We start from the raw sequence: 56892 nt of genomic DNA, 5'->3' as shown, positions 1-56892 counted from the left end.
GACAAATGGGGAAAGTTCGTGTATTCTATATACGTTCCGCTTCGGACGATTAGCTCAGCTGGCTAGAGCACCTGCTTGACGTGCAGGGGGTCACAGGTTCGAGTCCTGTATCGTCCACCATAAAAACCTTAGAGCCGCAACGGCTCTGAGGTTTTTCTTTTTTAAAATCTTGCAAGCTGTTGATAATTTGTTGACAACCGTCATTTTATTCTCTTCATTGTCTTTTTATTTTGAGCACTTTCTGAAAATCTGGCCTTTTTATTATCATATCATAAATCAGCATGGTAGTAAATAAAAAGGGCCGCTGCCGTGAGCGCCTGAAATGCCGCAGGCCGCCGACGCCGCGCCCCAAGGACCGCATTCCGGGCCGCGGCAAGAAAAAAGGATCGTCCCCGCTCTCCGCGGGGACGGTCCTTTCCTCCCTTAACAGGTGCCTTAGCTGCCGCACTCCATGGAGATGCGGTTGAACATGCTCAGAATATCCTCCGTGGACGTGGCGGCTTTTTCCGCACCGGCCCGGTCCAGCACCACCTGTCCCCGGTTCATCATCAAAATGCGGTCGCCGTACTCCACGGCGTAGCGCAGATTGTGGGTCACCATCATGGCGGTGAGGTGCTTCTCCCGCACCACCTGATCGGTCAGGCGCATGATGACCTCCGCAGTCTTGGGGTCCAGCGCCGCCGTGTGCTCATCCAGGATCAGGAATTGCAGCGGCGTCATGGTGGCCATCAGCAGCGCCACGGCCTGCCGCTGGCCGCCGGAAAGAGCGCCCATGCGCACATCCAGCTTATCCTCCAGCCCCAGTCCCAGGGACTGGAGCTGCTGGCGGTAAAAGTCCCGGCGTTTGCGATTGACGCCCCGCCCAAGGCCGAAGGGCTGGCCCTTGTGATCTGCCAGAGACAGGTTTTCCAGCATGGTCAGGTTGGGGCAGGTCCCCGCCCCGGGGTCCTGATAGACCCGACCCATGGTGGCATAGCGCTTGTAGTCCTTCATCCGGGTGATATTCTTGCCGCCTACCAGCACATCGCCTCCGTCAACGGGAATGGAGCCGCAGATGATGTTGAGCAGGGAGGTCTTTCCGCTGCCGTTGCTGCCAACGATGGCCACAAACTGCCCGTCGTCCACCGTCAGGGAGAAATTCTCAAACAGGCGCTGCTCCGTCACGCTGCCGGGGTTGTAGACCTTTGTGATATTTCGTACCTCAAGCATGGATGATCGCCTCTCCTTTCCTTCCCGACAGCACCAGCACCAGCAAAAACAAGATGGCGGTGACGAGTTTCATCATATTGGCGGGAAGGCCCACACTCAGCGCCACCTGAATGCAGAGCTTGTAGAGAATGCTGCCGAGGACGACGGCAGTGGTGCCGGTGGGGGAGGCGAAAAAGCGCGCGCCGCGGACGCCCCGCAGCGCCCGGGCCGGGGCAGAGCCGGCGTAGAAATTTGCTAGAGAGACGCCGATGATGACCGCCGCCAGACCGTAAACCAGCTGGCCGGTGCCCATGGTGGCGGAAAAGCTGCGCTGTTCATGGCAGACGACGCAGCCCGCCAGCGCCACCAGCGCGTTGGAGATCACAAGCCCCAGAATTTTCACCACGCCCCGGTTCTTGCCAAGCGTTGTGACGAGTCCCGCGTTATCGCCCACCGCCCGCAGCAGCAGGCCGGACTTGGTGCGAAAGTACCCGTCCATCAGCAGCTTGACCACGATCACCAGCACCAGCGAGACGATCAGCTTGCGCTCCATCAGTCCCAGCTTGCCGAAAAGCGCCATGGTGAGCGGGGCAGTGAAAATGGTATCCACGCTTCGCTCCACCGTCAGGTTCGACCCGGCGATCTGGAGATTGACGGAAAACAGCGCGGTCATGGTGATGATACCCGCCAGGAGATTGCGCACCTTCAGGCACACGTTGATGATTCCGGTGAACAATCCCGCCAGTGCGCCCACCGCCAGGGCGATCACCAGCGTCATCCACGGGTCCACGCCCCGAACCAGCAGCACGGCGGTGACCGCCGCGCCAAGGGGAAAGGTGCCGTCCACACCCAGATCAGGGAAATCCAAAATGGAATAGGTGATGTAGACGCCAAAGGAAATCAACGCATAAATCAGTCCCTGCGTCAGCGTGCTGAGCAGCAGGTCGATCATAAAACCACTCCTCTCAGAAAGTAAGCGCCGCCGCGAAGGCGGGCCTGCGCTCCCCACAACTGAGGCCGTGGGGAGCGCGCTTTTTCCTTGTTATAGTAGGGTATCGTTCTCAGGCCTGCGCGGCCTCCACAGCCTTGTCAGCCACCGCCTGTGGGAGCGTGATGCCCATGGCGTCCAGCGCCTCGGAGTTCACGTACGTGTTGTAATCGGTGATGGTCTCGTACTGCAAATCCTCGCAGGCGGCCTCGCCCCGCAGGACCTTGGCGGCCATGAGTCCTGTCTTGATGCCCAGCTGCACGTAGTCGATGCCGGCGGCAGCCACGCAGCCCAGCTTCACCTGCTCCACCTCGGAGCCATAGACGGGGATCCCCACTTCATTGGTCTTTTCCAGAATCGCAGCCAGCACACCCACCACGGTGTTGTCGGTGAGATTAGAAAAGCAGTCCACGCCGTGGGCGATCAGCGTGTCGACAGCCTGTGTCACCTCGGACTGGGCGGTAACACCCACCACATCCACGGTGAAGCCGTAGTCCGACGCCTTCTCCTGATACTCCGCGATGGCGGAAACGGAGTTTGCTTCGCTGGTGGTGTAGATGATGCCGATGGTCTTGGCGTTGGGCTGCATCTGGCGGATCATGTCCAGCTGGGCCTCCACCGGGAGCTTGTCGGAGGTGCCGGTCACGTTTCCGGTGTCCAGTTTTGCCTCCACGGGGTCGGTGATGGCGGTGAAGATCACGGGGATGTCTTTATCCTCGGCGGCGGCATAGCAAGCCACTGCGGAAGGCGTGGCGATTCCCACCATCAAATCCGCATTCTCCGCAGAAAAGCCCTGCCCGATCTGTGTTGCAACGGCGGGGTCAAAGCCGGCGTTTTGATAGTCCAACGTGAAATCCTCGCCCTCCACGAGACCCGCCTGCTCAAGTCCCTGCAAAAAGCCTTCCCGGCAGTTGTCCAGTGAGGCGTGCTCCCCGAACTGGGAGATGCCGATGAGATACTTGGCGCTATCTTCCTCGCCGGGCGCAGGGTTGGGGTCCACAGACGGTTCGGCTTTGCCGCCGCAGGCACTCAGGGAGAGGGCCAGCGTCAAAGCCAGCGCGGCAGATAAAAATTTATGAAAGTTTTTCATGGTTAATTTCTCCATTCAAATTCAGTATTTTAAAAGTGTGGATGACGGCTCAGGTTCTGCTGCTTGGCGCCGCGCCATCGTCTGGTATCCTGTTTCATGTTTCCGTCCTCCTCAGATAAAAATAAAAAAGCCCTGTCCCATAACTGGGACAAGACTTCCATCCTGCGGTACCACCCAAGTTGACGCATTGCGCCCGCTCGCTCCGCGTACTTCATACGCGCCGCCATGGTAACGGGTGCGGTTCCCGTCAGCCGCTACTGAGCCTGTGGCCGTTCGCTCTGCCCTCGCAAGTCCATTCACCGGAAAGTTCTCTGCCGCGATCCCACCACCCGCAGCTCTCTGAAAGGTGACCTCCGCCGGATACTCCTCTTGCTCATAGGTTTCGTATTTGATTGCTTTGCATTATACGCATTGGGCAGGAAAATGTCAACTACTATTTTGCACAAACTTTTTCACTTGGTTCAAAGCGCCGCGTTTTTACCCGCCCCACCGCCGGGAAGTTTTCCCTCAAATCGCGAACCACCCCGCTCCAAAAAGAAAAGACATCCCGAAGGATGTCTTTTCTTTTTGGAGCGGGCGACGAGGCTCGAACTCGCTACCTCCACCTTGGCAAGGTGGCGCTCTACCAGATGAGCTACGCCCGCGGAACAAGGAGTATTCTACCAAAGCTTATGCTCCTTGTCAAGATTTTTCTTCTTTTTTTCTCAATTTTCTCCGGCCGGTCTGGGAAGCAGCGCCAGTTCCACGTTCTGCGTGGGGATTTCCAGCGTTCCTTCCACCGGTGCGTCCTCCGGCGTTTCGGGTGTTTCCAGCAAAAATTCGATCAGCCCCACAGAGCCGGTGGAGGGATACTCGCTGACGAGCCACGGGGGCGTTTCCGTCAACCCCCGGTCCTCCCGCAGGCGGCTGACCGCATCCTCCACCTGACTTTGCCCGTCCTTGCCCCAATAGCCGATCCGCACGGCAAGCTCGCTCCGCCCGTCGTCCAGCGCCGTTTCCAGCAGACTGTACAGCGCCTCCGGACTGGTGGCGTTCACCACCGCCTGAATCTGCTCCGCCGTTCTGCGGTAGCTGATTTGCACGGCGATCTCGTAATACCCCCGCTGGGCCTGACTGGAGGAGGTGATGTACTCCACGGCGTAAGCGCCCATGGGCGTTTCCTGCTTAATTTCCGTGGTGGCCTTTTCCAGCGTCTCCGCTACCGTCATATCGTCCTTAAAATTATAAAGACGCAGGGTGGCGGCATCCGTATGCTGGCCGATCAAAAGCAGCAGGTCGTTGACAATATCCTGATGGTTTTCCGCCCGGAGCGTTCCGGCGGCCTCGCTCTCCCAGAACTTGCTGCTGTGCGGCTCGGCAGTGCTGTATGTCCGCTCCAGCAGAGGGGCGCAGCCTGTCAGCAGACACACTGCGGCACACAGGGCGATCCAGCGCAGCTTCATGGGCGCGCCTCCTTTCCGGAATCAGTAGCCAAGGGCCTCGTCCACCAAAACGACTTCCATCTCCACGCCCATCATGGGCCGCCACAAAACCGTGAGTCCCCGGCAGATGCGCTCCGGGCTCTTGCAGTCGTAGCAGCGGTCCCCCTTCACGGCGCAGGGCGTTTTGCACTGGAGCCGCTGGGCGTTTTTGGGGGCTGCAATATTTCTCGCCCGCCACAGCGCCTCGTCATAGGTGGGGGCCAGCTTGTTGCTGCCGATGACAAAGTAGACCTTGCGGTGGCCGTACAGCGTGGACGCTACCCGGTTGCCCGCGCCGTCGATATTGATGATCTCCCCGGTTTCCGCGAGGCCGTTGACGGACGTCAAATACACCTCGGCTCTCATTGCCTTCTCCCGCTCGGCGGCTCCATTGGCCCAGTGCCAGAAAACCGTATTGTGGGCAGAGAGCTTCTCGTAAAGCTTCAGCTCCTGCACGGTCACGCTGCCACCCACACCCACCGTTTTCCCGTCAATGGCCGCGTCCAGATAGGCCGCCGCCTCGGCTCCGGTGGAAAAGGTTTGGACCTGATAGCCCAGCGCCTCCAGATTTTTTCTTGCCGTTTCCAGTGCCATGTTAAATTTCCTCCTTCTGATAATCCCCAAATCCTTCGCCCAGTACCTCATGGGCGTCGCAAACAATCAGAAATGCCCCGGAATCAATATCCCGCACCGTGTGTTTGATCTGCACAATATCCTTTTGCCGGAACGCCACCATCAAAACCTGTTTTTCCCGGTTGGTATAAGCGCCCTCTCCCCGCAGAATCGTGACGCCCCGGCCCTGTTCCCTCAAGAGCACGTCCGCAATGGTCCGCCAGCTGTCGGAGATGATATAGGCCACCTTGGAGGTGTCCAGCCCGTAAAGGACGGTGTCCATCACCCGGGAGGTGACAAACAGCGCCACGCCCCCGTACAAAGCCGCCGCCACATTGCCAAAGGCCAGCGCCGCCAGCAGCAGCACCACCCCGTCCGGAAGGAGCATCAGCTTGCCCATGGGCAGCCACGGAAACTTCAGTTTCAGCAGCCGGGCCACGATATCCGTACCGCCGGTGGTAGCTCCCCGAGAGAAAACCAGGCCAAGGCCCACGCCCAGCATCGCGCCGCCGCAAAGACTTGCCAGCATCGGGTCCACCGGCGCAAAGGTATGGAGCGCCGCGATGGCATCGATGGCAAGAGAGCTGACCGCCATGGAAAAAAGGGAGGACGCCAGCAGATGGAACCCGATGAGCTTCCAGCCTGCCAGAAACAGCGGAATGTTCATCACAAGCGTCAGCGTGCCCACCGGCAGAAGCGGCCAAAGCGCGTTGACGACCTGCGCAAGGCCCGTGACCCCGCCCATGGCCACCTGATTGGGCGCAAACAGCCAGTCGAAGCCCAGCGCGAAGAGCAGCGACCCCAGCGTGATGACCCCATAGTTTTTCAAGCGTTCTTTCATAGCCATTCTTTCATAGCCGCTTTTTAATCCAGCAGCCCAAGCTGCTGCTCCTCAGAGTCCTCCTGCCGCAGCAGGGCCCCCGCCGCGGGGAGCACCCGGACGCGGTAACGGCTCTGGTTGGAGATGGAAGTCTCCTCCGGCGCCGCCGCAGTGTCCAGCCGGTATTTGGGTTTCAAAGTCATCACCGCCACGCCCTGGGTGGTGCGGGTGGTTTTGGGCGTCAGCAGCGCGGTGTGGAAGATCAGGCACCGGGGCTCCGTGGAGTAGACCGCCAGCTCGCTGTCCTCATCCACCCGGCGGATGCAGCAAAGGGGTGATTTGTCGGAGTACGCGCCGGTGAGCTTGCGGCGGTTGGAGGTGGTCTGATAGGCGGACAGCGCCACCCGGGCCACCTTGCCGTTTTCAAAGAAGAACAGCATGCCGCCGGTATAGGTCCCGGGCAAAACGGCATAAATCACCGCTTCCCCCGCGTCCATGCCCAGCTTGACGGGCAGATAGTCTCCCAAAAGGCTTGCCTTGGCGTCCTCAAACTCCCCAAGCCGGGTCTTGTACACCTGACACCGGTCCGTAAAGAACATGATCTCGGCGTTGCTGGTGGTTTCAAAGCACTGGCGCAGACTGTCGCCCTCCTTGAATTTCTGCTCGCCGCTCATCCGCAGACTCAGGGGCGTGATCTTTTTAAAGTACCCCTCCCGGGAGAGGAATACGCACACGGGGTACTCCTCCGCCGCCTCGTCCTCGTCAAAGGTCTCAATCTCGTGGCTGTACCGCAGGGTGGTGCGACGGGGTTCGCCGTACTTTTTCGCCACCTCGCTCAGCTCGTCCACGATGATTTTCCGGACCCGCTTGGCGTCGGAGAGGATGTCCTCCAGATTGTCGATCTCCGTTTGAAGGGCTTCGGTCTCGTTGACCCGCTTGAGGATATACTCCTTGTTGATGTTGCGCAGCTTGATCTCCGCCACATACTCCGCCTGGACCTGATCGATGCCAAAGCCGATCATCAGGTTGGGGATGACCTCGGACTCCTCCTCCGTCTCCCGAATGACCCGGATGGCCTTGTCGATGTCCAGCAGGATGCGCTGGAGGCCCTTTAAAAGGTGCAGCTTTTCCTTACGCCGGGAAAGGACAAAGTAGACCCGGCGGCGGACGGACTCCGTCCGCCACGCGGTCCACTCCTCCAAAATCTGCCGCACGCCCAAAACCTTGGGCATGCCCGCGATCAGCACGTTGAAGTTGCAGGAAAACGAATCCTCCAGCGTGGTCTGGCGGAACAGTCTCGCCATCAGCTTGTCCGGGTCCGTACCCCGCTTGAGGTCGATGGTCAGCTTCAAGCCGGAGAGGTCCGTCTCGTCCCGCATGTCCGCAATTTCCTTGGCCTTGCCCGCCTTGATGAGCTCCGCCACCTTGTCCAAAATGGCCTCCACCGTGGTGGAGTAAGGGACCTCGTAAATTTCGATCAGGTTCTCTTCCTTGACATAGCGGTACTTCGCCCGCACCCGGACGCTGCCCCGCCCGGTTTCATAGATCTCCCGCAGAGCGCCCTCGTCGCACAGCAGCTCTCCCCCGGTGGGAAAGTCCGGACCCAGCAGCGTTTCGCTTAAATCACAGCCGGGGTTTTTCAAATAGGCCGTGGTGGTGTCGCAGACCTCTTTGAGGTTGAAGCCGCAAAACTGGGACGCCATGCCCACGGCAATGCCGCTGTTGGCGGAGACCAGAATGTTGGGGAAGGTGGTGGGCAGCAGCACCGGTTCCTTGGTGGTGTTGTCGTAGTTGTCCGTAAAGTCCACCGTGTCGCTGTCGATGTCCCGGAACAGCTCGCCGCACATGGCGGTGAGCTTTGCCTCGGTGTACCGGGGCGCGGCCCATGCCATATCCCGGGAATACGCCTTGCCGAAGTTGCCCTTGGAATCCACAAAGGGCGTCAGCAGTGCGCCGTAGCCCCGGGAGAGCCGCACCATGGTGTCGTAAATAGCGGCGTCTCCGTGGGGGTTTAAGCGCATGGTCTGGCCCACGATGTTGGCGGATTTCGTCCGCGCGCCCGTCAAAAGCCCCATTTTATACATGGTGTAGAGGAGCTTGCGGTGGGAGGGCTTGAACCCGTCGATCTCCGGGATGGCCCGGGAGACGATGACGGACATCGCGTAGGGCATATAGTTTACTTCCAGCGTGTCGGTGATGGACTGCTCCACCACCGCCGCGTGAAGTCCCATCACGTTGGGATTGTTCACTTTCTCTTTGCCCGTTTCAGGCTGCTTTTTCTTCGGCATACGTTCGGTTCCTTTTGTTCGTTGATTTTGCGGGGAAGGCCCGCCGGCGCGTCAGGCAGCCGGGGCCGGGTCCCACTCCCCGTACAGGTCCTCATAGGGGTCGATGACGGTCTCGCCAGCCGCCGGCGCGGTGACGGGGGCCTGGGTGGTGACGGCGGTGTCCGCCGTGTAGCGCAGTGTGAGATTCAGCTCATTTTTCAGCTTGAAGAGCAGCTTCATGTCCACCTTGGTCGCCGAGACGCTGCCGGAGGCATCCACCAAAAACACCTCGTCGCCATAGTAGCTGTTCTTGGTCTGCATGAGCACCCGGTAGGTCGCCTCGCCGGAGCGGGCCACCTTCAATTCCACATCCAGCTGCTCAAAATCGCTGGCCCAGTCCGCAGCGCCCTCGCCATACTGGGCCTCCAGCGCGGCCTCATACTCCTCTTGTCCGTAGCGCAGCACGCTGTATCCGCCGTTTTGGGCAAAGCAGCTGTCCCCAAGATACGCCGCCGCCTGCTCTGCGCTCCCCAGCATCTCCCCATACAGGAAAACGGGGCTTGTGCCAAAATAACTGCCCATGTCCGCCCAGCGGAGCTCGCTCTCATACAGCAGCGCGCCCACAGAAGCGCCGCTGGTCATGCCGCCCAGCTCCTCTGCCGTGCCCACGTCCATGGAAAGCCAGCTGTTGCTGGGATACGCGCCGTATGTCAGCAGAGACAGCGCCGGCAGCTTGGCATAGAGCACCCCTTCGTCGCCATCGTAAATGACCTGCACCTTTGTGTTCCGCAGCGTCGTGCGCAGCGCCAGCAGCTCCGTCGGGGACAACTCATCTGCCAAATCTTCCACGTCCAGCAGGGCGGCAAGGTTCATGTTTGCGGTCAGGTTCAGCACATTCCCGCTTTGCAGGATTTCCACATCGGCGTTCATATGATAGGTCTTATCGCCGTTGATGGAATCCAGCATGGTGAGATCCGCGTCCATGCGCACCGCGGTCTTGTAATTTTTATCCGCGTCCCGGATCATGGAGGAAAGCATCTGATTGAGCACCGTAAAGTTTTCGTTCAACTGTTCCTCCACGGCAGAGCGCTGCAGCAGCACCGCCGTTTCATAGTCGCTGTCCCAGAAAACGTCGCAGCCCAGCGCCTCGGCGACGGCGCGGACGGGGATGTACGTGCGGCCGTTTTTGTAATAGCTGGGCGCGCCCAGATCGATGGTAGAGACCTTACTGCCATCCGCCGTGGCAAGCTGCGCCGTGCGCTCGCCCACCCGGAAACGCAGAATCTGGCCGGAGCACGTGCCGGTCACCTGACCGTCCCCTCCGCCAACCGTAAAGCCCAGCGCCTCCAGCAGCGGCCGGCAGGGCACCATGGTCCGGCCGTCTTTCATCTCCGGCACGGCGTCGGGGAATTGGATGTACTTGCCGTCCAGCATCACGCCGATCTGGCCTTCCACGCCGCCCAGCTTCGCCCGGGTGCGCTCCACCTCCGTGGCTTTTTCATAGGCCCACCACTGCTCGTCCAGCCAGTCCTCCAGCATACAGGCGCGGAAGTCCTCCTCGGTCTCCAGCAGCCACTCCTCCATGAACTCCTCCTTGGACGCATAGTACGTGGACATCCAGCACGCGCCGGAATCCCAATACGCGTCGGCGTCGAAGGCAGCGATCTCGTCGGCCATGGTGGTCTCCCACCGCTCCCGTTCCAGCCGGGAATCGATCACGGACTGATAGGCGCTCTCGTCCCCGCCAAACCAATCGGTGATGCATTCCTCCCGGGACGCGCAGCCAAACTCCTGCCACAGCGGCGGGTTCAGCTCCTCCGCCGCGACGGCGGGAAGTGCCAGGGAAATCGCCAAAACAAAAGTCAGTGCCAGAGCAAGGATTCGCTTCATCATAGTCTCCTTCTTTCTTCACACAATTCGGTCCCAGGACCGTATGGCACAAGTTCGCCGGGGGACGTCCCATTCTCTGCTTTTATGAAATATCCGCCATTTCAAGATATTTATAGCCGTTTTCGGCAATGTGGTCCTTGCGGCCCTGCAAATTGTCTCCCAGCAGCAGGTCAAAGGCGTCCGCCGTCCGGGCCACATCCTCCGGCATGACCCGGATGAGCCGCCGGGTGGCCGGATTCATGGTGGTGAGCCACATCATGTCCGGGTCGTTCTCGCCAAGGCCCTTGGACCGGTCGATCTTGACCTTCTTCCCCTCCAGCTCCTTGAGGATGTTGTTCTTTTCCTTGTCGGAGTAGGCAAACCACGTTTTCTCACCGCAGGTGATTTCAAAGAGCGGCGTCTCCGCGATATACACATAGCCGTCCCGGATGAGGGTGGGGGTGAGGCGGTAGAGCATGGTGAGGATCAGCGTCCGGATCTGGAAGCCGTCCACGTCGCCATCGGTGCAGATGACCACCTTGCTCCACCGGAAGTTGGCAAGGTCGAAGGCGGCCATGTTCTTCACGTGCTTGTTCTGGACCTCCACGCCGCAGCCCAGCACGCGGATGAGGTCCATGATGATGTCACTTTTGAAAATGCGGGCGTAGTCCGCCTTCAGGCAGTTCAAAATCTTGCCGCGGATGGGCATGATGCCCTGATACTCCGCGTCCCGGCTCAGCTTGACGCTGCCCAGAGCGGAGTCGCCCTCCACGATGTAGATCTCGCGCCTTCCCGGGTCCTTGGACCGGCAGTCCACAAATTTCTGGACCCGGTCCGCAATGCTGATGTTGGCGGATAGCTTGTTTTTGATGTTCAGCCGGGCCTTCTCCGCGCTCTCCCGGGAGCGCTTGTTGATGAGGACCTGCTCGGCAATCTTCTCCGCGTCAAAGTGGTTTTCAATGAAGTAAATCTCCAGATTCGAGCGCAAAAACTCGTTCATGGCCTCCTGCACGAATTTGTTGGTGATGGACTTTTTCGTCTGGTTTTCATAGGAGGTCTGGGTGGAGAAGTTGTTGGAGACCAGCACAATGCAGTCCTCCACGTCCGCCCACGTGATTTTGCTCTCGCTCTTTTGGTATTTGTTCTGCTGGCGCAGATAGCTGTCGATCCCGGAGACGAAGGCCGTTTTCGTGGCCTTTTCCGGGCTGCCGCCGTGCTCCAGCCAACTGGAGTTGTGGTAGTGCTCGATCACATTCACCTTGTTGGAAAAGCAGAAGGACACGCTGAGCTTGACCTTGTATTCCGGCTTGTCCGCCCGGTCCCGGCCCTTTTTCTCCGCCTGCCAGAAAACCGGCGTGGTGAGACTTTCCTCCCCCGCCAGCTCCGCAACATAGTCCGCGATGCCGTTTTCATAAAAGAATTCCGACTCCTCGAATTTGCCCGGCTCCGTCTCATTGCGCAGGCGGAAGGTGATGCCCGCGTTCACCACCGCCTGCCGCTTCATCACGTCGGCAAAATATTCCGCCGGGATGGCAATGTCGGTGAACACATCCAAATCCGGCAGCCAGTGGGTGCGGGTGCCGGTCTTTTTGGCCTGATTTTTGGGCAGCGGCGTCTTTCCCAGCTCGCCCACCAGCTCGCCGCGCTCAAAATGCAGCGTATATTCAAAGCCGTCCCGCCACACCGTCACGTCCATATACCGGGCGGCGTACTGGGTGGAGCAGGCGCCCAAACCGTTGAGACCGAGGGAGTACTCGTAGCTCTCCCCCGTGGCGTTGTCGTACTTGCCGCCGGCGTACAGCTCGCAGTACACCAGCTCCCAGTTGTAGCGCTGCTCCTTCTCGTTCCAGTCCACAGGGCACCCGCGGCCCCCGTCCTCCACCTCCACGGAATGGTCCGCGTAGCGCTTGACGGTGATGCTTTGTCCGTGCCCTTCCCGGGCCTCGTCGATGGAGTTGGACAAAATCTCGAACACCGCGTGCTCGCACCCGTCCAGTCCGTCAGACCCGAAAATTACGCCGGGCCGCTTGCGGACCCGGTCCGCTCCCTTCAGGGATGAGATGCTCTCATTGCCATAAGCTTGCTTCTTTGTTGCCATAGTTCCTCCGAAAAGGCAGAAACTGCCGTCATTTCAATATGAGGTATTGTATCACACCCCGCCCATCGGTTCAAGTGTTCCGCCGGAGGGCTCTTTCCCGCCTTTTCCCACTCCAAAGGCGCGTTTTTCGAGAAAATGTTCTTGCGTAAATTTTCTCATAACCCGGTTGTCACCTTCATAAACCGTTCATATTTCTGGGTTTTGCACATTTTCCACAGCTTTTTCCACACCGTTATGTAAACTTCTCAACTGCAAAAAAATGACTGCCCCGCACAAAACCGGCTGCCTGCGGCAATTTGGCGGGGCAAAAAACAGGAATGCCCCGTCAGGCCGCCGGAAAGCCCCCCTTGACCCCCGGATTTCGGCATGGTATTCTAGGAAACGGGAATGAAGTTCTCCCACGGGCGACCGAAACCGCTTTTTTAAGCTGATGACTTCTGTGATGCTGTGCGCGCAGAAGCCCTCGGCTTTTTTGCGTTTTAAGGAGGTTTTTTGATGCTGACGTCTCTGGCGCTTATTTTTCTGGTGGGGCTTACCATGGCGGCTTTGTGCCGCAGAGTGGGTCTGCCCCGCATCATCGGGATGCTGCTTACGGGCATTTTGCTGGGTCCGTTTGTTTTGGACCTGCTGGACCCCTCCATTCTCTCCATTTCTCCCGACCTGCGGAAGATGGCGCTGGTCATCATCCTCATCAAGGCAGGGCTTTCTCTGGACCTCCGGGATCTGAAGGCCGTGGGGCGGCCCGCCCTGCTTTTGAGCTTTCTGCCCGCCAGCTTTGAGATTCTGGCCTACGTCCTCCTTGCCCCCCTCCTTCTGGGACTCTCCCGGGTGGAGGCCGCCGTCATGGGTGCGGTGCTGGCGGCAGTCTCCCCGGCGGTGGTGGTACCCCGCATGGTGCAGCTGATGGAGGAGCACCGGGGCACCGAAAAGCGCATTCCCCAGATGCTGCTTGCGGGCGCCTCTTTGGACGACGTGTTCGTCATCGTCCTCTTCACCACCTTCACCGGCATGGCCCAGGGCGGAGAACCGGGGCTGGGCGCTTTGGCGGGCGTCCCGGTCTCTATTTTGCTGGGCATTGCCGCAGGGGCGCTGGCAGGCGCGGCGCTGGGCCGGTTTTTTGAGCTTTGCCACGCCCGCTCCCACACCATCCGAGGCAGCGTCAAGGTCATCATTGTGCTGAGCATTGCCCTGCTGCTTCCGGCGTTGGAGGAGGCGTTAGAGGGCCTTGTCCCCCTGTCGGGCCTGCTGGCCGTCATCGCCATGGCCTGCGCGCTGCAAAGCGTCACCGCCCCCGCCGTTTCCCGGCGTCTTTCGGAAAAGTTCGGCAAGCTGTGGCTTGCGGCGGAAGTGATCCTCTTCGTGCTGGTGGGCGCAGCGGTGGATATCCGCTACACGCTCTCGGCCGGCCCGGGGGTGCTGGCAATGATCGCACTGGCGCTCCTCGTGCGGTCCGCGGGCGTTGCGCTGTGCCTGCTGCGCACGCCTCTCGACGGAAAGGAGCGGCTTTTCTGCATGATCGCCTACCTTCCCAAGGCCACCGTGCAGGCCGCCATCGGGTCCGTGCCGCTTTCGCTGGGACTGCCCTGCGGGAAGCTTGTTTTGTCGGTGGCGGTGACGGCGATCCTCCTCACCGCCCCGCTGGGCGCGCTGGGAATGGACGCCACCTGCCGGCGGTTTCTGCAAAAGGAATAAAAAGAACGCCGGGAGACCCGGCGTTCTTTTTATTTCATCAGCATCAAAATAATGCCGTAGATCACCGAGGCCAGCGTGCCGAACACGATCACAGGCCCCGCCACGGTAAACATTTTGGCGGCCATGCCGGTGACAAAGCCCTCGCTTTTAAAGTCGATGGCGGGTGAGACCACAGCGTTTGCAAAGCCGGTGATGGGCACCAGCGTCCCGGCGCCGCCGAAGCGGGCGATCTTATTGTACAGGTTGAACCCCGTCAGCAGGGCGGAGAGCAGCACCAGCGAGCAGGAGGTGGCGGTCCCGGCGTCCTCCTGACTCAGCCCCGATGCGGCCCAGCCGTTTTGGATCAGCTGTCCCAGCACGCAGATCAGTCCGCCGATGACAAAGGCCAGCGCCACATCTTTGACCATGGGCGATTTTTTTGCCTTTTGCTGCACATATTGCTGATATTCTTTCGGCGTCATATCCATAGAAATCCCTCTTTCCAGAACGTTTCTCCTAGTGTTACCCGCGTTGGCAAAAAATATGTGCTGTTGCAAACCGGGGTGGAAAGAGGTAGACTGTAAAAGATATCACACTGGAGGAAGCCCTATGAAAACCACCCTGCGGCCCTTGGGGCTGTATATTCACATTCCCTTCTGCAAGCAAAAATGCGCCTACTGCGATTTTTACTCTCTCTCCGGGCAGGACCACCGCATGGACGACTATGTGGACGCGCTGTGCGCCCATCTTTTGGAGGTCGCCCCCTTTGCCAGCGGACATCTGGTGGACACCGTCTACTTCGGCGGCGGCACCCCCAGCTATTTTGGTGAAAAACGGCTGGTGAAAATTCTAAAGGTCGTGCTGAAGAGCTATCACATGTCCAAAGGCGCGGAGATCACGCTGGAGGCCAATCCGGACTCCGCCGGGGACTGGAAGGCACTGCGCGCGCTCCGCCGGGCGGGATTCAACCGGTTGTCCCTCGGCATGCAGTCCGCCTGCGACCGGGAGCTAAAGGAGATTGGCCGGGTGCACACCATGGCGCAGGTCACGGCGGCGGTGGAAGCCGCCCGGAAGGCCAAATTTGAAAACCTCTCGCTGGACCTGATCTACGGCCTGCCCCACCAAACGCCCGCGCAGTGGCAGCTGAATCTTGCCGCCGCCGTGGCGGCATCTCCGGAGCACCTCTCCTGTTACGGGCTGAAGGTGGAGGAGGGGACGCCGCTCTTTGCCCGGCAGGCGGAATCGGCGCTGCCGGGGGACGAGGCGCAAGCGGACATGTATCTCTACACCGTGGAATTTCTGCGGCAAAACGGCTATGCCCAGTACGAAATTTCCAATTTTGCAAGGCCCGGCCGTGAATCCCGCCACAACCTGAAATACTGGACGCTGGCGGAGTACGCGGGCTTCGGCCCCGGAGCCCACTCGGATTTCGGCGGCGTGCGCTACGCCTATGAGCGGGATCTGGAGGGCTATATCCGGGGTGTGCGGGAGCATGCGCCCATGCTGTCCGAAAGTGAGCAGATCCCCCCCGTGGACCGGGATACGGAGTGGGTCATGCTGGGGCTGCGGACCGCCCGGGGACTGGACCCCAAGGACTTTGAAGAGCGCTTTCGCCGCCGGTTCCAATGCTTTCTCCCCTTTCTCACGGAATGCCTTCATGCGGGCTATGCCGTGTGCGAGGAGGAGCGCTGGCATCTCACACCCAATGGCTTTCTGGTCTCCAACCAGATCATCGGCGGGATGCTGGACGCCTTAGCGGAGGAAAAGCGCCGCCGGGCCGAGGCCACGGCCCGGGGAGATTTCCGCGTACAGCTGGATTAGGGGGCGTTTTCATGCATGTTTATACCACGGGCCAATGGGTCCTGCTGTTTTTCTTTTACTGCCTTTGCGGCTGGGTATGGGAGTCCTGCTACGTCTCCCTTTGCCAGCGCCGGTGGGTCAACCGGGGATTTTTGAACGGCCCGCTGCTGCCCATCTACGGCTCCGGCGCCATCCTCATCCTCTTCGCCACACTCCCGGTGGAAAATAAGCTCCCTCTCGTGTGGCTGTTCGGGATGCTTGCCGCCACCGCCTTGGAATACGTCACCGGCGCGGCCATGGAAAAGCTCTTTCAGGTCCGCTACTGGGATTACTCCAAGCACCGGTTCAACCTGAACGGGCACATCTGTCTCTCCAGTTCCATCGCATGGGGATTTTTCTCCATCCTGCTGGTGCGCTGCATCCATCCGCCCATCGCCCGGCTGCTGCTGCGCTTTCCCTCCTTTCTGGTGGACCCGACGGCCCTGCTGGCCACCGCCGCCTTCACTGTGGACGCGGTGCGCTCCTTCCAGGCCGCCATGGACCTGCGGGAGGTGCTCACCAAGCTCACGGAGGAGAACGAGGACCTGCGGCGTCTTGCAAAGCGGGCCGAGGTGGTCTCCGCCTTTGCGGAGGAGGATTTGCGCCGCTTCCGCGCCAAAACAGAGCTGGACGCCGCGCTTTTGAAGCAGCGGGTGGAAAGCGGACTGCGGGAGGAGCAGGCGCTGCGCACCGCCCGCAAGAACCGGCGCATGGCAGTGGAGGAATTCCGCCTGCAAAACCGCGCCAACGCCAAGCTGGAGATTTTGGACGCCATTTCCGAAGCGCTGGAGCGGGCGAAGGACCGTCTGGAGAGCGCCGCGGATCTCACCGAAGACCGTCTTGCGGAGCGCCGCGCGGACCTTTGCGAGGCTTTGGAGCGTGTCCGGGATCGCCGCAGCGCGATTCGCAGCCGTTCCAACGGCGCCTACCGCCGCTCCCTGCGGCTGCTGCGCGCCAATCCCTCTGCCATGGCCAAGGGCTTTGAAGAGGCTCTGGACGCCCTGCGCAGTCTGAGCGACACCGCCGACCGGAAATAAAAAAGTAACCCCCACGCAGGCGTTCGCCTGCGTGGGGGTTTTCTCACGCGTGGATGCACGGCGTTTCTTCCGCCGCCGGAAAATCCAATATTTTTCGGATGCGCAGCGTGTACACCAAAATGCTCATCAGCGGGCCGAGAATATCGGAGATCGGCTCCGCATAAAAGACCGCCCGCACACCAAACGCCGCCGGCAGCCAGAACAGTGCGACAAAGTACACCGCCTTCCGAAATGCGGACAGCGGCAGGGAAAGCCGGGCAAGTCCCATGCCGGTAAAGCCGTCCACCAGCGTATATTGAATCCCCAGCGGCACAATGGAGAGCGTAAAGATTTTGATGGCGGAGACCGCCTCCGAGGCAAGGGCGGCGTCCGTGGTAAACAGGCGGACAAACAGCGGTCCCGCCACTCTTGCCAGCAGGAACAGCAGCGCCGTGTAGCCCACGCACAGCAGCAAAATAAGCTTTTGCGCCTGCAAGATCCGCTCCCGCCGGCGGGCGCCGTAATTAAAGGCCAGAATGCTCTGGGTCCCGCAGGAAATCCCCCCCAGCGGCATGGTGACCACCAGCATGAAGCTCTGGGCAATGGTGGCGCAGCTCACCAGCCGGTCGCCCAGCGCCGCGCCGCCGTAACGCTGCGCCACGGCATTCATGGCAATGATCATCACATTGTCCGCCGCGATGATGAGGAAGGGCGTCATGCCCATCGTCAAAATCCGGGCCATCAGCCGCCAGTGGTAGCCGCCAAAGGTCACGGGGATGGGGGCCTGCCTGCCAAACAGGAACCGCAGCACATACACGCAGCTGGCAAACTGGGAAAGGACGGTGGCCAGCGCCGCCCCCAGCACGCCCATGCCGCAGGCAAACATCAAGATGGGGTCCAGCACGATGTTCAAAACCGCCCCCAGCATCACCGCCATCATTCCCTTTTTCGCAAAGCCCTGGCAGATGATGAACTGATTCAGCCCCAGCGACAAAAGGTTAAACGCCGTGCCGCAGAGATACACGGTAAAATAGGTCGCGGTATAGGGGTAGGTGGCATCGCTTGCGCCAAAGGCCAGCAGCATGGGGCGGCGCAGCGGAAAGGCCGCCGCGGGCAATATCACAGCGCACACGCAAAGCAGAAAAAAGCTGTTGGCAAGAATGCGGCGGGCCTCCTCCAGCTTTCCAGCGCCCATGCGAATGCTCATCAGGGGCGCGCCACCAACGCCGATCAGCGAGGAGAACGCGCCGATCATGGTGACCACCGGTCCGCACACGCCCACGCCGGCCAGCGCGATATCCCCGATGACAGGAAGATTACTGATATAGATGCGATCCACAATGCTGTACAGCACACTCACAAACTGCGCCAGCATACTTGGCATGGCGATGCGCCACACCAGAGAGCGGACCGGGTCCGTTCCCAAATTGTTTTCCAGCTTCATGATACTTCCCTCTGCACACAAAAATAGGGCTGTCCCTCTGGACAGCCCTATCATTATAAGCAGACCGTTTCCGCTTTGCAAGGCCCTTTTCGCGCTTTTTCGTTTCTTTGAACCCGCGCCCCCGCTTCATACGCCCGTCAGGTCAAAGGAGGGCGTAAACTCCTCCCTTGCCGACGTCCGCTCCTGCATATATCCGTCCACAACGCCGCAGTTGCCCATGTATTGCAGCGCCGAGCGATACTCCGCCTTGGTCACGTGGCGCGCAAGCGTTCCGGCGGCGCCGCTTTGGGGAGTGTACTGACTCATCAGGGAAAACAGCACGTCCCCGGGGCGGAAGGTCTCCGCCACCCAGTCGATCACCCGGCGGGTATTTTCCATCTCCCCGGGCAGCAGCAAATGCCGAATGAGCACGCCCCGGCGCAGGCTTCCGTTCTCCATGCAATACGGCCCCGTCTGGCGAAACATCTCCAAAATGGCGGCTTTTGCAAAGTGAACGTAGTCCGCCGCCCCGGAGTACCGCTCCGCCGGGCCCGCCAGCGCGTACTTTAGATCCGGCAGGTACACCTGCACCTTCCCCGCAAGCAATCGCAGCGTCTCCACCTTTTCATACCCGCCACAGTTCCAGACTACCGGAACCGGCCAAGTCTCCTCGCCCAGCGCCTCAAGAATGGCGGGCGTAAACTGGGTGGGCGTTACGAGATCGATGCAGGCCGCGCCCTGGACGATCAGCTCCCGAAAAATTTCCCGCAGGCGCTCCACTGTCAGGGGTTTTCCAATGCCCCCCTGGGAGATGGGGCGGTTTTGGCAAAAGCAGCAGCGCAGGTTGCAGCCGGAAAAAAACACCGTGCCCGCGCCATGCTCCCCCACAAGGCACGGCTCCTCCCACAGGTGGAGCATGGCCTTCGCCGCCACAGGGCGAAGCGGCTGGGCGCAAAAGCCCCCGGCGCGGTCCTCCGTCCGTTCAGCCCCACAGTTTCTGGGGCACAGCGAACAGATCATCCCCTGTTGAAATCCGGGCCAAGGTCCCCGGTCATCCAATGTTTGCGGCACAGGCCGATGTACCGGTCGCCCGCTCCCAGCACCACCTGCGCGCCCTCCTTGAGGACCTTTCCGTCATCGTCAAACCGGGCGTTGAAGGTGGCCTTCTTTCCGCACCAGCAGACGGTCTTGACCTCTTCCAGCTTGTCCGCCATCACCAGCAGCGCTTCGCTGCCGGGGAACAGCTCGCCCTTGAAATCCGCCCGCAGGCCGTAACACATGACAGGAATATCCAGCTCGTCCACAAGGTAGACAAGGTACATGACCTCGTCCCGGGTCAAAAACTGGGCCTCATCCACGATGATGCAGGCATTTTGCTGCAGCTCCATCACGTTCAGCGCCCGCAGCTCGTCAAAGTAGATGCAGGAATGGGTCAGGCCGATGCGGGAGGAGACCATGTGGTCTCCGTCCCGGGTGTCTATGCGGGGTTTCACCAAAAGCGCCTGCTGGCCCCGCTCTTCATAGTTGAACCGCGCCATCAGCGCGTTGGCGGTCTTGCTGGAGCCCATGGCCCCGTATTTAAAGTAAAGCTGTCCCATCGATCTTGATTTCTCCCTTATTCTTCGGTTTTCTCTGTAAGCCCATCCTCTAAAAAGCTCCCCGGAGCGGGGGGCGAAACGGGGGCGTCCATCACCAGCTTTTGACACGCCGGGCAGTGCCATACCGTTTTATAGCTACTCACAAGCCCGCCCTCATCGTTGACAACCAGCGCATCAGCAGCGTGTCCCGTGAGACTGGCGGCCTTGGGCCGTTCCTTTTGCCAGTAGATCCATCCGCCCCCGTGCAGATATCCCTGCTCCATGGGCTGCTTGCACCACGGACAAGTCTCTGCCGCCGGCTCGGGGACCTGCGGCGGTTTCATGGCGGATTTCACGCGCTCCTTCAGCTCCCGGAGGATCGTCAGCGGGGCTTCCTCCTCCCCGGAGGGCGCCGCCTTGGGCCGCTCCGGCCTTGCGTCCCACGGGTCCTCGCTCTTTTTCCAAAACGGCATGGTCACTCCTCCGTTCTTTGTATGTGGGCGGCAAAGCCCTCCCCGGACCGCCCCGGCAGCCAGCCGATGGGTGGGGGGACCTCCCGCCCGTGATAATAGCGCCACAGCCATCGAACGCACCAGAGGAGCTTTCGTGCCAGCACCAGCAACAGCACCGCAAGCGTCAGATTGATCCATTTCATGTTCGATCCCGCTCCTCGTCCTCCGGACCCTTCTCCGTCTTAGGACGGGGCGCTTCCTTCACTTCCTCATACTCCACGGTATACACCGGCCCGTGAAACTCCGGCTCCTTCGGCGGCTCCGCCCCGGTGGCATCGGTCCCGCCGGGTCCCTTTTTCATCCGCCGCAGCACAAAGATCACCAGCAGCACCACTGCCACCGGCACTGCCAGACGCAGCGCCAACATCAAAAATCCTGCCAGCATCCGAAAAATACCCAGCGGCAGGCCAATCAGCCATCCCATGTCTGTTTCCTTTCCAATCCAATTCCCCCCTACACCGTGCAAAGCCAGCCGGTGGAGGGCGGATACTTCTTGTTTTCAAATCGCGGGTCCACGCCCCAGGCCGCGGCAATGTTCAAAACGTCCTCCTCCGTGGGAAGGCGCTGCCCTGCCGCCTGATCGTTCCACGGGAGATGGTCAAAGCCCAGCGCCCGCTCCTCCATCGTCAGCGGCTCCGCGCTCCACAAGGCCCGGCCGCCAGCAAAGCAGTATCGCCGGACCGCCGCGCCGCAAACATACTTTTCCCAGCGGTAGAAATCCGATACCCGGTGGCTGGCAAAGAGCTGGACCTCCGTGAAGTCCCCGCCGTCCAAGTTCTCGTAGGGCAGCGGGGCGCATTCCCACGCGCCCGTGGAAAGCCCTCCGCCCCAGCCGATCACCAGCACGAAGCCGCTTAGCACTGGGGAGACAAACACGCCCGCCCCACACTCCGCCGCCGCAAGCCCGGTTTCCCAGTTGGCGGGCCGGACGGATGCCGGGCTTAGCGCCTTGAGCACCCGCGCCGCGTCGCCGCAGCGGACCGCCGCCCACCCCGTCTTATACCCAAAGGGCCGGGGGAGGTCCGGCTGTTGGGAGATTGGGAGCGGTTCTGCCCGCCCCTTTGTTACCTCCGGCGGCAAGACGCCCGTCCGCCGCCTTTCCCGACCATGTTCCAAAAGGGATACAGATTTTATAAGCAGGACGCCCACCGCCACTACAAATCCGGCTGCCAGCAGCTCTCCCATGCAGAAAGCACCTCCTCGGCCTGCGCATAATACCGGGCAAAGGCCGAGGGAACCGCGTGCTCGGCAAGACCCTTGGCGTCCACCCACAAAAAGTCCCCGGGGCCGTCCCCCGCCACTTCCAGCGTATAGCCCGTCATGTGCCACTCCACATGGGTGAAAATATGTTTGGCGGTCAGTTGATTTCTCCACGCCTTGGGCTCCAGGCCCCAGGCCGTTACCGCGCTTGGAGATGCCGCCTCGTCCAGCGTGCCCTCCACATTGGGGAACTCCCACAGCCCCGCCAGAAGTCCGCTGTCGGACCGGCGGCGCAGCGCCGCCCTGCCGCCGCGCAGCAGCAAAAACACTGTCTTTTCCTCCACCCGCCGGGCCTTCTTAGCCGCCTTCACCGGCAAAGCTTCCGCCGTGCCCCGGGCTCGTCCAAGGCAGCTTTCGCAAACCGGGCAGCGCTCGCATTTCGGCGGTCCGTTGGGCACGCACACCGTGGCCCCCAGCTCCATGGTGGCCTGATTGAAAATGCGGATGTCCGCCGCCGTCTCCGGCATCACAGACAGGATCTGCCTGCGCACCTCTTTTTTTACCTTCGCGTCCAGAATATCCCGGTGGCAGTCGGTCAGCCGACTCACCACCCGCAGCACGTTCCCGTCCACGGCGGCCTGACGCTCCCCGAAGGCGGCGGAGGCGATGGCCCCGGCGGTATACTCCCCGATCCCCGGCAGCTCCAAAAGGCCCTCGTAGGTATCGGGAAAGGCGCCGCGCTGGACGATCAGCTTCGCGGCTTTTTGCAAATTCCGTGCGCGGCTGTAATAGCCAAGCCCCTCCCAGAGCTTCATCAGCTGCTGTTCCGGGGCAAACGCCAAAGCTTCCACCGAGGGCAGCGCCGTGAGAAACCGGGCATAATACCCAAGGACCGCCGCCACCCGGGTCTGCTGGAGCATGATCTCTGACACCCAAATGGGATAGGGGTCCTGGGTCCGCCGCCACGGGAGGTCTCTGGCGTTGGCCCGGAACCACGCCAACAGGGGCGCGGGCAGTGGTGCAAGGCAATTTTCTGTTGTCGTTTTTTGTGCATTCATGGTATGATTGTACCATACTCCCCGATCTGTTCCCAGTCCTCCCGCAGATTTTTTTAAAAAAGTCTTGACCTTCCTCCTTCTGGAAGGTGTACCATACGGTCAGAAAGAGGGAACCGCCCATGAAAATCAACGAAGTTGAATCTCTGGTGGGAATCACCAAGAAAAACATCCGCTTTTACGAAGCCGAGGGCCTGCTCACTCCCCGGCGAAACAGCGAAAACGGCTACCGGGATTACGGCGACGAGGACGTCGCCGCGCTGCGGCGGATCAAGCTGCTGCGCAAGCTGGGCTTTCTGCTGGAGGAGATCCGGCAGATGCAATCCGGCGCCCGCACCGTGGGGGACGGCATGCGCCGCCATCTGGTCACGCTGGAACGGGAGCGGGAAAATTTGGACGCGGCCTCCCGGCTTTGTGGGGACCTGACAGGGTGCGGTGAAAAGCTGGCGCAGCTGGATGCCGAGGCGCTGCTTGCGCGGATGGCGCGGATGGAACAGGAGGGGACAACCTTTATGGATCGGCAAAAGCAGGATACGAAGCGGCGGCGTTACATCGCTCCCGTGGTGATTTCCATTCTCATGGCAGTACTCATGGCGGGCTGCATCTGGCTGTTTCTCTGGGCCTTTGAACACGACCCGGTTGGCGCTCCGCCTCTGCCGCTGCTGATTTTGCTGCTGGCCATTCCGGCAGCGGTCATGTTGGGCGTGGCCATCGCTCTGGCGCTGCGGATTCGGGAGATCGGCCGCGGCGAAGAGGATGACGCCAAAAATTATTGAATATTTCTAAGGAGGAATTCATATGAAACTCGTCACACTGGAAACCATTCCCGGGCAGGATTTTGAAGCGCTGGACATTGCAAAAGGCACCGTGGTATACAGCAAAAACTTTGGCCGGGACTTCATGGCCGGCATGAAAACGCTGGTGGGCGGCGAAATCGTGGGCTACACGGAAATGCTCAACGAGGCCCGGCAAATCGCCACCAAACGCATGGTGGACGCTGCGGAGGCCATGGGCGCGGACGCCGTTTTGGGCGTGCGCTACGCCTCCTCTTCCGTGATGCAGGGAGCGGCCGAGGTGATTGCCTACGGCACCGCAGTGCGGTTTTTATGATCCGCGTCACATTTCTGGCCCATAGCGGTTTTCTTTTGGAGTACAGCGGATTTTCCGTGCTTTTTGACTGGTGGAAGGGGGAGCTTCCCCCCCTGCCGGAGGGGAAACCGCTGCTGGTATGCGCCAGCCATCATCATCCGGACCACTTCAATCCCGCCATCTTCGCGCTGGACGACGGCCGCCGGGAAGTTTCCTTCCTGCTGGGGCGGGACATCCGCCTGACAGCGCGGAATCAAACCGCGTGGGCCATTTCGCAGAAGACCGTGGAGCGCTGCCGCCGGGTGGGCGGCGGCGAGACGGTGGAGGCGCTGCCCGGCGTCTTTGTGGAGACCCTGCCCTCTACCGACGAGGGCGTCGCCTTTTTGGTGACGGCGGAGGGGCGAAGCGTTTTTCACGCCGGGGATTTGAACTGGTGGCACTGGGAGGGCGAGGAAATCGCCTGGAACCGCACGATGGAAACGGACTTCAAGCGGTATACCCAGCCCCTTCAGGCTCGGCATTTGGACCTCGCCATGCTGGCCTTGGACCCCCGTCTGGGGGAGGACGCCTTCCGTGGCCCCCGATACTTTTTGGAATCGGCAAAAATTGACCGCTTTCTCCCCATGCACCAGTGGGAGGAGTTCGGCTTTACGGAGAAATTTCTCGCCGCCTGCCCCGCCTTTGCTTCGCAAACCGTCCCCGTCAAGCAAAACGGGCAGCAATTTTCCTTCGACGACTGATAAAAAGGAAGGCCCGCGCTAAAAGCGCGGGCCTTCCTCAGCTTGTTGAAAAAGTCTCACAGAGTTTGCCGCCGGGGCGGCAAAAAATTGAAATCGGTTTTCGACCGCGGCGTGTACGTGGGCGAAAACACTTTGTGCAAAGCGAGCGTCGAATTGTCCGCCGAAAGCGGACATATGAGGCGCAGAGCGGCGCGAATCCTTTTGTCGAAAAAGCCTGCTGGCTTTTTCGACAGTCTCAGGAAGGCCCGCGCTAAAAGCGCGGGCCTTCCTTTTTTACTGTTTTACTGTGGGAGGATCAGGCAATTGCCCTTGACGGAATCATCGTATTCGCGCAGCTCCGCCACGAAATCCGCCGTTCCGGCATCTTCCACCCGGGCGGCCAGCGCATCCGCTTGGGCCACGTCGGTTTGGGCATAGATGCGGTCCACCTTGGCGGCAACTGCCGAAAGCGAAAGGTCGCCTTCCGCCCCGTCGGCGGCGAAGGCGGTTTCCGGCAGTTCCACGCTCAGCGCCACGCTGTACGGTTCCAGCGCCGTGCGCATCTCCGCAAGAAATGTCAGCAGGTTTTCACGCTTGGCGCCCTCTCCGTAGGCGATTTTATTGAGCTTGCCCTCGGTTGGATAGGAGACGTCGGTGAGCACCACTTCATCAAACCCCAGCGCCGCGGCTTCCTTCGCCAGATCGCACAGGTACTGCCGGGCGGCGGGCTTTGCGGGGTCCAGCCACTGGTTGTTGTTGCCGTCGTAGAAGATATAGCCGCCGGTATTTTCCAGTCCCATGCCCTTTACGTCGTGGTTGGCGGCTTTGGGGTCACGGAAGCAGCTGATGCGGGCCGCCGTATACGCGGTCCTCTCCGCCAGCTTTTTCAAGGCATCGTCCGTGTCCGGAGCAAGGCTCACGCAGCCGGATACCGCAGCGGCGGAGTCAAAGTAGACCGTGCCATCCGCCCCCTTGAGCGTAACCACCGCCGCGTTGTAAGATGGGACGTCGGCGGCCTTTGTATCCAGCGCCGCTTCCAGACCTGCCAGCGTCAAGGGACCCTCCGGCAGAGCGAGGGCGCAAAGCGTCTCCGGGCCTTGGGGCGCCTGAATGGTCAGCTCCACCGAATCGTCCTCCTGTGGCGGCGCTTCCTCGGTCTTTTCCACGGGCAGACGCAGATGGGGCGTTCCCGTCTCGTCATAGACAACGTGTTCCTGCAAGGCTATTACCCCGACGGCGGCTAAAATAACCAGCACCAGAAGCACAGCCAGCGCGATTTTCCATTTCGGCGTCCGCCCGTGGTAGCTGTGGTATCCTCTGGAACCCGCCATTTTCCGTCATCTCCTCTCAGCGCTTTCGGGAAATCAATCCTTTTCCAGCGCCATCATTTTATCCACCCGGCGGGCATGGCGTCCGCCTTCAAACTCCGTGGACAAAAAGACCTCCACCATGCGCTCCGCCATGTTTCCTCCGGTAAATCCCGCGCCGATGGCCAGCATGTTGGCGTCGTTGTGACGCCGGGTCATCTCCGCTTCCAGACAGTCGGCGCAGTGGGCGCAGCGAATCCCGTGGATCTTGTTGGCGGCAATGGAGATGCCGATGCCGGTGGTGCAGATCACAATGCCCCGCTCGCACCTTCCATCCGCCACTGCCCTTGCTGCGGCGGCGCCGAAATCCGGGTAGTCGCAGCTGTCGGTGGAGTCGCAGCCAAAGTCCTCATACTCATAGCCCAGCTTTTCCAAAACCTTCATGACGTCCTGCTTGAGTGCGTATCCGCCGTGGTCGGAACCCAATGCGATTTTCATAGTGCAGCCTCCTGATTTTTTCTTTACAGCGCGTGAAAGACGCACTGGCGTTTCTCAAAGGTACAAAAGCGGGTGAATCCGCACGCTCGCAGCAATGCCTGCCGCTCCCGGAGGGCGCACCCAACAAATTGCGTGTTGTGGGCGTCGCTGCCCAGTGTGATGATCTCTCCGCCCAGCTGGCGGTACATGCGCAGCCACTTCTCGCCGGGAAGGGGTTCGTTGCCCCGGTTGGTATTCAGCTCAATGCCGCACCCATTTTGGATGAGGGTGCGGAAAATGGTCTCCACTTCCGCCTCAAATCCGTCAAAGGTCAGATGAAAGCCGTGGTTTTCGTTCAGATACCGCAGCGGCAGCGTCAAATGCCCCAGCACGCTGAAGTTTCCCCATGCGGCCAGCAGCTGCACCTGATGCAGGTAATCCGCGATGCCCGCCCGGGCCTCCGCCTCGTCGGCGGGATCGAAGAAGTAGAGGTCATCGTAGTGATAGCGCTGGGAGAGCATATGCTCCGAACCGATCACAAAGTCCAGCTCCGGAGCCTCCGCCATCAGCTTTTCCACATGGGCAAAGTCCCGGGGGGCGTCCCCCAGCTCCACGCCCAGCCGCAGCTTGATGCGCTCCCCCACAGCTGATTGCGCCTTTTGAAATTCCGCCGACAGCTCGTGCCATTGGTACGAGGTCCGCAGCTCCTGCGTGCCCCAGTTCACCGGCTCCATATGGTCGGTGAAGCACAGCTCGTCAAGCCCGGCTGCCACGGCGGCGCGGGCCATTTCCGTCATGGTATTGCGGGCGTCGGGAGAAATGGTGGAATGGGTGTGGAAATCAGCCAAATACATTGCCATTCCTCATTTCTTGAACTTCTTGAAGAACTTTTTCCGCTCCTCGTAGTTGTTGTCCCCCACGCTCTCGGCGAATTTGCGCAGCGCTTCCTTCTGCTCCTTGTTCAGGTTCTGGGGCGTCTCAATAAAGACGGTGACATACTGGTCGCCCCGGCCCCGCCCGTTGATGGTGGGAATGCCCTTCCCCTTGAGGCGGAAGGTGGTGCCGCTCTGGGTACCCTCCGGCAGGTCATACTTCACCTTTCCGTCGATGGTGGGAATCTCCAGCTCCGCGCCCAGCACCGCCTGGGCAAAGGTGATCGGCGCTTCGCACAAAACGCTGGTCCCCTCCCGGCGGAACAGCTCGTGGGGACGGACGGTAATTGTAATCAGCAAATCGCCGGCGGGACCGCCGTTTTTCCCGGCGTGACCCTGCCCCCGGATGGAAATCGTCTGTCCGTTGTCGATTCCGGCGGGGATGCTGGCCTGAATCGTCTTGCGTTTGCGCACCGCGCCCGCGCCCCGGCACTCCGGGCACGGCTGGTTGATGATCTTGCCCTTGCCGCCGCAGCGAGTGCAGGGGGAGGAGGTGGCAAACACGCCCATGGGCGTCTGCCGCCGCACCTGCACCGTGCCGGTGCCGTGGCACTCGGGACACACCTCCGGCGAGGTGCCTGCGGCGCAGCCGTTGCCGTGGCAGGTGTCGCACGGTTCCATGCGGTCCACCGTCACAGCCTTCTCGCAGCCGAACGCCGCCTCCTCAAAGCTGATTGCAAGGGACAGCCGGATGCTCTCGCCCCGCTGGGGCGCGTTGGGATTTTGGCGGTGTCCGCCGCCAAAGCCGCCGCCGAAGAAGCTGCCGAAAATATCGCCCAGATCGCCGAAATCGAAGCCGCCGTCAAACCCGGCGCCGCCGGCGCCGAAGTTGGGGTCCACCCCCGCGTGTCCGTACTGGTCGTACCGCGCCTTTTTATCGGGGTCGGAAAGGACCTCATACGCCTCGTTGACCTCTTTAAAGCGGGCTTCGGCCGTTTTGTCGCCGGGGTTCAGGTCCGGATGGTTCTCCTTTGCCAGCTTGCGGTACGCCTTCTTGATCTCGGCTTCCGAAGCCCCTCTGGATGTTCCAAGGACCTCATAATAATCACGTTTAGACTCTGCCATATCCAAAACTCCTCATCTTCTGAAACGGCGTATCAGGGACAGGCAATTCCTGTCCCTGATACGTTTTTATGTGAGGTTACTGCTTCTTGTCATCCTCATCGACCACCTTATAGTCGGCGTCGTAATACTGGCCCTGCTGCGCGCCGGCTCCGGCGTCGGGACCCGGCTGGGCGGCGCCCTGGGCGTCCTGCGGGTTGGCCTGCTGATAGAGCTTCTCGCTGACGGCGTAGAAGGACTGGGTCAGCTCCTCGGTGGCGGCCTTGATGGCGGCGGTGTCGGTGCCCTTGAGGGCCTCCTTCAGCTTGTCGATGCCGCCCTGCACCTTGGTCTTTTCGTCCTCGGGGATCTTGTCGCCCATTTCAGAGAGGGTCTTTTCGCTCTGATAGACCATCTGGTCGGCCTGATTGCGGACCTCAACCTCTTCCTTGAGCTTCTTGTCCTGGGCGGCATACTGCTCGGCGTCCCTGACGGCCTTTTCAACGTCGTCCTTGCTCATGTTGGAGGAGGAGGTGATGGTGACGTGTTGCTCCTTGCCAGTGCCGAGGTCCTTGGCGGAGACATTCACAATGCCGTTGGCGTCAATATCGAAGGTGACCTCGATCTGGGGAACGCCGCGGCGGGCCGGGGCGATGCCGTCCAGATGGAAGCGGCCAAGAGACTTGTTGGCAGCGGCCATTTCCCGCTCGCCCTGGAGCACGTTGACCTCCACGGAGGTCTGATTGTCCGCGGCGGTGGAGAAGATCTGGCTCTTCTTCACGGGGATGGTGGTGTTGCGGTCGATCAGCTTGGTGAACACGCCGCCCATGGTCTCAATGCCGAGAGACAGCGGCGTGACGTCCAGCAGCAACAGGCCCTTTACATCGCCGGTGAGCACGCCGGCCTGGAGCGCCGCGCCCATGGCGACGCACTCGTCGGGGTTGATGCCCTTGAAGGGCTCGCTGCCGGTGAAGTTCTTCACAGCGTCCTGCACGGCGGGAATACGGCTGGAGCCGCCCACCAGCAAAACCTTGGTGAGTTCCTTGGGCTGCAAACCGGCGTCGGACATGGCCTGACGGACGGGGCCCATGGTGGCCTCCACCAGATGGGCGGTCAGCTCGTTGAATTTTGCCCGGGTCAGCGTGACGTCCAGATGCTTGGGGCCGGTGGCGTCGGCGGTGATATAGGGCAGGTTGATGTTGGACGTGGTGACGCCGGAGAGCTCCACCTTGGCCTTCTCCGCAGCTTCCTTCAGCCGCTGCATGGCAACCTTGTCGCCGGAGAGGTCCACGCCGTCGGTGCGCTTGAATTCGCTCACGAGATACTTCATGACGCACTCGTCAAAGTCGTCGCCGCCGAGGCGGTTGTTGCCCGCGGTAGCCAAAACCTCGATCACGCCGTCGTCGATTTCCAGAACGGAAACGTCGAAGGTGCCGCCGCCCAGATCGTAGACCATGATCTTCTGGGACTGCTCCTTATCCACGCCGTAGGCCAGCGCCGCGGCGGTAGGCTCGTTGATGATCCGCTTGACATCCAGACCCGCAATTCTGCCGGCATCCTTGGTGGCCTGGCGCTGGGCGTCGGTGAAGTAAGCGGGAACGGTGATAACAGCCTCGGTGACGGAGCTGCCCAGATACGCCTCCGCGTCCGCCTTCAGCTTTTGCAGGATCATGGCGCTGATTTCCTGAGGCGTATAGGTCTTGGCGTCAACGGTGACCTTGTGTTCGCTGCCCATCTCGCGCTTGATGGAGGCAATGGTGCGGTCGGGATTGGTGATGGCCTGCCGCTTGGCGACCTGACCGACCATGCGCTCTCCGGTCTTGGAGAAAGCCACCACGGACGGCGTGGTGCGGTTGCCCTCTGCGCTAGCAATGACGACCGCTTCGCCGCCTTCCATGACGGCTACGCAGGAGTTGGTGGTTCCTAAATCGATACCGATAACTTTAGACATAATTGGTTCCTCCTATTTTGACGAATCTAAAAATTCTATTTCAAACAATTTTAATTGGCGACTTGTACAATGGCGTGGCGAATCACTTTCTCGCCCATCAGGAAACCGGCCTGAAATACCTGGGCCACCACGTTCTCACCCAAATTTTCGTCGTCAATGTGCATCACGGCGTTGTGCCGTTCGGGGTCAAACGGTGCGCCCTGGGCCTCGATCTCGGTGACGCCCAGCTTTTTCAGGGTCTCCTTATACTGGCCGAAAATCATCTCCAGCCCCTTTTTGTGGGGGGAGTCCTCTCCGCCCTCACTGGCGGCGGCCCGCTCCAGATTGTCGTACACCGCCAGAAATTCCTTGATCGTGTCCGCCTTGGCGTCCTGATAAAGGCCTTCCTTTTCCTTGGTGGTGCGCTTGCGGTAGTTATCATACTCCGCGCTCAGACGCACAAACTGCTCCTTGGCGGCCTTCAGCTGGCTGGCTGCCAGCTCCATCTGTTCCACCTGTTCGCGGGTGAAGGTGAAGCCCTTCTCCTTTTTCTTTTTGGACTTGCCGCCCTTGTCACCCTTTTCCTCGGTGGACGCATCCTGATGGACCTCCTCCGGCCCTGTCTGGGTCTCCGGCGTCTGCTCATCCAGAGGCTGCTTCTGCTCTTCGCTCATTTCTTTGGTTCCTCCTTCGGGGGTAATTCTTGTTTTTCGAACAGCCGCGTCAGCCCTTCGGCAAAGCCGGAAAGCCGGGCGGCCACGGTTGCGTAATTCATGCGGGTGGGACCCACCACGCCGATGAGGCCTCGCATATTGTCTCCAATATCATAGCTGGCCACCACCACGCTGGTATCCTTCAGCGCATCGGTAACATTTTCCGGTCCAATCAAAATCTGCATAGGCCCGTCGTCCGGCATGGGAAGGTTCTCCTTACTCTCGGAGAGGAAATTCATCAATTCATGGGCCTTATCCGCGTTGCGAAACTCCGGCAGCTTTAAAAGCTGGCTGGCCCCCGCTGTGATGATTTCCCGCTGACCGGCTTCCTCCAGTACATCCACGGCGTAGGCAATGGTCTGGGAGAGCAGCAAAAAGAGCTGGGGGGAGATTTCCTCCGCCACGCTCATGAGCCGTTTGTTCATCTCCGCGGTGGGTACGCCGGTAAAGTGACTGTTGAGCAAATTGACCAGCGTGGGCATCTGCTCCAGATCCACCTTCAATTGCAGGCGGAGCAGCTGACTTTTCACCCGGTTGTCGCCCATCATCATCACGACGATGCAGCTGTGCTCATCCACCGCCAGCAGATCAAACCGCCGGGCCGTTAAATTTTTTCGCCCGGTGGCGGCCACGTAGGCGGGGTAGTTCACAAAGGAGCTGATCGCCCGCCCGGCCTGGGAGAGAAGATGGTCCAGCTGCTCCATTTTTCCGTGAAGCGCCTCGTTGATCTTCTCCGTTTCGAGGATGGAGAGCTTTTGCCGCTCCATCAGCTCGTTGACGTACAGCCGATAGCCCTTGGGGGATGGAATGCGTCCGGCGGAGGTGTGGGGCTGTTCCAAATAGCCAAGGTCCACCAAATCCGACAATTCGTTTCGGATGGTTGCGGAGCTGACGCTCCCGCCCATCTGTTCGGCAATTGCCTTTGAGCCAACAGGCTCGGCGGTGCGGATATAATCCTCCACAACCACCTTCAGTATTTGCCGTTTTCGATCTGTCAGTTCCACGATCACACCTCTGCGTCGGTTTTTCTCCGGTAAAGCGGGGTTAGCACTCTCTTTCCCGGAGTGCTAAAGCGAGTTTACCACCATGGGGATGCGTTGTCAATGGATGGATATAAACAAATTGTAAACAAACCAAGAGGGATTTTTGAACCTTTCTTTTTGTCCCGCATTTTGTTAAAAAAACCTTTTAGAATCCCCTGACAGCGGAAGAGCCTTGAGACTTTTATCTCAAGGCTCTTCACACAATTGTTTGACGGCAAAGCGCACGTCGCCGGAAAAATAGAGAGACCCCAGGGCGCACACAACGCCCTCCGCTCCCGCGCAGCCAAGGGCGGCGCGGACGCCCTCGGCCACCGTTTCGCACATCTCGGCGCTGCTTCCCCGCTCTTGCAGCAAGCGGCAAAGCGTCTCCGCCCCCAGCGCCCGGGGGCTGTCCGGACGGACGGTGAACACCCGCCGTGCAAGGGGCGTCAGCACTTCCAGCATCTGCTCCACATTTTTGTCCGCCAGAACGCCCAGCAAAAATACAATTTTTTGTCCCGGAAAAAGGGCCCGCAGGCTCTCCGCGGCAGCGGTCATTCCATGGGCGTTGTGGGCGCCGTCCAGCAGCACCGTCGGCTCCCGGCGCAAAAGCTCAAACCGCCCCGGCCAGGAGACGGCGGCCAGCCCCCGGCGAACGGCCTCCTCCGGAATGATCCAGCCCTTCTCCCGCAGGACCTCTATCGCCGTGATGGCGGTGGAGGCGTTTTTCATCTGGTACGTCCCCGCCAGCGGGATTTCCAGCCCCTCGTAGGGCGCAAAATCAAACGCCGACCCTGTGAGGTCCAGCCGCCGCTGCCGCAGGCGGGAAAAATCCACCGCCCGCAGCGCCGCTCCCCGCTCTCGGCAAACCGTTTGAAACACCGCGTCCGCCTCCGGGCAGCCGCCGTAGCTCACCACCTTGCCGCCATGCTTGATGATGCCCGCCTTCGCCTCGGCAATGTCCGTCAGCGTGGGACCCAGCAGTTCCATGTGGTCCATGCCCATGGCGGTGAGCACCGCCACCTCCGGCACGTCGATCACGTTGGAGGCGTCCAGAGCGCCGCCAAGCCCCACCTCCAGTACGACAATGTCGCAGCCACATTCCTTAAAATAAAGCAAAGCAATGGCGGTGATCAGTTCAAATTCCGTGGGATGCTCCGCCATGGCCTCGGCGGCGGGGCGGACCCGCTCCGTCAAACGGGCCAGCGCCTCGTCGGAGATCATCACACCGTCCACCTGAATCCGCTCGTGAAAGGTGACGAGGTACGGGGAGGTGTTCAGCCCCACCCGATAGGGCGCCTCCTGCAGCATGGAGGCAAGGAGGGCGCAGGTGCTGCCCTTGCCGTTGGTTCCCGCCACGTGGACGAACTTCATCCCCGCCTGCGGGTCCCCCAGCGCGTGGAGCAATGCGCGGATGCGCCCCAGTCCCGGCGCGTGCTTTTGCCAATTGCATGAATGAATATAGGCAATGGCTTCCGTTCCTGTCATCGCTTCCCCCTCACGCCCGTCCCAAGCCCTGACGGCGCAGCAGACCCGTTAGCGGCATCGCCACCGTGGCGATCACCACGGCGATCACCATGCCGGAGACCAGCCGCCAGGCAAAATCCCCCAGCACCAGCGCCGGGGTGTAGTATCCGTAAACCAGACCGTCCACGGCGATCACCAGCGTGTTGCTCACCGTGGTCAGCAGCGCCGCCGCCACGCACACGCCGTAGCAGGCCGCAGGGCAGCTTTCCAGCGTCTGCGTCCCGCGGCGGGAAAAGACGTCCGCCCCAAAGCCCACGGCAAGGCCCCGCAGCGCCGGTGGCACCAGCCACAGCGCGGTGGTGGCGGTGATGCCGTAGCCGCCCAGCAGCTGATTCAAAAACTCTCCCACGAGGGCCACCAGCACCGCTTCCAGCGGGCCGAACAACAACGCGGCCGTCACCACCGGGAGGGACGCAAAGGTGATGCGGAGGTTCCCGGCCTTGATGGACACCATGTTCAGCAGGACGTACAGCGCCGCCATCACGCCGATGCGGCAAATGGTTCTCACGTGAAATTTGGACATAAAAATACCTTCCTTCTGTGATTTGGCAGTCCGATACCGGAGCGCCGCACAGAGGAAGGGTCATTGCCGTCTCTGGCGGCAGCGGGATGCGGAACACACACTGCAAGGCTTTGCGCGCGTCAGGTGGTCGAACGGATTTTGTCCGCCTCCTGATGCAGCCCTTTCGTCCGGAAAACAACTCCCCGTTTTTCCGGCACTATTTCACACGTGTGTTCCTACTCTGCCTGTTTGCGGATATCATATGCTTTTTTGCCCCAAAACGCAATAGAAAAAGTTCCCCAAATCACAGGATTTGGGGAACTTTTTTCAGTGGATTTACTGAGCGGCGCCAGCCTTGGCGGCGTCCGCTGCGGCCTTGGCCTTTTCAGCCTGAGCCTTCTTGATTGCCTTGTACTTTTCCTTCTCCTCCGCGGTAGCGATGGGAAGAATGGCGTCCCGGGGGCAGACCTTGGTGCAGAGCTTGCAGCCGATGCACTTATCGTAGTCGACGACGGCCACGCCGCCCTCCACATGGATGGCGTCCTTCTTGCACTCCTTCTCGCAAAGGCCGCAGCCGATGCAGGAATTGGCGCACACGCTCATGGCGGCCTTGCCCTTGTCCTTGTTGGCGCAGGCCACATGGACCTTCTTGGAAGCGGGCACAAAGGAGATCAGCTTCCGGGGGCAGGCGCTGGCGCAGGCGCCGCAGTTGGTGCACTTGTCGGGGTCCACCACGGCGGAGCCGTTGGGTCCGATGCTCATGGCGTCGAACTGGCAGGCGTTGACGCAAGAGCCGAAGCCCAGGCAGCCAAAAGAGCACTCCAGAGGACCGGCGGCAACCTTGGTGGCAGCCGTGCAGTCCTTCACGCCCACATAGTCGAAGCGCTTCTTGGCGTTGATGCCGCCGTTGCAGCGGACAAACGCCACCTGACGCTCACCGCTGGGGGCTTCCTGTCCCATGATCGCGGCGATGGCGGCAGCATTTTCAGCGCCGGCAGGGGCGCAGGCGGTGACAGGCGCGTCGCCGGCCAAAATGGCGGCAGCGCAGCCGCCGCAGCCGGGGAAGCCGCAGCCGCCGCAGTTTGCGCCGGCCAGATGGCTGAGAATCTCTTCCTCGCGGGGATCTTTTTTCACCTCGAACACTTTCGAGGCAATTGCCAGGACCAGCCCGAACACAGCGCCCAGGATACCCAGCACAGCAATAGCAACAGCAATATTCATGGTATGTTCCTCCTTACCAGATCTTCAGGCCGGAGAAGCCCATGAAAGCAAGGGCCATCAGACCTGCGGTGATCAAAGCGATGGGGAACCCCTCAAACGCCTTGGGATACTCGGAAAATACGAGACGCTCCCGGATGCTGGCGAACAGCACGATCGCCAGCAGGAAGCCGAGGCCGCCGGTGATGCCGTACACCACAGAGGAGATAAAGTTGTAATTGCTCTGGATGTTCAGCAGGGCAACGCCCAGCACGGCGCAGTTGGTGGTGATCAGCGGCAGGTACACGCCCAGAGCGGTGTACAAAGAGGGCATGGACTTTTGCAGAAACATCTCGATAAACTGCACCAGCGCGGCAATGACCAGAATGAAGGTCACGGTCTGCATGTACATCAGGTCGAACTTCACCAGAATAAAGGTGTTCACGGCCCAGGTGATGGCAGAGGCAAGGCCCATGACGAAGGTCACGGCGATGCCCATGCCCACGGCGGTGTCGACCTTTTTGGAAACGCCCAAGAAGGGGCAAATGCCCAGGAACTGGGAGAAGATAAAGTTATTCGCCAGAATGGCGCCCAGCGTAATCGCCAGGAGTTGGTAAATCTGATCCATTATTTGCTCTCCTCCTTATTCTTCTTGGGTCTGGACAGCGCCCACTGCATGGCAGCGATCAGGCAGCCCAGCACCAGGAAGCCGCCCACGGGCAGCGTCAGCATACCGGCGGGGAACTGGGAGGGCAGAATCTGAATGCCCTTGCCGTCCGGGCCGAGGAGGCCCCCGCCGAAGGTGCCGGCGCCCAGCAGCTCACGGACAACGCACATAATCAGCAGCACCACGGTGTAGCCGATACCCTGGCAGATGCCGTCCACAAGGGAGGCGCCCACGCCGTTCTTGTAGGAAAATGCTTCGGCGCGGCCCAGAATGATGCAGTTCACCACGATCAGGGGGATGAACACGCCCAGCGAGGAAGCCACCGAGGGCAAAAACGCCTGCAACAGCAGATCCACGCAGGTCACGAAACCGGCGATGACCACGATGAACATGGCGATACGGATCTTGTCAGGCACGATCTTGCGGATGGCGGAAATCACCACGTTGGACGCGGTCAGGATCAAAAGCACGGAAACGCCCATGCCCAAGCCGTTCATAAACGAGGTGGTAATGGCCATGGTGGAGCACATACCCAAAACCTGCACCAGAACCGGGTTCTGGGTCAGCAGGCCTTCTTTAAACTGTTTCTTGAAATTCATTGTTCAGCTCCTCCCTTCTCAGCCAATGGCGCCGGCCACGGCCAGCGCGGCGTTGACGCCGGTGGTAACGCCCTTGGTGGACACGGTGGCGCCGGAAATGGCATCCACGTTGCTGCCCACGACCAGGGTTCCGTCAGCGGCGCTCTTTCCCTGGAACTGGTCCAGGACGCCGTTCTGGTTTTCCATGACCTTGGAGCCGATACCGGAGGTCTCGGCGTTCTTGACGATGGAGACGCCGGTCACGACGCCGTCGGCGTCCACGCCGACCATCATCTCGATGTTGCCCTGAGAACCGCTGGCGACGACCTTGATGGCATAGCCGGCATCCTGCCCGCCCGCCTTGACAGCGTAGGCGGAGTCCAGCGTTGCGCCGGCATCGGTGGCTGCGGCAGACATGGCGTCGGTCACGTCCGTGGCCTCAAACTCGGTGTTGTCGGGGTCTGCGACGACGGCCTTCATGGCGTTCTGGGTGTTTTCCCAGTTAATCGCGGCAATCTTATCCTTCGTCACCATATTGACAAGGCCCAGGGCCCCGGCAACGATCACGCAGGTCACAAACAGAGTCACGGTCAGCTTGATAATGTATTTGGGGTCCATATCGACCTTTTCCTTGGTCATTACTTCGTTACTCATTTCGCAGCCGCCTCCTTCTTCTCGGATTTCACGACGCCAAAACGAGTGGGCTTGGTGTACTTGTCGATCAGGGCCACGCACAGGTTCATCACCATGATGGAATAGCAAACGCCCTCGTTATAGGCACCAAAGTAACGGATGAGGACCGTGAAGAGACCGCAGCCGATACCGAAGATCAGCTGGCCCTTCTTGGTCACGGGGGACGTTGCATAGTCGGTGGCCATGAAGAAGGCGCCCAGCATCAAGCCGCCGCCGAAAATGCTGTAAAGCATCCACTCAAGGCCGGTTCCAGCCTTGGGGAACAGGAAGCTCAAAACAGCCACGGTGGCAATGTAGCTCACGGGGGTCTGCCAGTTGATGACCTTGCGGAAGATCAGATATGCGCCGCCCACGATCAGCAGCACGGCAGAGATCTCACCCAGAGAGCCGCCGGTCTTGCCCAGGAACATATCCATCACGGAATAGGTACCCGTCAGCGTCTCCATGTCGCCGCCCTTCATGTAGAGCAGCGGCGTGGCGGTGGTGACGATGTCGGCGGTGGAGCCGAACAGGGGCGCCTTATTGACGGCGGGATCGATCCAGGTGGTCATAACGCTTGCATAGCTGCCCAGCAGGAACGCGCGGCCCGCCAGCGCGGGGTTCACGAAGTTCTTGCCGATGCCGCCAAAGAGCTGCTTGACAACGATGATGGCGAAGAAGTCGCCAATGAGGATCATCCAGTAGGGGGTGGTCGCGGGGCAGACGAAGGAGAGCAGCATACCGGTTACCACGGCGCTCAAATCGTCAATGGATTGGGGCTTTTTCATCAAGGTGCGGTACAGCCACTCCCAGAACATGCAGCCCAGCGCGGAGACGACCGTCAGCGTCAGCGCCTTCACGCCGAAGATGATCACGGCCCACACCAGTGCGGGCACCATGGCGATGATGACATCCAGCATGATGGAACGGGTGGTCTCGGCGCCGCGGATGTGGGGGGAAGAAGTGGCAATCAGCTTCAGATTCTTGTAGTCCGTCATTTGTTCACGGCCTCCTTCTTCTCTTCTGCGGCCTTCTTGGCCTCGGCCGCAGCCTTATCAGCCGCCATTTTGTCCTTGAGCTTCTGCTTGCCATACTTGAACATATGGGTGAGATGCATCCGGGCGGGGCAGGCGTATGCGCAGGCGCCGCACTCCATGCAGTCCATAATATTGGCGGCATTCAGTTCGTCCAGCATATCCTTGGCGGCATACTGGTACATAAACAGGGGCTCCAGATGCATGGGGCACGCGGCAACGCACTTGCCGCAGCGGATGCACTGGGGATTCTCCACGGTCTGCTCCTCGTTTTCGCAGAAGGCCAGCATCGCGCCGGTGCCCTTGCCCACGGGAACGTCCGCAGTGTACTGGGCCATGCCCATCATGGGTCCGCCCATGACCAGCTTGAAGGTCTTTTCGTTCAAGCCGCCGCAGGCGTCAAGCAGGCAGGAAACAGGGGTGCCGATGGGGCACTCGATGTTCTTGGGCTCAGCAACGCCGGAACCGGAGACGGTGACCACCTTGCGCACCACGGGCATCCCCTGGGTGATGGCGCGGAAGATGGCGCAGGTGGTGTTGATGTTGAACACGGCGCAGCCGATGTTGGAAGGCAGTCCTCCGGGAGGGACCTGCTTGCCGGTCACGGCCTGGCAGAGCTGTTTTTCACCGCCCTGGGGATACCGGCAGTGCAGCGCCTCCACCACGACGGGAGCCTTCTGCTGGGCGATGACCTTGTTCATGGCGTCAATGCCGTTTTGCTTGTTGTCCTCCACGCCGATGACCACTTTGTCCACGCCGAACATCTTGGCGAGGTATGTAGCGCCGCCGATGATCTCCTCAGGACGCTCCAGCATGGTGCGGTGGTCGCCGGTGATATAGGGTTCGCACTCGGCGCCGTTGATGATCACGGTGTCCACCTTGCCGATGCCGCCGGAGATCTTGACATGGGTGGGGAACGTTGCGCCGCCCATACCCACGATGCCGGCGTTCTTGACGGCCTCGACCATCTCGTTCACCGTCAGTGCGTTGGGATCTGCGGGGGCCTGGACCTCTTCAGACAGTTCGTCCTGAAAATCGTTCTCAACGACCACGGACATCATGTCGCCGCCCATGGAATAGGGGCGGGGCTCCACTGCCTTGACCTTGCCGGAAACGCTGGCGTGGATCGGCGCTCCCAGACCATGGAACTCGCCGATTTTCTGGCCCACCTTTACATGGTCCCCCACCTTTACCAGCGGGGTGCAGGGTGCGCCAAAGTGCATCGACATGGGGATGACCACCTCTGCCGGCGGTGCCAGCTGCTCGATGGCCTTTTCATTGGTCGCGGCTTTCATGTCATTGGGATGAACGCCGCCAAAGAAAGCTTGTGCCATTGTCTTCACCTCATTTTTACTACTGATAGCAAGCCGCGGGCTGACAGTGCCCCATCCAGCGGAAGGATGGGGCATGGCAACTCCAGCGATACTATCACATACTGTTGGCTATTCTACACCAAATTTTTAAAGATGTCCAGACTATGAACATGAGTTTTTATGGAATTCCACCCTTTTTCTGTCGCTTTTTTAACACTTTTGGTCATTTTTACCCATATCCCGGAATTTGCGCCCAGTTTCTGCGGGTCCACTTGTCAATTCCGCCAAACCATGATACACTGGATCTCAGTATTCTGTCGGTATCCCCGATAATCCACGAAATCAGAAAGGTTTTCCCCTATGACACCTCAACAAATTGACCGAAAATCACAAAAGCGGGCAGCGCGGGAGCTTTTGAAAACCGCCCAGATTTCTCCCCGCGCAATGACGGTGCTTTATCTGCTGGTGCTGCTGGCGCTGAATCTCATCAACGTCCTCAGCAGCGGCGTGTTTTCCACCTTTGTTTATATTCTTGCTTCCTTGATGAGCACCGTGCTCTCCGCGGGTTTTTTTCTCTACTGCATGGCGGTCCGCCGGGGCGAGCGGGCGGAGTATCTGACGCTGTTTGACGGCTTTTCCTTTGCGGGGCGTTTGATCGGTCTCAACCTGCTGATGGGGCTTTTGATCGGGCTGTGGGCGACACTGTTCATCATTCCCGGCATCATTGCCTCCTACCGCTTCCGGTTTGCACCCCTCAATCTCTATGAAAATCCGGACGTGGGTATTCTAGGTGCGCTGGCCATGAGTCAGCGGCAAACTGTGGGGTATAAGGGGCAGCTCTTCCTTCTGGACTTCAGTTATCTGGGCTGGTGGCTGCTGGCATCGATTCCCTTTTTGATTCAGAAATTTCTGTTGTACCGGGAAATTTTTCAGCTTGTGAACGTTGCCATGCTGGACCCCCTGGCTCCGCTGCCGGTTTTGAACGTCTCCGAAATTTTGTTTCTCCCCCTCTGGGCGTGGACGGTGATTGCCGGGCTGTGGATGCTGGCGGTGTCCGTTTTCTACCTGCCCCACTTCCGCTGCGTGGAGCTTTCCTACTTTGAAACCGCCAAAGCCACCTCCGGAGTGGGCTTCGGGCAGACGCCGCCGGACGGCCTCGGCGGATTTTAAGAACGCCTTGACCCGCGGCGCGTACCACCAACTTATCTTATAAAAAATATCCCGCTGCGAAATAAATTCGCAGCGGGATATTTTTTTGATCCGCAACGCGGCTTTACAGGCTGGGAAACTCCCGCCGCACATAGCTGCTGCGCCGCAGCGCCAGCGTCAGCAGCGCGGACGCCGCAATGCCAAAGCCCGCCTGCACCAGATTGCTGGGGATGCCCGCAAGCCCCCCCGCCGGATTCCCGGCGAGAATGGCGTCATACAGGCAGTAGCCCGCCACCATGATGACCTCCGCCGCGACGCCGCAAATCACCAGCGCGCCGGGCTTATCCCGGAGCCTCCGGTAAAGAAGCGCCGCCGTCACGCCCATGAGGGCCTTGATGACCAGCGTGGCGGGAGCGTAGATGACATACCCCGCCAGAAGGTCGGCCAGCGCCGGACCGACGCCGCCTGCCACCGCGCCCCAGACGGGACCCAGCAAATAAGCGCCCAGCAGCACCACCGCGTCCCCGAGATTCATATACCCTCCGGTGGGAGACGGCACCGTCAGCACCATGGTCCCCACGCATCCAAGCGCCGCCAGCAGCCCTGTTAAAACCAGTGTCCTGGTCCTTTGTTCCGCTGCCCCGCGCTGATGCTCCACTGTCTTTTCCATCCCTTTTTCTCCTTCCGCGCTCTTGTTGTATTGCTATCATAGCGGATTTGTGATATTGTTGAAATATTCAAATAACTATTTTTTTATAAGGTCAGATAGGAGGGCGGCACCGTGCTGACTTACGCTGTGGAGGACCGGGGCAGCCTGCCCCTGTACGAATATCTCTATCGCTGCATCCGGCAGGACATTCTGCGGGGCGTTCTCACCGCAAACCAGCGCCTGCCCTCCAAGCGGCAGCTGGCGGACCATCTGCGCTTGTCCGTCATCACGGTGGAAAACGCCTATGCGCAGCTGGAGGCGGAGGGGTATCTCTATACCCTGCCCCGGCGGGGGTTTTTTGTCTCCCGGGTGGAGCAGGCCCCGGCGGCGTCAAGCCCCGCGCCGGTCCCCACCCCGCCGGAGGCGCGGACGTGGAGGCTGGACCTCACGCGCAATCAGGTGGACGGCTCCAAGTTCCCGGTATCCACCTGGGCACGGCTTACCCGACAGGTCCTCTCGGAGGGGGACGCGTTCTTCGCCCCCATGCCCCATCAGGGGCTGCTGCTTTTACGGCAGGCCATCGCCCAGGACCTGCGGGATTTCAAGGGCATGGCAGTCTCTCCGGAGCAGATTGTTGTCGGCGCCGGTGCGGAATACCTGTACCTGTTGCTGGCGCAGCTTCTGGGAGCGCAGGCGGTCTTTGCGCTGGAGGACCCGGGCTATCCCAAGATTCGGCAGGTTTACGCCAAGTGCGGCGCCGTCTGCCGCCCCGTCCCCATGGACCGGCAAGGCATCAGCCTTTCCGCGCTGAATGCTTCCGGGGCCACCGCCGCCCACATCTCCCCCGCCCACCATTATCCCACCGGCATCGTCACCCCCATCGCAAGGCGGCAGGCCTTGCTGCGCTGGGCGGAGGAGCGAAATGGCATCATCATCGAGGACGACTATGACAGTGAGTTCCGCTTTGCAGGCCGTCCCCTGCCCACCCTGCAAAGCATTGATACCGGCGGGCGGGTGATTTACATGAACACCTTCTCCCAGACCATCTCCCGCTCCATGCGCATCGGCTTCATGGTCCTGCCACCCCACCTGCTGGAGCAATACCGCCGGGAGCTGGATTTTTATGCCTGCACGGTCCCGGCGCTGGAGCAGCACGTGCTCTCCCGCTTTCTCAGCGGCGGATATTTTGAGCAGCACCTCTCCCGGATGCGAAAGGAATACCGCGCCCGGCGCGGGGCGGTGCTGGACGCCTTCCGCACCAGTCCCTTTGCCCGCCGCGTGACCATCTCGGAGCAGGGCTCCGGCCTCCATTTCCTGCTGCGGCTATCCACCACCCTCTCCGACGAGGACCTGCGCCGCCGCGCCGAGGGGCACGGCGTCCGCCTGGGCTTTCTCTCTTCCTATGCGGCGCTCCCCCACCCGGAGTACGCCCACACGCTGGTGGTGAATTACGCCGCTTTGGACCCCTCGCAGCTGGCCCAGGCCATGGCGCTTTTGGCCGACGTCTTTGCGGAGACGGAAAGCACACCCCCTCCCGACTCCGCATCTTTTTCCGCGAAATAAAGACAAGTGGGAGCCGCTCCAAAGGAGCGGCTCCCACTGATTGAATGCCTGCTGTAAAATTTTCGGTCCTGTCCGCGCTCACTTCACGCGAACGATGCAGGAGACGGACGCGCCGTCCCAGGAGGCGGTGATCGTTGCGCTGCCGCCGCTCACGGCGGTGACCGTTCCGTCACCGGCGACGGTGGCCACAGCGGAGTTGGAGGTGCTCCATGTCAGGGCCGTGGTGACACCTGTGAGCTTGAGCTGGAATTTCTCGCCCTTTGAAAGGGTCATATCCTCCCGGTTCAGCTTATGGGCGCCGCCGGAGCCGTTGTCGCTGTTTGAAGAAGCAGGCGCGGAGGGCAGCGAGCCGCTGGCGGTGATGCGCACGATGCAAACGCCCTTCTTGCTCCCGTCGCTCACCAGCACGTTGGTGGTGCCGCCGGAGACCGCGGTGACCTTGCCGCTACTATCCACCGAGGCGATCCCGTCATCCTCACTGACCCAGCGGTAGCTGCCGCTGCCGCCGGAAACCGTGATGGTATGGCTTTCGCCCAGATTCTTCAAGGTGAAATCCGTGGTGCTCAGCTTCAGTCCGTCCGGCAGCTTGGACGCCGCCGTGTAATCCGTCTCCGGGGAAACGGTCTGGCCGCCCTCGCCGGGGGCGGTGGTCCCCTCCGACTCACCCGGCATCACGCCGGGGTCCGGCGTCTCTTCCTCGGGAGTCTCCGGCTGCACCGGCGTCACCTCCTGGGTGGGAGGGGTGACCGGCTTCTGCCCGGCAAATTTTTCGGCGACCTTGTCTCCCCAAAGCAGGTATACCAGCAGCCCCACCATCACCATAATCAAAACGATCAGCGTGGGCGTAATAAAATTCATCTGCTGCCGCCCAGCCACCCGGTGGCCGCTGTGGCTGCGGGGGCGGCGGATTTCCTCGCCGTCCTGAAGCGCCTCTTCCTCTTCACAAAAAGGACAATCCTCATACGTATCGGAGTATCTCTCCCCACAGTTGGGGCAGCGTTTCATAGCCATGGCAATCCTCCTGTTGCTCCCATTTTCATTATTTACATAATATCGGCTTTTTCCATGGCAGTCAAGACCGGTCCGTCGAATTTTCGTGAATTTTCCGCTTTTCTCTCCGCCCGCTTTGCTGCTTGGCGTTCCGTGCCCTTCTTTTCCTTTCCTGTCTCAGCTCTTCGGCGTGGTTTGCCTCATACCCCCGCGAAGTGAAACACGGCCCCCACCACGGCAGAAAGCGCGATAAATACCACGGGGTGCCACGTTCTGGTCCGCTTCCCCCAGTTGGACAGCACCAGTACCGCACCGGAGAGCACCCACGCCTTCCAGCGAAACAGGTCCGGCAGGCATCCGGTCGATCGGAAGCGCTCCACATTCAGCAGGGCAATCGTCACCACCGTGATGCCCGCTGCGGCGATCAGAGCGGTGGACGCGGGCCGAAGTCCGTAAAACGCCGCCTCCACAAGCCGATTGTGCCGAACCTGCTCCAGCGCCCGTGCAATCAGCAAAATGATAATGATGGAGGGCAGCGCCAGCGCCGCTGTGGCGATCACTGCCCCGGGGATTCCCGCCGTGGTGTAGCCCACATAGGTGGCCATATTCACACCCATGGCGCCGGGCGTGGACTCCGACACCGCCAGCATGTCCGCCAGCTGGGCATGGGTGAACCACCCGCTTTTATCCGAAAGGTCGTAGAGAAAGGGAATGGTGGCCATGCCGCCGCCGATGGAAAATAATCCCACCTTGAAATATGCCCAAAACAGCTGCCAGTAGATCATGCTCCGCCCGCCTTCCGCGCCCCGAACTGCTGCACCAAAAGGCCCACGGCAGCTGCCGCCAGCACAAACCACACCGGAGAGACGTCCACAAAAATGCCGAGGGCAAATACCACGATAAAGATGCCCAGCGTCCAGCGGTCCACAATGGATTTTTTCACCAGCTTGACCACCGCGTTAAAAATCAGCACGCACACACAGGCCCGAATCCCGGCAAAGGCGTTTTGTACCCAGCCAAGGTCCGAGACATGGGTAATAAGACCCGCCAGCAGCACAATGATGACAAGGGACGGCAGGATGAATCCCGCAGTCGCCGTCACGCCGCCTAAGTCCCCCGCCCGCTTGCGTCCCACAAAGGTGGAGAGATTCACCGCGATGACGCCGGGCGTGCACTGCCCGATGGCGTAGTAATCCACCAGCTCCTCCTCCGTCACCCACGGCCGCTTTTCCATCAGCTCCCGCTAAAGGATGGGCAGCATGGTCGTGCCGCCGCCAAAGGTCATCAGGCCGATCCGCGCAAACAGCCAGAAAAGCGTCCAAAGCTCCCGCAATCGCGTCTTATTCCACATAGCCGTACAAGCCCCTGACAGACACCTCGCCGGAGCGGATGGTCCGCCTGCGCCCCTCCGCATCCTCCACGATCAAGCCGAACGCCTCATCGATCCCCACGGCGGCGGCAACCTCCCGCCCGCTTGGAGAGAGCAGCTGGACCGTTTTCCCGAGATTCACGCAATCCCGCCGGTAGGATGCAAGATACGGCTGCAAATCGCCTGCTTTCAGCGCGCCGTACAGCCGGTCCAGCTCCTCAATGAGCGCCGCCGCCAGCGCGGGCCGGGAGACCGGCCGTCCCAAAGCCATGGCAAGGGAGGTGGCAATTTCCGCCACCTCCGGGGGGAAATCCCCGGCACTCTGGCACACATTGAGGCCGATGCCCACCACCAGAGATTGCAGCCGTCCCGTCTCCGCCTCCAGAGAAAGCTCCGTCAAAATGCCGCAGAGCTTCTTGTTGCCCAGCACCGGGTCGTTGGGCCACTTCACCTGCGGACGGACGCCGCACACCCGCTCCACCGCGCTGCACACCGCGATCCCCGTCATCGCCGTCACCGGCGCAAGACGCTCCGCGCTCAGCTGGGGCCGCAGCAGCACCGTGAGATAGATGCCCTGATCCCGGGGGGAGCAGAAGCTGCGGTCCATTCTCCCCCGCCCGGCGCTCTGGCAGTTGGCCACGATCACCGTGCCGTCCGCCGCGCCGGAAAGCGCAATCTGCTTTGCATAGGTATTGGTGGAATCGATCTCGTCAAAGCAGCAGATCTCCAGACCCACCGTCTGGGTCGGTCCCATGAAGCTGCGGATCTCCACCTCCGTCAGCGCGTCCGGCGCACCCGCGAGACGGTATCCCAGCCCCGTGCGGGCCTCGATCTCATATCCCTCCCGCCGCAGCGCGTCCACTGCCTTCCAAACGGCGGCGCGGCTCAATCCCAGCTGGCGGCTGAGCTCCTCACCGGAAAAATAGGCCCCCTTCTCCGCCCGCAGCAGTTCCAATACATCCTGTCGGCTCACGGTCATTCCCCCTTTTCAGGCAACACCGCCCGCAATTTCAGCGGGGCGTTGCTTTCGCGTATTTTTCAGTTTATCATGATTTTCGCCTTCTGTAAATTCCAAAGCCGCCCCGCAGCAAAAAAGCCGCGGGACCCACGGCCCCGCAGCTTTTTTAAGGTTCCGCTGTACTCTCCGTGGAAGGCTCCCCTTCCTCTCCGTCGGCGGCAGTGTCCGCCATCGTCTGGTCCGGGGTTTCCTCCGGCATCTGAGTCGGGGCCTCCTCTGTCGTCTGGGCCGGAGCCTCCTCCGGCGTTTGGGCCGGGGCTTCCTCCGGCGATTCAGCCACCGCCACGCCCCGCAGCACCGCCTGCACCACCCAGCGGGTGGCATGTCCGTTTCCCGTGCAGGTGGACAGCGTCACCACGCGGTCGTTGACCGTGGGGGTGATCCCCGTTTGAATCACGGATTGGGCCACGCAGTAATCCAGAAACGCCTGCTTGCTCTCCTGTCCGGAAAAGCCGATCTGATAGGTCTCTCCGGAGGTGGACACCTCGTAGGCGGCGAAGATGTCATACTTATGGCTTCCGGTGTCGTCGGTGAGATAGACGCAGGGGTGGGATGCCCAGTAGCTTTGCTTTTTGTAGTTTTTCAGGGAGGCAAACATGGAGCCGTTGTTCATCCGGTGCCCGTAGACAACGGTGTTGAAATCGCTCAAATCCCCGCTGCTTCGGCTCTCCAGAAAGATGGCCCCCACGGCGCTGGATTGCTTTTTCCACGTGTGCTTCAGGTAGTAGAAATTGTCCGTCCCCTGCACCAGCGGATAGGAGATGGGCGTGCCGGGAATCAAAATCCAGCCCAGCACGTCGCCATTCACCTCCCGCAAGGCGGTGAAGTCCATGCTGCGCAGCGCGTCGGCATAAGGGTCCACGTAGGGCTCCCCCGCCGCGCCCTCTTCTGCGGGGGCGCTCTCCACCGCCGGAGTCTCCAGAGCGGTGAAGTCGGGAAGCTCCACCAGAGACTGCGCCTCGGCGTAGGTCTCCTCCCCCTTTTGATAGTCCAGCTCGCGGCAGAGCAGCATGGCGGCGCTGCCGACAAATACCGCCGCCAGAATCACAATTAAAATGATGCGCAGCTTTCGATTCACTGTCATTCTTCCTTCCGCCGTTTTCTTGTTCCATCATACCGTCTTTTTTTGCTGGAAGCAAGGGCCCGGACAGCTGTCCGGGCCCTTGTTTTTTCTGTTTCGGTCTTGCCGCAGGGACTTATCTCGCGTTGTCGTCCTTGCGCTTCTTGCCGGAGATGGCCAGCCACACCAGTCCCACGCCGGAGACCGCTGCCGCCAGAATCCACGTCATCAGCGTGTCGCCGGTCTTGGTGGGATCGGCAAACTCATCCAGAGGCACTTCCTCATCGGGGATGTCGGTGGTGGGGGCGTCAGTGGTGGGGACGCTCTCATCAGGGATATCGGTGGTGGGGGCGTCCTCGTCGGGGATGATGACAGGGGAATCATCGTCGTCATCGTCATCACGGCCTGGATTGTCATTGCTGTAACGGTTGATGACGGTGAAGCTGTAAACGCCGTCCACGGTGGTCTTGTTGACCTGATAGCTCCAGTTGTCGCCCAGGCTCTCCTCGCTGACGGTGTAGTCAACGGGCTTGCCGGCGCTGTTCTTGGCGAATTCGCCGAAGCTGGCCTTCCAGGCCTGGGTCTCGACCTCGTCCACGACGCCGTCCAGCGTCACGCTGGCATAGCGCTCGCCGCCAGCCGTCAGGTAGAGGGTAACTGCCTTTTCGCGTCCATCGGGCCAGCTCTTCTCCACATCGATGCGGACGGTAGCCTGCTCATGGGTGTTGGTCATGATATAGTCGTTGCTGACGTTGGCTTCGCCGCTTCCGGTATAGCCGGGAACATTGGTGAGCGTCGCGTCAAATGCGTGGTAGCCGGTTGCGTCGGTATAGCCGACTTCCTTTGCGGTGTAGGGCGCCACATAGCCGTTCACATAGGTGTCGAAGGTGAAGGTGGCTCTGCCGGCGTCGCCATCTGCCGCGATCTCCTTGCTGCCAATCAGCTTACCGCCGTTGTCCCGCAGCTCCACGGTGATGCTCTCGGGCCGGATGCCGTCGGCGTTGCCGCCGTCGTTCCACACCTTGGTGACGCTGATGCCGTCCATGTTGAGTTCGGGATTGTACTCGTATGCGTTGGTGACATGCACCGTGGCGGTGCCGGTTCCAACGCTCACATTGTGCGCGCCCGCCTCGGGATAGGTGACTGTGGTCGTGAGACCGTAGTTGGTGATGTCTGCGCTCTCCTCTGTCACGGTGTAGGTGCCGGTGGGCAGACGTAGCTCGCCGTCCACGGTGACGCCGGTTGCAAGGACGCCGTCCGCAGTGGTATTGCCAGTGACGGTGGCCTGATAAAGGTAGGTCTTGCCGGCATCGAGGGTGTCGGTTGCGGTGAAGTTGAAGGTCTTTTCCTCATTCTTCTGCAGGCCCGTCACATGCTTGATGATTTGCAGCGTGCCGTAATCCCGCTGGTTGGTGATGGAGCCCACCGTCATTCTCTCGTCGCTGTCGTCGGTATGCTTCACCATCCAGCCGTCCTCCGAGGTAGCGGTGTAGTCCGTAAAGCCCGCCACTTCCTTGGCCGTGTAGGTGTAATCGGGGTCCAGATTCTTCCACTCGGCAACCCATGCGTAGACTTCCTGCGTCGGGTTATCAAGGGTATCGCCGTTGAGGACGATTCTCTCGCCGGTGGCGGTAAAGGTCGTGTCGCTCTCCGCCTTGCGGTAAAGCGCAAGGGTGACGGAGGCGTTTGCGGGGGCTTCGATGGTCTCGCCGTTCACGTCCGCCCAGGCCTTGATGACCTGCAGGCTGGTCTGGGGCTGGTTGGTGACAACCAGCTTGCCCTCGGTCAGCTGGATGGGAGAACCCTCGCAGTTGGAATCCTCCGCGCCGTAGATGGCGGCGGTGGTCTTGTAGTACTGGATCAGCGCGGTGTGGTCTGCGTTCCACGCGTCGCGGTCATGGACCGTCTCCACCTTCACATAGCCCAGAACGTCCGTGCGCAGCACGTAACCGTCGGGAGCGGACTGTTCGGTGATGGCGTAGATGCCGTCGTCGCTGTGGGTAAAGGTATGGCTGGCCACGCCGTTTTCAGTGGTGGCGGTAATGGGAGCCGTGTCCCGCTTGGTCAGGGCGAAGATGGCGTTGGATTCCGTGATGGTCTCGTTGGACAGGGAATCAGTCTTGCGGATCTGAACGGTCACATCGTCCTGAACAGTCTCAGTGGTGTAATCCGGCGTCGTAATGGGCGCGTCATACACCGTGAGGGTGCCGTAGGTGCGGCTTTCACCGATGCCGGTGTCCGCCGTCCAGTTCTGCTCGGCGGTGTCGTCGCCCTTCACAAGGCCGACGAACCAGCGATACAGGTCATGGAAAAGTCCGCTGTCGGGCTGAATCAGCTTCACGTCGGCATTGCCGTCGGCATTTTTCTGATTCACGTTGATCTTCCAGATCGTCTCGTCCACCGTGTAGCCGGTGGGGGGTGTGATCTCCTTGAGATAGAAGGTGTTGCCGGTGCTCAGCATGGTGTCATCCAGAACCACGGTGGTCACGCCGGTGATGGCGTCTGTGGCCGCAGTGGTCAGGACCAGATTTTTGCAATCCGCGTCGGAGTAGACCTCGAAGATCGCGCCGCCCAGAACCTTATTTTCGTCCGTGGTCACGTCGGAGGACTTCTTCACGATGGTGAAGCGGGCCTCATTCTGTGCCGCGTCCAGCTGATAGTCGTTCCGGAAGCTCATGCTGGAGGTGCCGGTGTTCACGGTGACGGTCTGCCCGTAGAGGCCGTCGACATTTGCAATGGCCTTGCCGTCGGTGCCGTAAACGCTCAGTGCGTAGCCGTTGATGTGCGCGCCGCCGGTCACGGTGCCGCTTTCTGTGATCTCATACAGCTCGCTGACGGTGTAAGCGCCGTCTGCGTAGCCCGCGCTGGTGGGCAGGTTATTCAGGGTGACGCTGCCCGCGCCGGTAACGGTGATGAGATCGGAGGTTGCGCTGCTGGTGAAGTGGGCATCGCCGTAAGTGCCGTTCAGCTCGGCGGGAGCGGTGACGGTGAAGCCGAAGGTCCGGTTCGCCGCATCGGCTCTGGTCTCGCCGCTGAGGGTCTTGGTGATGGTGAGTGCGCCGGTTTCCCGGGTGTTGTACACAGTGATGGCCTTCGCGTCCACCGTGTTGGTGATGAGATAGTCGTTCGCCGCGCTTCCGGTGATGGCGTTTGCAGCGATGACATAGTTGGTGGTCACCGTCACGGTGCCGTCAGCGTTGTGGGTGTAGGTCAGAGACGGGGTGACCTCGATCTGCCAGGAGCTGTTGCTCTTGGTATAGCCCGCGGGGGCAGTGGTCTCCGTCAGGGTGTACGTGCCTGCCGTCAAACCGTCGAAGGTGGTGCTGCCGGTCACGGCGCCGGTTTTCTGTCCGTTTGCAGTGGTCCACTGGGAAACGGTGCTGTCGCCCTTTGTCAGGGTGAACTGGGCAGGGGCGCTGGTGATGGCGCTGATCCCGTCGGTCTTGTTGACGGTGAAGGAGGTGGTTGCGCCTTCCACGCCAATTTCCGTGGGGTTATAGGTGTTTGCAATGTAGACCTCGTCAGAGATGACTTCCTGAGGGCCGTCGTTGGTATAGCCCAAGGCCTTGCCATCGGTGATGGCGGTGCCCGCGATCTTGGTCTCCGTCACACGGTAGGTGTACGGGGCAAGGTCGCTCTGCGCCTCCATCAAGAGGCCGGTGAGGGTAACGAGAGCGTTGGTTCCGTCGGTGGTGGTGAGGACCAGCAACCCGTTATCAACGTTTGCGTTGTAGGGCCCTGCCATCAGATTGGCACTAGTGAGGGTCACATTCTCCCAGTCGCTTGCGGCAGTTTTGCGCTGCACCTGGAAGGTCACATTGTCCAAGACTGCCTTGTTGGCGGTGCTGTTCTCCATGTCGCCGCTTCCGTGGTTCCACGTCTTGGCAACGTTGATGTTGCCGGAAACGTAATCGTTCTTTGCAACAGCCACAGTGGCGGTGGCGTCAGTGACACCGTCGTGGGTCGCGGTGTTGGTATAGGTGGCAAAAGTCGTGGTCACGGGGATCGTGGCGGTGTAGTACAGCACCACGGCGTCGCCGTTTGCATTGATCGTGCCGCTGGCGTTGCCAGAGACCAGCGTGGCGACGTTTTTGCCGTCGATGGTCATGGTGTCGCCCACAGTGTAGCTTGCGCCTGCCGTGCCGGTGACGGTGACCTTGAAGAGGGCCGTTACCGTGTCGGTGTTGGCGGGAAGCGTCGTCCAGGAGGCGCTGTCGCTCCACTTGGACTCTGTGGCATAATCGCTTGCGTCAAAGTTGGTAGCGGTATACTGCTCGGTATAGACCTGCTTGGTAAGGCCAGTGACGATGGGGGTATTCTCCACGGTCGCGGTCTTAGTGGTCGCGTCATAGTTCTTGATGGTTCCGGTGACAGTCCCGACCACCCAGTCCCAGATGTTCTGGAAGAGGTTGCCGCCCGCTTCTCTGGGGGCCTTCACGTCCTTGAGGGTGCCGTTGGTGCCTGCCACGGTGAAGCTCCACTCGGTTTCGTTCTTCTCATAGCCGGAGATGGTGCTCTTTTCCACGAGGGTATAGTCACCGGGCATGAGGTTTTGGAAGGTGGCAATGCCGTTTTCATCGGTGGTGGCTTCCATGGTTCCACCGGGGATGGCGCTGCTGCGCAGGGTGAACACCACGCCCGCAAGGGTGGTTCCGTTGTTGGCGGAGCTGACCTTGAGGACCTTGAAGTCCGTGTCGCTGATAGCCTCAGCGGGATAATAGGTGTTGGTGATCTCAGTGCCGTCCACGATGGTGGTCCAATAGCCTTCCACTTCCTGCTTTACGGGGTTACTGCCGGAAACGGTGGCGGTGCCGTAGACCACGACGCGGCCGTCGCTGTTGAAGGCCTGACCGTTGATTGCGGTTTCCTTCACGGTGTACTGGATTTCGTTATGCGCGGCGGTATTGTCGTACTTGGGGAGGGTAGTATAGGCGGTGGTCCAGCTGTCGGTCGCCGTCAGAGTCTTTTCGGTGCCCGCAACCAGCTCGTTGCCCACATACACGCCCACGGTGATGCTGTTGGCCCGCATGTCGGTATCGACGGCTTCCTGCTTGGTTTCGTTCCATTCCTTCCAAGTCTTGGTGACGGAGATTTCGTCCGCCAGCTGAGACTTGAAGTAGGGGTTCACAACCGTCTTGGAAGCATTCTCCGTGCTCATCGTGCCGGTCTGCTCGACGGGCAGGGTGGATGCGTAGCCGGAGCGGTTGGTGCTGGTGATGCCGGTTTCCACCACGCGGTACCCCACGCCGTAGGGCACGCCGGTGATGGTCACCGCGCCGATGCCCTCGGTGGGCGCTGCGCCGTTGCGGTTGCCGCTAATCGTGAAGGTATAGGTGGCATTCAGCGCGCCGTTATTATTGTAGGTGCCGCCGGTGATGGGTGTTGCGGTGCTGCCATTGCCGATGACCACGGTCAGGGCGAAGGTATCGGTTGTGGCGGGGGCCTGACTCTTGTTCGTATCCCAAGTGACGTTCTTGGTGACGGTCAGGCTGTGGGTGGTGCGCGCATAGCGGTTTTCCACCACCACGGTGTTCACCCCGGTGCCTAGCGTAACGGTCTGGCTGACGGTCTCAGCACCGGTCAGACTGCCGTCCGCGATCCTCGTCTGTCCGGTGTAGCCGGTGACGGCGGGCCGGTTTTCGCTGAAGCGATAGCTGCCGGTATTCAGGCTGCCAGTGCTCTTGCTGGCGGAATAGTACCCGCCGACAGCGTTGTAGGTGAAATCAGCCTTGGCGAAGGACACGGACTGGCCCGCGCCGGTGCCGTAAGAAACGGTGGTGGTGGCGGGAATCTTGGTCGCATCGTCAATAAAATAGCGCTTCTCGATGCTCAGCGTCCCCTTGGCGTGCTGGTTGGTGACGTCCACCGTATAGCTTCCGCCATTGCCGCTCAGGCCGGAGATGGTGGCGCTATAATGGGTGTTGGTGGTGATGGTGTAGTTATCGGACGTCTCCGTGGACTTCGCGCTGGCATCCACGGTGAAGGTCTTGCTCTCGTGGGTGGGATACGCGGCGGAGGGGGTGGTCTCTTCGTACAGCGTATAGGCGCCGTCCTTGAGATCCTTGGCGTTCAGGGTGATGGTCGCATTGCCGCTTGCGTCGGTGGCAGCGGGAGAGCCAACCTTGACGTTGTCGGCGACCGCACCCTCGTAGACCTGGAACTTGGCACCGCTCAGATTCGCGCCGCTGTCCTTATCGGTCTTGTGGATGTTCAGGGTCACGGTGTCACTGGTGGTGCTATTTGCATAGGCCCAGTAGGTGTTGATCAGGGCGGTGTTCCCGCCGGTCACGACCCACTCGCCGCTGTCGCCGTTTTGGGCGACGCCGTTCGTGACGGACAGGCCGTTGACCTTGCTCTCGGAAATGGTGTAGCCGCTATCTGCCTTGGGCAGGCTGGCGGTGATCGTCCAGACGTTGCCGTTGACGGAGACGTTGGCGCTGTCAGCGCCGTTGATGCTGGCCTTGGCGGCGGTGACGGTGCCGGTATAGGTCTCGCCGCCGCTGGAAATGGTCACGTTGATGCTATTGCGGTCACCCGCAGTGTTGCCATTCCAGGTCTTGGTGAAGGTATAAGTCTCATAGGGGTGATAGGTGTTGGTGATCACGGTTCCCGCCGGGGTATAGGAACCGCTGGCTACCATCGACCACTGGCTGGATGCCGCGAAGATCACCTGACCTGCGGTGAAGGTGATGCCTTCCACATCGCAGTGCATCCCGCTGATGAAGGAAGCATTCTCCACGTCGAACTTCATGGATGGATTCTTAGCGCTAAATGCAGTCGCGAAGTCGGCCTGCTCAGCAGGGGACAGGGGCGCCGCGGTCCAGACGATCGTGGGGGACTGCCCGGTGCGCTTTGCCACGATGGCGCTGGTGGAGCTCACGGTGATGTTCTTGTTGTCGCCCTCGGTAATTCTACGGAACTCGTTGATACCGACAGCCTCGTATTCATGATAGCTTTCCTGATAGCCGTCCGGAACCGCGGTCTCACGGGCATAATAGGTATCGTCGTTGTCCAGCCCGTACCAGGTGTAGGTCCACAGGTTGGCAGCGTTCAGCGTGACGGGGCTGCCCTCCTTCTCACCATCTTCGTCATAGAGCTGCACGGAAATGCTGCCCGGGCGGGTGGACGCGGAGGTTTCCTCGGCCCACACCTTGCTGACGGTGTACATGCCGCCGCCCATGGCGTAATTGTTGACGAGAGTAGCGGAAGCTTCGCCGCCATCTGTCACATTGGCATTGGCAGAAGTGGTGCCGCCGTTGGCGGTGTAGTGCTCGGGCGCGCCGGTGACGCTCTCGTTGATGGTATATGCGCCCAGCGTCAGGTTGGAGAAGTCGACCGAGCCGACCCACTTCATGGTGGTCTCGTTATAGCGGAAGTTGGTGATGGTAGCGCTTCTCGCTTCCGGACCGGTAAGGCCGACTGCCACGGAATAGTCGTCCATGTCGGCGTCCATTCCAACGCCGGTCACTTCCTTGGTCACAGTCAGGTTGCCCTTGCCGGGGTTGGCGGGCGCCATGTGACGGGAGAACCACACGTTATCGATCAGGTTGCCGATGGTAATGTCGTAGCTTTGCGTCGCGCCTGCCACGAAGAAGAACCGGGTAGCGTACTGACCCGCGGGCACCTTGTATTGACCGTCGTACATTTCCCACTGATTTTCACTCGTATAGCCGTTCCAGTAGCTTCCGCTCAGTTCGCTGGTGGTGGTCACCTTGCGCACTGTGGCCGTGACGGTCTGGTCCTTACCGTCGCCTGTCACCAAGGTATAGTGGCCCGTCGCGTCGGTGCCATTACCCAGCACCCTTGTAATCATGGCGGTAACAACTGCTTGCTGTTGATTCTGGGGAACGCCCGCAAGCAGCTTCTCCGCGTCTACGGTGGACATGATGACCACATACATGGTGTCCGTTGCCGTCTTCATGTAGTTGTTGCTATTGTTTCCAGCGCTTTTTGCATTTCTGGCCCGGTGGGCCACCTGCCAGCTGAGGTCGCTGCCCGGCTGGGTCAGCACATCCTGATAAAGGGAGCCGGCGTGCTCGGCATTCAATTCCGCAAACTTTTCTCCAGCATTTGCGGAGGGCTTATCGTCTTCGGTTCCATAGACGCCTATATCCTGAGTGTACTGACCGATTTCAATTTCGCCCCCTGCGGACGTTGTGCTCCAGTGGGCGGAGCCGCTTTCAAAGCTGCCGTTCTGGATCGCCATGTAGTAGGGGGCCTGATACACGCCGGAGGTATACTGGTTCTCTCCAGCGGTGGCCACCACATAGTAGTAGAGGCGAGCCGCGTCGTCGTCGATGCCGGCGGCAACGTAATCCAGCGCCGCGTTGAGGTTTTTACCGGTAGTGTCCACGTTGTACATGTCACCGGTGACTCTCTGCCGGGTCACCGCGGTGAAGGAGTCGGAATTGCCGCTTTCGCTTCTGTACCACGTATAGGTGACTTCCTGACCTGCCTGCGCCACGCCGTTTTTCAGATTGGCGGTCAGATTGCCGTTTTGCAAGATGGCGCCGGTGTCAACGGAAACGACTGTCTCCGCAACGTTGATGGTGAAGATCTCGGTGGTGGTTCCGAATCTACTCGTATAATAGGTGTGCTTGACTTCGGTCGTTCCCGTAGCCGTAGCGGTCGCAACAACCGTATTGTCAGAACTCCCAGAAAGCGTTACGCTCGTTCCGCTTCTGATGGACCAGCTGTGGTTGTTATTGGGATAGTAACCGACCTTGCCCGTCAGGGTCATGGTGTTGTTCACGCCCATGGTCACAGTGGTTCCGGCGGGCTTCTGCACCGTGATGGCGTAGATGGAGAAGGTATCCGCTTCCACCTTGGCGGTGGTATCGTCCACCAGCTCGGTATCCACGGCCGTCGCCTCGGTGACCTTGCTGTCCACGTGATAGACCTGCAGCTGCGCGTCCTCCGCGTCGTCCATCAGGTCGGAATCTTCCATGGAGAACTCCACGTCGATGGGCAGGGAGGGCTGCAGCTCAATGCGCTCGCCGTTCTCGTCCAGCACATAGTCGCCGTTTTCATCCATTTGATAGAAGGTGATATTAAAGGCCGTCAGGGGGGTCTCGTCGGTCACGTCCTCCGCCTGCTCGGTGAGAAGGGCGGAGACGTCCTCCAGCGATACATCCGCGACCTCGACGTCCTCTTCCTCATCCGTGAAGAGCGCCGCGACGGCGTCAATGGCCTTTTCAACGAGGTTCTTATCCTGCGTCTCCTTGGACACCACAGGCAAAATCACCAGCTTGGGCATCTCCTCAAAAGCGCCCTCGGGCACGGACACGTTCACAACGGTGCCCTCATACTCCGCGCTGCCGGTCAGCATGGGGGGCGTTTCGGTGACGATGACCGTCCAGGTCTCGGTGCGGGTGACATACTCTACGCCGGTGGAAGCGCCGCCGGAAGCGGGTTCCTCAGCAGGAACGCTGGGCTCCTCGGAAGGCGTTGCAGGCTCTTCGGTGGGGGTGCCGGGCTCCTCAGTGGGAGTGCCGGGCTCTTCGGAAGGAACGCTGGGCTCCTCGGCGGGGGTGCTAGGCTCCTCGGAAGGAACGCTGGGCTCCTCGGCGGGGGTGCTAGGCTCTTCGACGGGAGTGCTGGGCTGCTCAGCGGGAGTGCTGGGCTGCTCGGCGGGGGCACTGGGCTCCTCGGAAGGAGTGCTGGGCTGCTCGGCGGGGGCACTGGGCTCC

48 protein-coding genes, 2 tRNA genes and 2 riboswitches are annotated in these 56892 nt (G+C 60.6%); of the genes, 9 read left to right on the top strand and 41 right to left on the bottom strand.

The window, feature by feature from the left end; all coding sequences use genetic code 11:
- Positions 1–43 precede the first annotated feature (43 nt).
- Positions 44–120: transfer RNA gene (locus PHI30_RS01690), tRNA-Val, on the top strand.
- A 315-nt stretch (positions 121–435) separates the two neighbouring features.
- Here PHI30_RS01690 and PHI30_RS01685 read toward each other — a convergent pair.
- From PHI30_RS01685 to PHI30_RS01640, 10 genes are all read right to left on the bottom strand, one after another.
- Positions 436–1209 carry an ABC transporter ATP-binding protein gene (locus PHI30_RS01685; RefSeq protein WP_300023038.1) on the bottom strand — a complete coding sequence of 258 codons (774 nt, stop codon included), beginning with the start codon at positions 1207–1209 and terminating at the stop codon, positions 436–438.
- Entirely contained in the window at positions 1202–2140 is a 939-nt protein-coding gene (locus PHI30_RS01680; RefSeq protein ID WP_300023035.1) for an ABC transporter permease, read from the bottom strand. Before PHI30_RS01680 ends, PHI30_RS01685 begins: the two co-directional genes overlap by 8 nt.
- Before the next feature lie 109 nt (positions 2141–2249).
- On the bottom strand, positions 2250–3266 hold the full coding sequence (locus PHI30_RS01675; protein WP_300023032.1) for an ABC transporter substrate-binding protein: 1017 nt from the start codon (positions 3264–3266) through the stop codon (positions 2250–2252).
- Between the two features lie 568 nt (positions 3267–3834).
- Positions 3835–3910, bottom strand: a tRNA-Gly gene (locus PHI30_RS01670).
- A gap of 60 nt (positions 3911–3970) precedes the next feature.
- Positions 3971–4708, bottom strand: coding sequence for a hypothetical protein (locus PHI30_RS01665; protein WP_300023029.1), 738 nt, complete (start codon positions 4706–4708; stop codon positions 3971–3973).
- A gap of 21 nt (positions 4709–4729) precedes the next feature.
- On the bottom strand, positions 4730–5320 hold the full coding sequence (locus tag PHI30_RS01660) for a lactate utilization protein (protein WP_300023027.1): 591 nt from the start codon (positions 5318–5320) through the stop codon (positions 4730–4732).
- A gap of 1 nt (position 5321) precedes the next feature.
- A complete protein-coding gene (locus PHI30_RS01655) occupies positions 5322–6185 on the bottom strand; it encodes a YitT family protein (protein WP_300023025.1) in 864 nt (287 codons plus the stop codon).
- A gap of 17 nt (positions 6186–6202) precedes the next feature.
- Complete coding sequence (locus PHI30_RS01650; RefSeq protein ID WP_300023022.1) at positions 6203–8446, bottom strand: DNA topoisomerase (ATP-hydrolyzing) subunit A; 2244 nt, start codon at positions 8444–8446, stop codon at positions 6203–6205.
- 51 nt (positions 8447–8497) lie between these two features.
- Positions 8498–10318 (bottom strand): copper amine oxidase N-terminal domain-containing protein, encoded by a 1821-nt coding sequence (locus PHI30_RS01645; protein WP_300023021.1) that lies wholly within the window; start codon positions 10316–10318, stop codon positions 8498–8500.
- Between the two features lie 79 nt (positions 10319–10397).
- A complete protein-coding gene (locus PHI30_RS01640) occupies positions 10398–12392 on the bottom strand; it encodes a toprim domain-containing protein (RefSeq protein WP_300023019.1) in 1995 nt (664 codons plus the stop codon).
- Between the two features lie 374 nt (positions 12393–12766).
- Positions 12767–12839: riboswitch (Fluoride riboswitch) on the top strand.
- Positions 12840–12887: 48 nt separating this feature from the next.
- On the opposite strand from PHI30_RS01640, the gene PHI30_RS01635 reads away from it, so the two are divergent.
- Positions 12888–14084: a cation:proton antiporter gene (locus PHI30_RS01635; protein WP_300023141.1), complete on the top strand. Its 1197-nt coding sequence runs from the start codon at positions 12888–12890 to the stop codon at positions 14082–14084.
- Positions 14085–14113: 29 nt separating this feature from the next.
- On the opposite strand, the gene spoVAC is transcribed toward PHI30_RS01635, so the two are convergent.
- Complete coding sequence (gene spoVAC, locus PHI30_RS01630) at positions 14114–14551, bottom strand: stage V sporulation protein AC (RefSeq protein WP_300023016.1); 438 nt, start codon at positions 14549–14551, stop codon at positions 14114–14116.
- A gap of 121 nt (positions 14552–14672) precedes the next feature.
- On the opposite strand from spoVAC, the gene hemW reads away from it, so the two are divergent.
- Entirely contained in the window at positions 14673–15884 is a 1212-nt protein-coding gene (gene hemW / locus PHI30_RS01625) for a radical SAM family heme chaperone HemW (RefSeq protein ID WP_300023013.1), read from the top strand.
- 11 nt (positions 15885–15895) lie between these two features.
- A complete protein-coding gene (locus PHI30_RS01620) occupies positions 15896–16939 on the top strand; it encodes a hypothetical protein (protein WP_300023011.1) in 1044 nt (347 codons plus the stop codon).
- 43 nt (positions 16940–16982) lie between these two features.
- On the opposite strand, the gene PHI30_RS01615 is transcribed toward PHI30_RS01620, so the two are convergent.
- From PHI30_RS01615 to mutY, 8 genes are all read right to left on the bottom strand, one after another.
- On the bottom strand, positions 16983–18362 hold the full coding sequence (locus PHI30_RS01615; protein WP_300023010.1) for an MATE family efflux transporter: 1380 nt from the start codon (positions 18360–18362) through the stop codon (positions 16983–16985).
- 126 nt (positions 18363–18488) lie between these two features.
- Positions 18489–19361 (bottom strand): radical SAM protein, encoded by an 873-nt coding sequence (locus PHI30_RS01610; protein ID WP_300023008.1) that lies wholly within the window; start codon positions 19359–19361, stop codon positions 18489–18491.
- A complete protein-coding gene (locus PHI30_RS01605; protein ID WP_300023006.1) occupies positions 19358–19939 on the bottom strand; it encodes a thymidine kinase in 582 nt (193 codons plus the stop codon). Before PHI30_RS01605 ends, PHI30_RS01610 begins: the two co-directional genes overlap by 4 nt.
- Before the next feature lie 17 nt (positions 19940–19956).
- The gene (locus PHI30_RS01600; RefSeq protein ID WP_300023005.1) at positions 19957–20391 is read right to left on the bottom strand and encodes a PF20097 family protein; all 435 of its coding nucleotides are present in this window, start codon (positions 20389–20391) and stop codon (positions 19957–19959) included.
- Positions 20392–20393: 2 nt separating this feature from the next.
- A complete protein-coding gene (locus PHI30_RS01595; RefSeq protein ID WP_300023002.1) occupies positions 20394–20573 on the bottom strand; it encodes a hypothetical protein in 180 nt (59 codons plus the stop codon).
- Positions 20570–20854, bottom strand: coding sequence for a hypothetical protein (locus PHI30_RS01590; protein ID WP_300023000.1), 285 nt, complete (start codon positions 20852–20854; stop codon positions 20570–20572). The genes PHI30_RS01595 and PHI30_RS01590 overlap by 4 nt, the downstream gene beginning before the upstream one ends.
- 29 nt (positions 20855–20883) lie before the next feature.
- Positions 20884–21615 carry a hypothetical protein gene (locus tag PHI30_RS01585; RefSeq protein WP_300022997.1) on the bottom strand — a complete coding sequence of 244 codons (732 nt, stop codon included), beginning with the start codon at positions 21613–21615 and terminating at the stop codon, positions 20884–20886.
- Positions 21585–22688 (bottom strand): A/G-specific adenine glycosylase, encoded by a 1104-nt coding sequence (mutY, locus tag PHI30_RS01580; protein WP_300022994.1) that lies wholly within the window; start codon positions 22686–22688, stop codon positions 21585–21587. Before mutY ends, PHI30_RS01585 begins: the two co-directional genes overlap by 31 nt.
- A 119-nt stretch (positions 22689–22807) precedes the next feature.
- Between mutY and PHI30_RS01575 the strand changes: the two genes are divergently transcribed.
- Genes PHI30_RS01575 through PHI30_RS01565 form a run of 3 tightly spaced genes read left to right on the top strand, consistent with a single transcriptional unit; the run spans position 22808 to position 24514 of the window.
- Positions 22808–23461: a MerR family transcriptional regulator gene (locus tag PHI30_RS01575; RefSeq protein ID WP_300022991.1), complete on the top strand. Its 654-nt coding sequence runs from the start codon at positions 22808–22810 to the stop codon at positions 23459–23461.
- 22 nt (positions 23462–23483) lie between these two features.
- A complete protein-coding gene (locus PHI30_RS01570) occupies positions 23484–23795 on the top strand; it encodes a YbjQ family protein (protein ID WP_300022988.1) in 312 nt (103 codons plus the stop codon).
- Entirely contained in the window at positions 23792–24514 is a 723-nt protein-coding gene (locus PHI30_RS01565) for an MBL fold metallo-hydrolase (RefSeq protein ID WP_300022985.1), read from the top strand. Before PHI30_RS01570 ends, PHI30_RS01565 begins: the two co-directional genes overlap by 4 nt.
- Positions 24515–24795: 281 nt before the next feature.
- Here the strand turns inward: PHI30_RS01565 and PHI30_RS01560 are convergent, their stop codons facing one another.
- From PHI30_RS01560 to rsxC, 15 genes are all read right to left on the bottom strand, one after another.
- The gene (locus PHI30_RS01560; protein ID WP_300022982.1) at positions 24796–25824 is read right to left on the bottom strand and encodes a putative glycoside hydrolase; all 1029 of its coding nucleotides are present in this window, start codon (positions 25822–25824) and stop codon (positions 24796–24798) included.
- A 33-nt stretch (positions 25825–25857) separates the two neighbouring features.
- Positions 25858–26298 (bottom strand): ribose 5-phosphate isomerase B, encoded by a 441-nt coding sequence (gene rpiB / locus PHI30_RS01555; RefSeq protein WP_300022979.1) that lies wholly within the window; start codon positions 26296–26298, stop codon positions 25858–25860.
- 23 nt (positions 26299–26321) lie between these two features.
- Positions 26322–27131 carry a histidinol-phosphatase HisJ family protein gene (locus tag PHI30_RS01550; protein ID WP_300022976.1) on the bottom strand — a complete coding sequence of 270 codons (810 nt, stop codon included), beginning with the start codon at positions 27129–27131 and terminating at the stop codon, positions 26322–26324.
- A 9-nt stretch (positions 27132–27140) separates the two neighbouring features.
- Entirely contained in the window at positions 27141–28274 is a 1134-nt protein-coding gene (gene dnaJ / locus PHI30_RS01545) for a molecular chaperone DnaJ (protein WP_300022973.1), read from the bottom strand.
- A gap of 76 nt (positions 28275–28350) precedes the next feature.
- Complete coding sequence (dnaK, locus tag PHI30_RS01540) at positions 28351–30201, bottom strand: molecular chaperone DnaK (RefSeq protein ID WP_300022970.1); 1851 nt, start codon at positions 30199–30201, stop codon at positions 28351–28353.
- Positions 30202–30251: 50 nt separating this feature from the next.
- On the bottom strand, positions 30252–30854 hold the full coding sequence (gene grpE, locus PHI30_RS01535; RefSeq protein WP_300022968.1) for a nucleotide exchange factor GrpE: 603 nt from the start codon (positions 30852–30854) through the stop codon (positions 30252–30254).
- Positions 30851–31897 carry a heat-inducible transcriptional repressor HrcA gene (hrcA, locus tag PHI30_RS01530; RefSeq protein WP_300022965.1) on the bottom strand — a complete coding sequence of 349 codons (1047 nt, stop codon included), beginning with the start codon at positions 31895–31897 and terminating at the stop codon, positions 30851–30853. Before hrcA ends, grpE begins: the two co-directional genes overlap by 4 nt.
- A 225-nt stretch (positions 31898–32122) precedes the next feature.
- Positions 32123–33403, bottom strand: coding sequence for a folylpolyglutamate synthase/dihydrofolate synthase family protein (locus tag PHI30_RS01525; RefSeq protein WP_300022961.1), 1281 nt, complete (start codon positions 33401–33403; stop codon positions 32123–32125).
- Between the two features lie 10 nt (positions 33404–33413).
- Positions 33414–33965 carry a folate family ECF transporter S component gene (locus PHI30_RS01520; protein ID WP_300022957.1) on the bottom strand — a complete coding sequence of 184 codons (552 nt, stop codon included), beginning with the start codon at positions 33963–33965 and terminating at the stop codon, positions 33414–33416.
- A gap of 77 nt (positions 33966–34042) precedes the next feature.
- A riboswitch (THF riboswitch) is annotated at positions 34043–34190 on the bottom strand.
- Between the two features lie 90 nt (positions 34191–34280).
- On the bottom strand, positions 34281–35165 hold the full coding sequence (locus PHI30_RS01515; RefSeq protein ID WP_300022955.1) for an RnfABCDGE type electron transport complex subunit B: 885 nt from the start codon (positions 35163–35165) through the stop codon (positions 34281–34283).
- Positions 35166–35178: 13 nt separating this feature from the next.
- Positions 35179–35769, bottom strand: a complete 591-nt coding sequence (rsxA, locus tag PHI30_RS01510) for an electron transport complex subunit RsxA (RefSeq protein WP_300022952.1) — start codon at positions 35767–35769, stop codon at positions 35179–35181.
- Positions 35769–36407, bottom strand: coding sequence for an electron transport complex subunit RsxE (gene rsxE, locus PHI30_RS01505; RefSeq protein ID WP_300022949.1), 639 nt, complete (start codon positions 36405–36407; stop codon positions 35769–35771). The genes rsxA and rsxE overlap by 1 nt, the downstream gene beginning before the upstream one ends.
- Positions 36408–36425: 18 nt before the next feature.
- Entirely contained in the window at positions 36426–37040 is a 615-nt protein-coding gene (locus tag PHI30_RS01500; protein ID WP_300022946.1) for an RnfABCDGE type electron transport complex subunit G, read from the bottom strand.
- Positions 37037–38056, bottom strand: a complete 1020-nt coding sequence (locus PHI30_RS01495; RefSeq protein ID WP_300022943.1) for an RnfABCDGE type electron transport complex subunit D — start codon at positions 38054–38056, stop codon at positions 37037–37039. The genes PHI30_RS01500 and PHI30_RS01495 overlap by 4 nt, the downstream gene beginning before the upstream one ends.
- Positions 38053–39426 (bottom strand): electron transport complex subunit RsxC, encoded by a 1374-nt coding sequence (rsxC, locus tag PHI30_RS01490; RefSeq protein WP_300022940.1) that lies wholly within the window; start codon positions 39424–39426, stop codon positions 38053–38055. The genes PHI30_RS01495 and rsxC overlap by 4 nt, the downstream gene beginning before the upstream one ends.
- Positions 39427–39765: 339 nt before the next feature.
- On the opposite strand from rsxC, the gene PHI30_RS01485 reads away from it, so the two are divergent.
- Positions 39766–40575, top strand: coding sequence for a DUF975 family protein (locus PHI30_RS01485; RefSeq protein ID WP_300022937.1), 810 nt, complete (start codon positions 39766–39768; stop codon positions 40573–40575).
- 103 nt (positions 40576–40678) lie between these two features.
- Here the strand turns inward: PHI30_RS01485 and PHI30_RS01480 are convergent, their stop codons facing one another.
- On the bottom strand, positions 40679–41224 hold the full coding sequence (locus PHI30_RS01480; protein WP_300022934.1) for an ECF transporter S component: 546 nt from the start codon (positions 41222–41224) through the stop codon (positions 40679–40681).
- A 111-nt stretch (positions 41225–41335) separates the two neighbouring features.
- On the opposite strand from PHI30_RS01480, the gene PHI30_RS01475 reads away from it, so the two are divergent.
- Positions 41336–42766, top strand: coding sequence for a PLP-dependent aminotransferase family protein (locus PHI30_RS01475; protein ID WP_300022931.1), 1431 nt, complete (start codon positions 41336–41338; stop codon positions 42764–42766).
- A gap of 78 nt (positions 42767–42844) precedes the next feature.
- Here the strand turns inward: PHI30_RS01475 and PHI30_RS01470 are convergent, their stop codons facing one another.
- From PHI30_RS01470 to PHI30_RS01445, 6 genes are all read right to left on the bottom strand, one after another.
- The gene (locus PHI30_RS01470) at positions 42845–43777 is read right to left on the bottom strand and encodes an Ig-like domain-containing protein (RefSeq protein ID WP_300022928.1); all 933 of its coding nucleotides are present in this window, start codon (positions 43775–43777) and stop codon (positions 42845–42847) included.
- A gap of 179 nt (positions 43778–43956) precedes the next feature.
- On the bottom strand, positions 43957–44541 hold the full coding sequence (locus tag PHI30_RS01465) for a chromate transporter (RefSeq protein WP_300022925.1): 585 nt from the start codon (positions 44539–44541) through the stop codon (positions 43957–43959).
- Entirely contained in the window at positions 44538–44990 is a 453-nt protein-coding gene (locus tag PHI30_RS01460) for a chromate transporter (protein WP_367186315.1), read from the bottom strand. The genes PHI30_RS01465 and PHI30_RS01460 overlap by 4 nt, the downstream gene beginning before the upstream one ends.
- Positions 44991–45096: 106 nt before the next feature.
- Positions 45097–46104 carry a biotin--[acetyl-CoA-carboxylase] ligase gene (locus tag PHI30_RS01455; RefSeq protein ID WP_300022922.1) on the bottom strand — a complete coding sequence of 336 codons (1008 nt, stop codon included), beginning with the start codon at positions 46102–46104 and terminating at the stop codon, positions 45097–45099.
- A 145-nt stretch (positions 46105–46249) separates the two neighbouring features.
- Positions 46250–47227, bottom strand: a complete 978-nt coding sequence (srtB, locus tag PHI30_RS01450; RefSeq protein WP_300022919.1) for a class B sortase — start codon at positions 47225–47227, stop codon at positions 46250–46252.
- A gap of 112 nt (positions 47228–47339) precedes the next feature.
- The coding region (locus tag PHI30_RS01445; protein WP_300022917.1) for a SpaA isopeptide-forming pilin-related protein at positions 47340–56892 on the bottom strand (9553 nt) is incomplete at its 5' end.

Origin of the sequence: Oscillibacter sp. (assembly GCF_028693505.1) — a bacterium.
Classification (GTDB): Bacteria; Bacillota; Clostridia; order Oscillospirales; family Oscillospiraceae; genus Oscillibacter.
The sequence above is the reverse complement of the archived record's forward strand: the minus strand, read 5'-3'. Positions and strand labels throughout refer to the sequence as shown.

What these genes read in the sequence shown, in the direction of transcription:
- PHI30_RS01685 (WP_300023038.1), bottom strand. Translation starts at nt 1,209, where the DNA reads ATGCTTGAGGTACGAAATATCACAAAGGTCTACAACCCCGGCAGCGTG.
- PHI30_RS01680 (WP_300023035.1), bottom strand. Translation starts at nt 2,140, where the DNA reads ATGATCGACCTGCTGCTCAGCACGCTGACGCAGGGACTGATTTATGCG.
- PHI30_RS01675 (WP_300023032.1), bottom strand. Translation starts at nt 3,266, where the DNA reads ATGAAAAACTTTCATAAATTTTTATCTGCCGCGCTGGCTTTGACGCTG.
- PHI30_RS01665 (WP_300023029.1), bottom strand. Translation starts at nt 4,708, where the DNA reads ATGAAGCTGCGCTGGATCGCCCTGTGTGCCGCAGTGTGTCTGCTGACA.
- PHI30_RS01660 (WP_300023027.1), bottom strand. Translation starts at nt 5,320, where the DNA reads ATGGCACTGGAAACGGCAAGAAAAAATCTGGAGGCGCTGGGCTATCAG.
- PHI30_RS01655 (WP_300023025.1), bottom strand. Translation starts at nt 6,185, where the DNA reads ATGGCTATGAAAGAACGCTTGAAAAACTATGGGGTCATCACGCTGGGG.
- PHI30_RS01650 (WP_300023022.1), bottom strand. Translation starts at nt 8,446, where the DNA reads ATGCCGAAGAAAAAGCAGCCTGAAACGGGCAAAGAGAAAGTGAACAAT.
- PHI30_RS01645 (WP_300023021.1), bottom strand. Translation starts at nt 10,318, where the DNA reads ATGATGAAGCGAATCCTTGCTCTGGCACTGACTTTTGTTTTGGCGATT.
- PHI30_RS01640 (WP_300023019.1), bottom strand. Translation starts at nt 12,392, where the DNA reads ATGGCAACAAAGAAGCAAGCTTATGGCAATGAGAGCATCTCATCCCTG.
- PHI30_RS01635 (WP_300023141.1), top strand. Translation starts at nt 12,888, where the DNA reads ATGCTGACGTCTCTGGCGCTTATTTTTCTGGTGGGGCTTACCATGGCG.
- spoVAC (WP_300023016.1), bottom strand. Translation starts at nt 14,551, where the DNA reads ATGGATATGACGCCGAAAGAATATCAGCAATATGTGCAGCAAAAGGCA.
- hemW (WP_300023013.1), top strand. Translation starts at nt 14,673, where the DNA reads ATGAAAACCACCCTGCGGCCCTTGGGGCTGTATATTCACATTCCCTTC.
- PHI30_RS01620 (WP_300023011.1), top strand. Translation starts at nt 15,896, where the DNA reads ATGCATGTTTATACCACGGGCCAATGGGTCCTGCTGTTTTTCTTTTAC.
- PHI30_RS01615 (WP_300023010.1), bottom strand. Translation starts at nt 18,362, where the DNA reads ATGAAGCTGGAAAACAATTTGGGAACGGACCCGGTCCGCTCTCTGGTG.
- PHI30_RS01610 (WP_300023008.1), bottom strand. Translation starts at nt 19,361, where the DNA reads ATGATCTGTTCGCTGTGCCCCAGAAACTGTGGGGCTGAACGGACGGAG.
- PHI30_RS01605 (WP_300023006.1), bottom strand. Translation starts at nt 19,939, where the DNA reads ATGGGACAGCTTTACTTTAAATACGGGGCCATGGGCTCCAGCAAGACC.
- PHI30_RS01600 (WP_300023005.1), bottom strand. Translation starts at nt 20,391, where the DNA reads ATGCCGTTTTGGAAAAAGAGCGAGGACCCGTGGGACGCAAGGCCGGAG.
- PHI30_RS01595 (WP_300023002.1), bottom strand. Translation starts at nt 20,573, where the DNA reads ATGAAATGGATCAATCTGACGCTTGCGGTGCTGTTGCTGGTGCTGGCA.
- PHI30_RS01590 (WP_300023000.1), bottom strand. Translation starts at nt 20,854, where the DNA reads ATGGGATGGCTGATTGGCCTGCCGCTGGGTATTTTTCGGATGCTGGCA.
- PHI30_RS01585 (WP_300022997.1), bottom strand. Translation starts at nt 21,615, where the DNA reads ATGGGAGAGCTGCTGGCAGCCGGATTTGTAGTGGCGGTGGGCGTCCTG.
- mutY (WP_300022994.1), bottom strand. Translation starts at nt 22,688, where the DNA reads ATGAATGCACAAAAAACGACAACAGAAAATTGCCTTGCACCACTGCCC.
- PHI30_RS01575 (WP_300022991.1), top strand. Translation starts at nt 22,808, where the DNA reads ATGAAAATCAACGAAGTTGAATCTCTGGTGGGAATCACCAAGAAAAAC.
- PHI30_RS01570 (WP_300022988.1), top strand. Translation starts at nt 23,484, where the DNA reads ATGAAACTCGTCACACTGGAAACCATTCCCGGGCAGGATTTTGAAGCG.
- PHI30_RS01565 (WP_300022985.1), top strand. Translation starts at nt 23,792, where the DNA reads ATGATCCGCGTCACATTTCTGGCCCATAGCGGTTTTCTTTTGGAGTAC.
- PHI30_RS01560 (WP_300022982.1), bottom strand. Translation starts at nt 25,824, where the DNA reads ATGGCGGGTTCCAGAGGATACCACAGCTACCACGGGCGGACGCCGAAA.
- rpiB (WP_300022979.1), bottom strand. Translation starts at nt 26,298, where the DNA reads ATGAAAATCGCATTGGGTTCCGACCACGGCGGATACGCACTCAAGCAG.
- PHI30_RS01550 (WP_300022976.1), bottom strand. Translation starts at nt 27,131, where the DNA reads ATGTATTTGGCTGATTTCCACACCCATTCCACCATTTCTCCCGACGCC.
- dnaJ (WP_300022973.1), bottom strand. Translation starts at nt 28,274, where the DNA reads ATGGCAGAGTCTAAACGTGATTATTATGAGGTCCTTGGAACATCCAGA.
- dnaK (WP_300022970.1), bottom strand. Translation starts at nt 30,201, where the DNA reads ATGTCTAAAGTTATCGGTATCGATTTAGGAACCACCAACTCCTGCGTA.
- grpE (WP_300022968.1), bottom strand. Translation starts at nt 30,854, where the DNA reads ATGAGCGAAGAGCAGAAGCAGCCTCTGGATGAGCAGACGCCGGAGACC.
- PHI30_RS01525 (WP_300022961.1), bottom strand. Translation starts at nt 33,403, where the DNA reads ATGACAGGAACGGAAGCCATTGCCTATATTCATTCATGCAATTGGCAA.
- PHI30_RS01520 (WP_300022957.1), bottom strand. Translation starts at nt 33,965, where the DNA reads ATGTCCAAATTTCACGTGAGAACCATTTGCCGCATCGGCGTGATGGCG.
- PHI30_RS01515 (WP_300022955.1), bottom strand. Translation starts at nt 35,165, where the DNA reads ATGAATATTGCTGTTGCTATTGCTGTGCTGGGTATCCTGGGCGCTGTG.
- rsxA (WP_300022952.1), bottom strand. Translation starts at nt 35,769, where the DNA reads ATGGATCAGATTTACCAACTCCTGGCGATTACGCTGGGCGCCATTCTG.
- rsxE (WP_300022949.1), bottom strand. Translation starts at nt 36,407, where the DNA reads ATGAATTTCAAGAAACAGTTTAAAGAAGGCCTGCTGACCCAGAACCCG.
- PHI30_RS01500 (WP_300022946.1), bottom strand. Translation starts at nt 37,040, where the DNA reads ATGAGTAACGAAGTAATGACCAAGGAAAAGGTCGATATGGACCCCAAA.
- PHI30_RS01495 (WP_300022943.1), bottom strand. Translation starts at nt 38,056, where the DNA reads ATGACGGACTACAAGAATCTGAAGCTGATTGCCACTTCTTCCCCCCAC.
- rsxC (WP_300022940.1), bottom strand. Translation starts at nt 39,426, where the DNA reads ATGGCACAAGCTTTCTTTGGCGGCGTTCATCCCAATGACATGAAAGCC.
- PHI30_RS01485 (WP_300022937.1), top strand. Translation starts at nt 39,766, where the DNA reads ATGACACCTCAACAAATTGACCGAAAATCACAAAAGCGGGCAGCGCGG.
- PHI30_RS01480 (WP_300022934.1), bottom strand. Translation starts at nt 41,224, where the DNA reads ATGGAAAAGACAGTGGAGCATCAGCGCGGGGCAGCGGAACAAAGGACC.
- PHI30_RS01470 (WP_300022928.1), bottom strand. Translation starts at nt 43,777, where the DNA reads ATGGCTATGAAACGCTGCCCCAACTGTGGGGAGAGATACTCCGATACG.
- PHI30_RS01465 (WP_300022925.1), bottom strand. Translation starts at nt 44,541, where the DNA reads ATGATCTACTGGCAGCTGTTTTGGGCATATTTCAAGGTGGGATTATTT.
- PHI30_RS01460 (WP_367186315.1), bottom strand. Translation starts at nt 44,990, where the DNA reads ATGGAAAAGCGGCCGTGGGTGACGGAGGAGGAGCTGGTGGATTACTAC.
- PHI30_RS01455 (WP_300022922.1), bottom strand. Translation starts at nt 46,104, where the DNA reads ATGACCGTGAGCCGACAGGATGTATTGGAACTGCTGCGGGCGGAGAAG.
- srtB (WP_300022919.1), bottom strand. Translation starts at nt 47,227, where the DNA reads ATGACAGTGAATCGAAAGCTGCGCATCATTTTAATTGTGATTCTGGCG.